The sequence below is a fragment of the Actinomadura citrea genome (genome assembly GCF_013409045.1).
Lineage (GTDB): Bacteria > Actinomycetota > Actinomycetes > Streptosporangiales > Streptosporangiaceae > Spirillospora > Spirillospora citrea.
This window is the reverse complement of record NZ_JACCBT010000001.1, coordinates 5466775-5522962: the sequence shown is the minus strand read 5'-3', so window position 1 is coordinate 5522962 and position 56188 is coordinate 5466775. Positions and strand designations below refer to the sequence as shown.

General features: G+C 69.8%; 54 protein-coding genes and 1 pseudogene. 24 read left to right on the top strand and 31 right to left on the bottom strand.

The window, feature by feature from the left end; translation table 11 throughout:
* Positions 1–189: 189 nt before the first annotated feature.
* A complete protein-coding gene (locus BJ999_RS44185) occupies positions 190–576 on the bottom strand; it encodes a hypothetical protein (protein WP_229810354.1) in 387 nt (128 codons plus the stop codon).
* 358 nt (positions 577–934) lie between these two features.
* Between BJ999_RS44185 and BJ999_RS25675 the strand changes: the two genes are divergently transcribed.
* From BJ999_RS25675 to BJ999_RS25665, 3 genes are all read left to right on the top strand, one after another.
* The gene (locus BJ999_RS25675) at positions 935–1306 is read left to right on the top strand and encodes a DUF1622 domain-containing protein (protein ID WP_179835659.1); all 372 of its coding nucleotides are present in this window, start codon (positions 935–937) and stop codon (positions 1304–1306) included.
* An 18-nt stretch (positions 1307–1324) separates the two neighbouring features.
* Positions 1325–1465 carry a hypothetical protein gene (locus tag BJ999_RS25670; RefSeq protein WP_179835658.1) on the top strand — a complete coding sequence of 47 codons (141 nt, stop codon included), beginning with the start codon at positions 1325–1327 and terminating at the stop codon, positions 1463–1465.
* Between the two features lie 80 nt (positions 1466–1545).
* Positions 1546–1815 carry a hypothetical protein gene (locus BJ999_RS25665; RefSeq protein WP_179835657.1) on the top strand — a complete coding sequence of 90 codons (270 nt, stop codon included), beginning with the start codon at positions 1546–1548 and terminating at the stop codon, positions 1813–1815.
* 186 nt (positions 1816–2001) lie between these two features.
* On the opposite strand, the gene BJ999_RS25660 is transcribed toward BJ999_RS25665, so the two are convergent.
* The 6 genes from BJ999_RS25660 to BJ999_RS25635 form a co-directional block, all read right to left on the bottom strand.
* Entirely contained in the window at positions 2002–3003 is a 1002-nt protein-coding gene (locus BJ999_RS25660) for a hypothetical protein (protein WP_179835656.1), read from the bottom strand.
* A gap of 43 nt (positions 3004–3046) precedes the next feature.
* A complete protein-coding gene (locus BJ999_RS25655; RefSeq protein WP_179835655.1) occupies positions 3047–3334 on the bottom strand; it encodes a hypothetical protein in 288 nt (95 codons plus the stop codon).
* A gap of 136 nt (positions 3335–3470) precedes the next feature.
* Positions 3471–3644, bottom strand: coding sequence for a hypothetical protein (locus tag BJ999_RS25650; RefSeq protein ID WP_179835654.1), 174 nt, complete (start codon positions 3642–3644; stop codon positions 3471–3473).
* Between the two features lies 1 nt (position 3645).
* Positions 3646–3945, bottom strand: coding sequence for a hypothetical protein (locus BJ999_RS25645; protein ID WP_179835653.1), 300 nt, complete (start codon positions 3943–3945; stop codon positions 3646–3648).
* Positions 3946–4409: 464 nt separating this feature from the next.
* Positions 4410–5618 (bottom strand): N(5)-(carboxyethyl)ornithine synthase, encoded by a 1209-nt coding sequence (locus BJ999_RS25640; protein WP_218935224.1) that lies wholly within the window; start codon positions 5616–5618, stop codon positions 4410–4412.
* Positions 5619–6484: 866 nt separating this feature from the next.
* Positions 6485–8008, bottom strand: coding sequence for an MFS transporter (locus BJ999_RS25635; protein ID WP_179835652.1), 1524 nt, complete (start codon positions 8006–8008; stop codon positions 6485–6487).
* Positions 8009–8120: 112 nt separating this feature from the next.
* Here BJ999_RS25635 and BJ999_RS25630 point away from each other — a divergent pair, with 112 nt between their 5' ends.
* Positions 8121–8906, top strand: a complete 786-nt coding sequence (locus BJ999_RS25630) for a TetR/AcrR family transcriptional regulator (RefSeq protein WP_179835651.1) — start codon at positions 8121–8123, stop codon at positions 8904–8906.
* A 132-nt stretch (positions 8907–9038) separates the two neighbouring features.
* Here BJ999_RS25630 and BJ999_RS41430 read toward each other — a convergent pair whose 3' ends face one another.
* Positions 9039–9467, bottom strand: coding sequence for an SDR family NAD(P)-dependent oxidoreductase (locus BJ999_RS41430; protein WP_229810355.1), 429 nt, complete (start codon positions 9465–9467; stop codon positions 9039–9041).
* A 141-nt stretch (positions 9468–9608) separates the two neighbouring features.
* On the opposite strand from BJ999_RS41430, the gene BJ999_RS25620 reads away from it, so the two are divergent.
* Positions 9609–10181 (top strand): TetR/AcrR family transcriptional regulator, encoded by a 573-nt coding sequence (locus tag BJ999_RS25620; protein ID WP_179835650.1) that lies wholly within the window; start codon positions 9609–9611, stop codon positions 10179–10181.
* Positions 10182–10486: 305 nt separating this feature from the next.
* On the opposite strand, the gene BJ999_RS25615 is transcribed toward BJ999_RS25620, so the two are convergent.
* Complete coding sequence (locus BJ999_RS25615; protein ID WP_179835649.1) at positions 10487–11458, bottom strand: helix-turn-helix transcriptional regulator; 972 nt, start codon at positions 11456–11458, stop codon at positions 10487–10489.
* A gap of 59 nt (positions 11459–11517) precedes the next feature.
* Here BJ999_RS25615 and BJ999_RS25610 point away from each other — a divergent pair, with 59 nt between their 5' ends.
* On the top strand, positions 11518–12999 hold the full coding sequence (locus BJ999_RS25610; protein ID WP_179835648.1) for an MFS transporter: 1482 nt from the start codon (positions 11518–11520) through the stop codon (positions 12997–12999).
* A gap of 725 nt (positions 13000–13724) precedes the next feature.
* Here BJ999_RS25610 and BJ999_RS25605 read toward each other — a convergent pair.
* Complete coding sequence (locus BJ999_RS25605; RefSeq protein ID WP_179835647.1) at positions 13725–14198, bottom strand: DUF6194 family protein; 474 nt, start codon at positions 14196–14198, stop codon at positions 13725–13727.
* A 63-nt stretch (positions 14199–14261) separates the two neighbouring features.
* Here BJ999_RS25605 and BJ999_RS25600 point away from each other — a divergent pair, with 63 nt between their 5' ends.
* A complete protein-coding gene (locus tag BJ999_RS25600; RefSeq protein WP_229810356.1) occupies positions 14262–15083 on the top strand; it encodes a MerR family transcriptional regulator in 822 nt (273 codons plus the stop codon).
* On the opposite strand, the gene BJ999_RS25595 is transcribed toward BJ999_RS25600, so the two are convergent.
* Positions 15055–15561: a winged helix-turn-helix transcriptional regulator gene (locus BJ999_RS25595; RefSeq protein WP_179835646.1), complete on the bottom strand. Its 507-nt coding sequence runs from the start codon at positions 15559–15561 to the stop codon at positions 15055–15057. The two genes, BJ999_RS25600 and BJ999_RS25595, sit on opposite strands and share 29 nt — an antisense overlap.
* Before the next feature lie 70 nt (positions 15562–15631).
* Here BJ999_RS25595 and BJ999_RS25590 point away from each other — a divergent pair, with 70 nt between their 5' ends.
* Positions 15632–16405, top strand: coding sequence for a methyltransferase domain-containing protein (locus BJ999_RS25590; protein ID WP_179835645.1), 774 nt, complete (start codon positions 15632–15634; stop codon positions 16403–16405).
* Here BJ999_RS25590 and BJ999_RS42365 read toward each other — a convergent pair.
* Complete coding sequence (locus BJ999_RS42365; protein WP_244984432.1) at positions 16402–16530, bottom strand: hypothetical protein; 129 nt, start codon at positions 16528–16530, stop codon at positions 16402–16404. The two genes, BJ999_RS25590 and BJ999_RS42365, sit on opposite strands and share 4 nt — an antisense overlap.
* 23 nt (positions 16531–16553) lie before the next feature.
* Between BJ999_RS42365 and BJ999_RS42360 the strand changes: the two genes are divergently transcribed.
* Both BJ999_RS42360 and BJ999_RS25580 read left to right on the top strand, forming a co-directional pair.
* Positions 16554–16748 carry a hypothetical protein gene (locus BJ999_RS42360; RefSeq protein ID WP_229810357.1) on the top strand — a complete coding sequence of 65 codons (195 nt, stop codon included), beginning with the start codon at positions 16554–16556 and terminating at the stop codon, positions 16746–16748.
* A gap of 133 nt (positions 16749–16881) precedes the next feature.
* Positions 16882–18393 (top strand): MFS transporter, encoded by a 1512-nt coding sequence (locus BJ999_RS25580; protein WP_179835644.1) that lies wholly within the window; start codon positions 16882–16884, stop codon positions 18391–18393.
* A gap of 226 nt (positions 18394–18619) precedes the next feature.
* On the opposite strand, the gene BJ999_RS25575 is transcribed toward BJ999_RS25580, so the two are convergent.
* On the bottom strand, positions 18620–18895 hold the full coding sequence (locus BJ999_RS25575) for a MerR family transcriptional regulator (protein WP_179838809.1): 276 nt from the start codon (positions 18893–18895) through the stop codon (positions 18620–18622).
* Positions 18896–19748: 853 nt separating this feature from the next.
* Positions 19749–21134: a pyridoxal phosphate-dependent decarboxylase family protein gene (locus BJ999_RS25570; RefSeq protein WP_179835643.1), complete on the bottom strand. Its 1386-nt coding sequence runs from the start codon at positions 21132–21134 to the stop codon at positions 19749–19751.
* 86 nt (positions 21135–21220) lie between these two features.
* Here BJ999_RS25570 and BJ999_RS25565 point away from each other — a divergent pair, with 86 nt between their 5' ends.
* Positions 21221–22615, top strand: a complete 1395-nt coding sequence (locus BJ999_RS25565; protein WP_218935223.1) for an aminotransferase-like domain-containing protein — start codon at positions 21221–21223, stop codon at positions 22613–22615.
* 226 nt (positions 22616–22841) lie between these two features.
* Here BJ999_RS25565 and BJ999_RS25560 read toward each other — a convergent pair whose 3' ends face one another.
* Positions 22842–23576, bottom strand: coding sequence for a class I SAM-dependent methyltransferase (locus BJ999_RS25560; RefSeq protein WP_179835642.1), 735 nt, complete (start codon positions 23574–23576; stop codon positions 22842–22844).
* Between the two features lie 181 nt (positions 23577–23757).
* Positions 23758–24726 carry an NAD-dependent epimerase/dehydratase family protein gene (locus BJ999_RS25555; RefSeq protein ID WP_179835641.1) on the bottom strand — a complete coding sequence of 323 codons (969 nt, stop codon included), beginning with the start codon at positions 24724–24726 and terminating at the stop codon, positions 23758–23760.
* A 73-nt stretch (positions 24727–24799) separates the two neighbouring features.
* Here BJ999_RS25555 and BJ999_RS25550 point away from each other — a divergent pair, with 73 nt between their 5' ends.
* Positions 24800–25246: a MarR family winged helix-turn-helix transcriptional regulator gene (locus tag BJ999_RS25550; protein WP_218935222.1), complete on the top strand. Its 447-nt coding sequence runs from the start codon at positions 24800–24802 to the stop codon at positions 25244–25246.
* Between the two features lie 165 nt (positions 25247–25411).
* Positions 25412–25594: pseudogene (locus BJ999_RS42355) on the top strand (alcohol dehydrogenase catalytic domain-containing protein); the annotation flags it as partial.
* A gap of 116 nt (positions 25595–25710) precedes the next feature.
* Here the strand turns inward: BJ999_RS42355 and BJ999_RS25540 are convergent.
* Genes BJ999_RS25540 through BJ999_RS25515 form a run of 6 tightly spaced genes read right to left on the bottom strand, consistent with a single transcriptional unit; the run spans position 25711 to position 31696 of the window.
* Positions 25711–26649, bottom strand: a complete 939-nt coding sequence (locus BJ999_RS25540; protein WP_179835640.1) for a fumarylacetoacetate hydrolase family protein — start codon at positions 26647–26649, stop codon at positions 25711–25713.
* Positions 26650–26664: 15 nt separating this feature from the next.
* On the bottom strand, positions 26665–27603 hold the full coding sequence (locus BJ999_RS25535) for a VOC family protein (protein ID WP_179835639.1): 939 nt from the start codon (positions 27601–27603) through the stop codon (positions 26665–26667).
* Positions 27603–28604, bottom strand: coding sequence for an amidohydrolase family protein (locus tag BJ999_RS25530; protein WP_229810358.1), 1002 nt, complete (start codon positions 28602–28604; stop codon positions 27603–27605). The genes BJ999_RS25535 and BJ999_RS25530 overlap by 1 nt, the downstream gene beginning before the upstream one ends.
* On the bottom strand, positions 28601–29728 hold the full coding sequence (locus BJ999_RS25525; protein WP_179835637.1) for an FAD-dependent oxidoreductase: 1128 nt from the start codon (positions 29726–29728) through the stop codon (positions 28601–28603). Before BJ999_RS25525 ends, BJ999_RS25530 begins: the two co-directional genes overlap by 4 nt.
* Before the next feature lie 7 nt (positions 29729–29735).
* Positions 29736–30698 carry a cyclase family protein gene (locus BJ999_RS25520; protein ID WP_179835636.1) on the bottom strand — a complete coding sequence of 321 codons (963 nt, stop codon included), beginning with the start codon at positions 30696–30698 and terminating at the stop codon, positions 29736–29738.
* Positions 30695–31696, bottom strand: a complete 1002-nt coding sequence (locus tag BJ999_RS25515) for a fumarylacetoacetate hydrolase family protein (RefSeq protein WP_229810359.1) — start codon at positions 31694–31696, stop codon at positions 30695–30697. The genes BJ999_RS25520 and BJ999_RS25515 overlap by 4 nt, the downstream gene beginning before the upstream one ends.
* Positions 31697–31796: 100 nt before the next feature.
* Here BJ999_RS25515 and BJ999_RS25510 point away from each other — a divergent pair, with 100 nt between their 5' ends.
* Both BJ999_RS25510 and BJ999_RS25505 read left to right on the top strand, forming a co-directional pair.
* Complete coding sequence (locus tag BJ999_RS25510; protein WP_179835635.1) at positions 31797–32756, top strand: LysR family transcriptional regulator; 960 nt, start codon at positions 31797–31799, stop codon at positions 32754–32756.
* 362 nt (positions 32757–33118) lie between these two features.
* On the top strand, positions 33119–33766 hold the full coding sequence (locus tag BJ999_RS25505; protein ID WP_179835634.1) for a TetR/AcrR family transcriptional regulator: 648 nt from the start codon (positions 33119–33121) through the stop codon (positions 33764–33766).
* 324 nt (positions 33767–34090) lie between these two features.
* Here the strand turns inward: BJ999_RS25505 and BJ999_RS25500 are convergent, their stop codons facing one another.
* The gene (locus BJ999_RS25500; protein WP_179835633.1) at positions 34091–34384 is read right to left on the bottom strand and encodes a transposase; all 294 of its coding nucleotides are present in this window, start codon (positions 34382–34384) and stop codon (positions 34091–34093) included.
* A gap of 214 nt (positions 34385–34598) precedes the next feature.
* Between BJ999_RS25500 and BJ999_RS25495 the strand changes: the two genes are divergently transcribed.
* Entirely contained in the window at positions 34599–35210 is a 612-nt protein-coding gene (locus BJ999_RS25495) for a hypothetical protein (RefSeq protein ID WP_179835632.1), read from the top strand.
* A 662-nt stretch (positions 35211–35872) separates the two neighbouring features.
* A complete protein-coding gene (locus BJ999_RS25490; protein WP_218935221.1) occupies positions 35873–36217 on the top strand; it encodes a hypothetical protein in 345 nt (114 codons plus the stop codon).
* 226 nt (positions 36218–36443) lie between these two features.
* Here the strand turns inward: BJ999_RS25490 and BJ999_RS25485 are convergent, their stop codons facing one another.
* Positions 36444–37577 (bottom strand): hypothetical protein, encoded by a 1134-nt coding sequence (locus tag BJ999_RS25485; RefSeq protein WP_179835630.1) that lies wholly within the window; start codon positions 37575–37577, stop codon positions 36444–36446.
* A 986-nt stretch (positions 37578–38563) separates the two neighbouring features.
* Between BJ999_RS25485 and BJ999_RS25480 the strand changes: the two genes are divergently transcribed.
* Positions 38564–39532 (top strand): RNA-binding protein, encoded by a 969-nt coding sequence (locus BJ999_RS25480; protein WP_179835629.1) that lies wholly within the window; start codon positions 38564–38566, stop codon positions 39530–39532.
* Between the two features lie 314 nt (positions 39533–39846).
* Here BJ999_RS25480 and BJ999_RS25475 read toward each other — a convergent pair whose 3' ends face one another.
* From BJ999_RS25475 to BJ999_RS25450, 6 genes are all read right to left on the bottom strand, one after another.
* Positions 39847–40395 (bottom strand): HNH endonuclease, encoded by a 549-nt coding sequence (locus tag BJ999_RS25475; RefSeq protein WP_179835628.1) that lies wholly within the window; start codon positions 40393–40395, stop codon positions 39847–39849.
* Between the two features lie 593 nt (positions 40396–40988).
* On the bottom strand, positions 40989–41921 hold the full coding sequence (gene trpA / locus BJ999_RS25470) for a tryptophan synthase subunit alpha (RefSeq protein WP_179835627.1): 933 nt from the start codon (positions 41919–41921) through the stop codon (positions 40989–40991).
* Between the two features lie 609 nt (positions 41922–42530).
* Positions 42531–43928, bottom strand: a complete 1398-nt coding sequence (locus BJ999_RS25465; protein ID WP_179835626.1) for a tetratricopeptide repeat protein — start codon at positions 43926–43928, stop codon at positions 42531–42533.
* Between the two features lie 5 nt (positions 43929–43933).
* Positions 43934–44290, bottom strand: a complete 357-nt coding sequence (locus BJ999_RS25460; RefSeq protein WP_229810360.1) for a cupin domain-containing protein — start codon at positions 44288–44290, stop codon at positions 43934–43936.
* Between the two features lie 702 nt (positions 44291–44992).
* Positions 44993–46021, bottom strand: a complete 1029-nt coding sequence (locus BJ999_RS25455; protein ID WP_229810361.1) for an LLM class flavin-dependent oxidoreductase — start codon at positions 46019–46021, stop codon at positions 44993–44995.
* 295 nt (positions 46022–46316) lie between these two features.
* Positions 46317–47015, bottom strand: coding sequence for a TetR/AcrR family transcriptional regulator (locus BJ999_RS25450; protein WP_179835624.1), 699 nt, complete (start codon positions 47013–47015; stop codon positions 46317–46319).
* Positions 47016–47199: 184 nt separating this feature from the next.
* On the opposite strand from BJ999_RS25450, the gene BJ999_RS25445 reads away from it, so the two are divergent.
* From BJ999_RS25445 to BJ999_RS25435, 3 genes are all read left to right on the top strand, one after another.
* Positions 47200–48318, top strand: a complete 1119-nt coding sequence (locus tag BJ999_RS25445) for a serine hydrolase domain-containing protein (RefSeq protein WP_179835623.1) — start codon at positions 47200–47202, stop codon at positions 48316–48318.
* 110 nt (positions 48319–48428) lie between these two features.
* Entirely contained in the window at positions 48429–50216 is a 1788-nt protein-coding gene (locus tag BJ999_RS25440) for an ABC transporter ATP-binding protein (RefSeq protein WP_179835622.1), read from the top strand.
* A complete protein-coding gene (locus BJ999_RS25435) occupies positions 50213–51928 on the top strand; it encodes an ABC transporter ATP-binding protein (RefSeq protein ID WP_179835621.1) in 1716 nt (571 codons plus the stop codon). The genes BJ999_RS25440 and BJ999_RS25435 overlap by 4 nt, the downstream gene beginning before the upstream one ends.
* A 160-nt stretch (positions 51929–52088) precedes the next feature.
* On the opposite strand, the gene BJ999_RS25430 is transcribed toward BJ999_RS25435, so the two are convergent.
* Positions 52089–52268, bottom strand: coding sequence for a hypothetical protein (locus BJ999_RS25430; RefSeq protein WP_179831325.1), 180 nt, complete (start codon positions 52266–52268; stop codon positions 52089–52091).
* 271 nt (positions 52269–52539) lie between these two features.
* On the opposite strand from BJ999_RS25430, the gene BJ999_RS25425 reads away from it, so the two are divergent.
* The 3 genes from BJ999_RS25425 (at position 52540) to BJ999_RS25415 (ending at position 56099) form a co-directional block, all read left to right on the top strand.
* Positions 52540–53274: a haloacid dehalogenase type II gene (locus BJ999_RS25425; protein WP_179835620.1), complete on the top strand. Its 735-nt coding sequence runs from the start codon at positions 52540–52542 to the stop codon at positions 53272–53274.
* A 270-nt stretch (positions 53275–53544) separates the two neighbouring features.
* Complete coding sequence (locus BJ999_RS25420; protein WP_179835619.1) at positions 53545–54369, top strand: SCO6745 family protein; 825 nt, start codon at positions 53545–53547, stop codon at positions 54367–54369.
* A gap of 917 nt (positions 54370–55286) precedes the next feature.
* Positions 55287–56099, top strand: coding sequence for a hypothetical protein (locus BJ999_RS25415; RefSeq protein WP_179835618.1), 813 nt, complete (start codon positions 55287–55289; stop codon positions 56097–56099).
* Positions 56100–56188 lie beyond the last annotated feature (89 nt).

The window sequence follows — 56188 nt, the reverse complement described above, 5'->3', positions numbered from 1 at the left end:
CCGGCGCCGGATTCGGCAACGACATCCGCACGGGGTGCACCCCGACCAAGACGATGGTCGCCAGCGCGCGCCTCGCATACCAGGCGCGCTGTGGCGCAGAGTACGGCGTGCGTATTGGTCCGGTATCGGTGGACCTGGCGAGCCGCTTGGCACAGGACGGGCTTGACCGGATCGAAGGCGAGGCCCATTTCACGGGGCCAGAGACGGCGAGACCGGATTGTCCCGTACACGGTGTTCATCGACCCGCAGCTTGGCCGCGCCGGCATGACCCGAGCGTGAGGCCAAGGCGGAAGGACGCGCGATCCGGGTGGTGAAGCTCCCGATGAGCGCCGTCATCCGAGCGATCGAGACCGGGGAGACACGCAGTTTCAGAAGGCCGTCGTCGACGCGGATAGCGGGCGTATTCTGGGCTGCGAAATCCTTGGCAGCGAAGGCGGCGAGATGATGACCGTGATCCAGGTCGCCATGCTGGGCAAGCTCACCGCCCCTGCAATGGCGGACGCAATCTTTATGCACCCGCTTCTGGCGGAAGGCCTCAACACTCTCTTCGCGATGTTCGACGCCTAAGGTGGCCAACAGTCGGTACCGGCGTGCGAACAGGTCACCGAGCGGCGCATCTGTGAGGAGTCACGGGCCCCAGCGCGGACGGGCTGCTTATCGCGTCGTGGCTGAGACCCTGAGCATGCACCCGTGGCGCGGCGATGTTATGACAGGCTCGATGGCGGCAATGACTCCCTTGCCGGCGCGGGATCCAGGCGAGTGTCGAGCGGGGGCGTCATGAGTCCGAAGATCGGTCATAGCGGTGCCTGTCGTCATTGCGGTGATCGGCCCGACCGCCGCGGTGGTTTACGTGCGGCGCGGTCGCCGAGGCGGGTGGCCCCCAGGGCGGGCCGGCCCCCGGCCCCGGTGAAACCGCGACGGCGCTGATCCGGCCGTGGACTTCGACGAGATCGTTGACGATGTCGGCCGGGCGGTGGATCTGGCCGGTGTCGCGATCATCGTCTGCGGTGCAGTGGCCGCCACCGCCGTCTTCCTGTCACGGCTCCTTGGGCGCCGGCAGGCACTTCCGGACCTCTACCGGCTCTACCGGCAGAACCTCGGTCGGACGATCCTGCTCGGCTTGGAGGTGCTGGTCGCCGGCGACATCATCCGCACCGTCGCGGCCTCGCCGACGCTCGGCAGCGTCGCCGTCCTCGCCGCGATCGTCGGTGTCCGGACGTTCCTGAGCCTCTCGCTGGAGATCGAACTGGAGGGCCGCTGGCCGTGGCGGAAGGCCGCGGCCGGAGTGGACCGCGATCGCGGGTAGCCAGGTCGCCATCGGCGCGTGCGCCGGCCGGGGCTCCTGCTCGGCGACCCGACGGCCGCGGCCTGGCTGGCGCGCACCGCACTGGCCGCAGGCTCCCACATGCTGGCCGGGGCCGCCGCCGACGCCGCGCAGCGTCTGGCGGACCCACCCCGGTTCTGACCGTCGCCGCAGCGCACGGGGGGGCGTCGCACACCGGACCCGGGCTGCCTGGCAGAAGCCACCGCACGACACTCCAGTCCATGGGAGACGGCCTCAGCGCGGAGGACCTCGGCGCCCTGTACGGCGCTCGATGCGACCAGGACCAGGCGATCCCCCGCCTGAAAGAGGCGCTCGACGGGTACCGGCAGGCCGGCGCCGACCGCGACCGGCCCCGCGTCCGGCGCCGGCTACGCGAACTCGGCATCCGCCACCGCCACTGGACGTCCCTCCCAGGCAAGGCGGTCACCGGGGGGGGAACAGCCTCACCAGCACGGAGCAGACCGTCGCCGACCTTGTCGCCCAAGGGCTGAACAACAAGCAGGTCGCCGCTCGCATGTACATCAGGCCCCCACACCGTCGCCCACCATCTCCGCCAAGCGTTCCGCAAGCTCAGCATCGCCTCACGCGTGGAACTCACCCGCATCGTCATCGAACGGACCGCACACCACCCATGACCCTCATAGCGCCCCGATAGACCCGTCCTCGTCTCGGGGACCTCACCGTGTCCATGGCACATGCACGATCGACTCTGGCCGTAGCGGCCACTCCGCGGTGGTGAGGCTGAGCCGGTCGTCGTAAGGAAACCGGTCGTCCTCGTCGCGTGGCAGCGTATTGCGGACGAAACAGCGGTGCAGGAGCAGTTCGCGGCGCTGGTCCAGTGGGTCCGGATCGTCGAGTTGGTCGGCCGGCTGTTGTGGAGGGTCTTCGCCGATGTCCACCTGGCCGTCCCAGTTGAGGTGCAGGCCGTCCTCGTCGGAGTAGAACCGGTGGAAGTCCGTGCGCCATTGCGAGTTGGATCCCCAGCCGTGCGACAGGTCCCTGGTGGGACGCGGCTCGCGGCGGGAGGTGAAGTACAGCGTCGAGGTGGTGGCCACCGCGGCGTCGATCAGGTGCCGTGGTGCCCGCACCCGCACACCGGCGCGGCTGAACAGCAGGTCACCGAACCAGAAACCGGGCCACAGCACCTCCTCAACGGTCACGCGCGTCGCGGAGGGATCGTGTATCACGGCGAAGATCTCGTGGTGGAACGGGGAGAACGCCTCGGCGTGCTCGAACGGGGTCAGCCCGATGTCGGTGAAGAAGCCGGTGTAGACAGCCAGCCCGTCGAGCTCCACCCTGCGAGAGCCGATCCACCCTGGGGTGGCGTTGATCCGCCACCCGCCGAGTTCCAGCCTGTGGGTGGAACTGCCCTCGATGACGGCGCGTCCTCCGGTGACTCCGAATCCCTGGGGTGGATCCCCCGCGGGGCAGAAAAGTTCGATCAGATAGTCGCTGACCCGGCTCAGCGCATACAGCTTCATGATCCGCCATAGCTGCTCGTCGTCGCCGGTGTACCCGCCGGCGGGGATCGGCTCCCGTTTGCGCAGCGTCGCCAGCTCGGCCAGATGCGCGGCCGCCGTCGGCTGCTGACCGACCAGGTATTCCTTACGCCCAGCGGCGTCGTGGCGGTCGTGCAGCTCTTCGTAGAGCCGACGGAAATAGGCCCAGTCGAGTTTCATCGCGACTATGATGAACCCGCCTTGTCTACACCGGCAACGACGTTTACGGGACGAGTCCTTCGGTGCAATCGTCCGGCGAACGCCGATCCAGTTGTGAAGCTGGGCGTTCGCGCGTTCGCCGGTGCCCGCGGAGCTTGGCGTGTGCGCGGTTGGCGTCCTTTAGCGGTTCGGGTTTGTCGCGTCCCTTGTGAGGCGTGAGGATGTGCGCGCCGGCGCCCTGGTAGGCATTGTCGGCCAGCACGAGCAGCCCGCTGGCGGCCGGTGCCCGGATGACGCCCCAGATCCGGGCCGCGGTCAGGTCGTGGACCGGGCCGTGCAGCGGTCCCGACACCCACAGCATCCCGTCCGGGGCGGCCGAGTTCGGCGACGAAGCTGCACTGGCCGCCTTGAGAACCTTGCGCTGACGCGAGGAGCGTGAGGACGGTCATGGGCAGCACGGCCGCCGGCATCGTCGGAGCCGGGCTCGGTCAGCTCGCCTCGCGTCGTTTCTTCCATTCGGCGACGACGGCTTCGACGTGTTTGCGGATGTCGTCACTGCGGTCCGCGCTGCCGTTGACGTCGCGGCACGCCTGGCCGTACTCGGCCCAAAGGGCATCGTCGGCGAGGCGGAACCTGCGTTGTGGGCTGCCAGGTGTGGGCATGTCAACCGCCCAGCTTCACGACCAGTGAGCGCAGGTGAGGTGATGCGGCGTTCTCCTGGCCGCGCTTCACCCACGTTGCGATGTGTTCGCTGATCAGCTCGGCGAGGCTCGCGCGCTCGTCGTCGGTGAGCTCGACGGTGGTCGTGGTGTCGGTCCGGCAGTGGTAAGCCGTGAAGAGGATGTCTCCGACTGCCTGTTCGGTGGCAGGGGGCTTGAGATTACGCTGAGCGTGCCAATCGGCGCTGTTGTTGACGACGCCCCAACCGTGCAGGGCTTCGGAGTTGGTGAGTTCGAGCCTCATGGGGCCGGTGCCTCTCGCTGTAAGGGGTGTGGCCACACCCCTTACCGCCACCCTATGGGTTCGGCCATATCCATCGGGTGGGACAACCTTGAACTCGACGCGGCCGCGTTGATCCGGGGCTGCTCGCTTCACGCCACAGCGACCAGATTCCGCCACGGGTCTTCCGCAGCCGTTCCCGCCGTCCCTAATCTGAACAGTTGGTCTGGGGTGTTTCGGAAGGGCAGGCAGCGTGGACGATGCGGCGGCGCGCCAGGCGGCGCAGGCAATTCGGCCCGGAGCACGACCGCACCGTGGAAGCCGTCGGAACCGGCGTGAGGCCGAGCCCAGTTGGTGAGCAGGGCGACCCGCGGCACCGAACGGCCACCGATCACTCCGACACACCCGGGAAGGCTGAGAGCCATCCCGGGCGATGCGGGCGTCCAGATCGGCTGCCTGAACGCGGCAGGGCCGCCGCCGGAACGTCTTCAGGCTGGTCGGCCGGTTGTGTGCGGGTAGTCGGGGGAGCGGTGCTGGAACGACAGGATGGCGGGGTTCTGGACGACGCCGTCGCGGATCTCGATGGCCTGCCGGATGGTCTTGTCGGCGTCCCAGGCGTCGGGGCCGGTGAGGACCGTCGCCAGGTGCGGGATCAGGGCCTGGCTGATCTCCCAGGTCGCGGCGTCCCACAGGTAGGAGGGGCTGTGGTCGACGCCGTAGTGGTGGATGTTGTGACCGATGGTGAACATGGGGTCGGTGAAGGTGGTCGGCCGGGCCCATTCGAAGCCCATGCTCTCGTCACATGAGACGTCGACGACGAGGGTGCCGGGGGAGAAGAGCGGCAGGTCGTCGTTGGTGGCGAACATCAGCGGGGCGCCGGTGTCCTGCAGGACGCAGTTGACGACGATGTCGTGCCGGGCGAGGAAGGCGGCCGTCGCGATCGGGCCGTCGTCGGTGAGGGCGCGGGTGCGGGCGGGGGCCTCGGGGTCGCGATCGAAATGGACGATCTGTGCCGAGTGGATGGGCGAGCCGACGGCGCTGACGCCCCGGTGGGTCAGGACGTGGACGTCGAGGACGCCGTGGGCGTTGAGGGCGGTGACCGCGCCCCGGGCGGTCGCCCCGAAGCTGATGACGGCGGCGCGGCGTCGCCGGCCGTAGGCGCCGGTGGAGCCGGTGAGGGCGAGGGCGTGCAGGACCGAGCAGTAGCCGGCGAGTTCGTTGTTCTTGTGGAACACGTGGAGGTTGAACCCGCCCTCGGCCGTCCAGTGGTTCATCGCCTCGAATGCGATCAGGGTGAGCCGCCCGTCGATGGCGGTCTGGGTGAGTTCCCGGTCCTGGACGCAGTGCGGCCAGCCCCACAGGATCTGGCCGGGGCGCAGTTCCTTGAGGTCGTTGGCCAGTGGTTTGAGCAGCAGGACGACGTCGCAGCGGGCGATGAGCCGGTCGCGGGGGAGCAGCCCGGCGACCTGGGGGGCGAGTTCCTCGTCCGAGATGCCGAAGGGTTCGCCGTAGCCGCGTTCGAGGTAGATGCGCGACCGCAGGCCGGGGTCGATCCGCCGGAGGTGCAGCGGATGTATCGGCTGCCGGTGCTCGTTCTCCTTGGCCGTGTGCGCCAGGACGCCGAGGCTCCGGCCGGGCTTCGGGTCGTTCTGTGTCGCGACGGCGCCGGAACGCCGAGGTTCATTCGAGATCGGCAAGACATCCCCTCTCGGGGGAAAAGCCGGTGGGGCGAGTCAGCCTCAGGGCTGGATGTCGCAGTTCCCCGGCTTCTATGACCCTACTTCAGGATGCGCAGGCGACGACCTCGCCAAAAGCGCACGCAGGAAGGCGAAGCAGAACGTTGACGCAGCCCCCGCCGTCCCCACCACGACCGCGGGGCGGCCGAACCGTCGGGCGCAACGCAGCGTCCCCCGACGATCCCGGCCCGCGGATCGACCCGCGCAGTCGAGCAACGCCTTGATGCCTGCCGGGCGTGGGCACCGCGTCCGGGTTGACGAACACGAGCCGGGGGGCCGGGCCCGCGCCGCGCCCGCGTGGCAGCCGTGGGCGAAGCCTGCGTTGCGTCCGGGTCTCGACCACCCGCGCGTCGGGGGCCGCGACCCCGCCAGCGTCACGGTCTCGTCGCCCGAGTCGTTGTCGACAATGCGGCCGGGCACGGCGCGCCTGAGAGGCGACGCAGTCCTCGACGTGGCGGGCGCTGCGGTAGGTGACGACGACGATCGAGACACCGTCCTCCCCTCATGACGCCCGGAAGCCGCGTCTGGAAGTCCAGGACGCCCACCCACGTGGGACGCAGCGAGATACGGGCCATCCTGGTGCTCGGCCTGGGCGAGGTAACCGGCGCCGCCTTCTCTCCTAGGAAGCGGCGCGCCGCTTGCGCCTGCTCGGGCACCATGCCGTCGACTTCGGTGATCGAGACCCGCCCGCGCAGCAGGAGCACGTGCGGAGGCTGGGGCTCGGTCTCAACCGCAACGGTGACGTCCGAACCCATCGGACCAGGGCGTCCCGCCGCGTGCGGGACGCCCTGGCCTGGGCCGACGAGACACCGCTCCGGCGGCCTTGTTCAGTGGGCGGTGGGCTGATTGTCCACGTCGGGGACGGCTTCGGACAGCGCGGCCTCCGCATCGTGCGAGGGCGGGCGCAGCACCACGAAGGCCAGGACCGCGGCGGCCAGGCCGCCGAACACTCCGGCGATCGCGGTGAACGACATCGCGTCGACGAAGGCGCTCTTCGCGGCGCCGGCCAGGGCGACGTCCCCCCGGGCGGCGGCGATGGCCAGCGCGTTGCCGATGGAGTCGCGGGCCGGGCCCGTGACGTTCTCGGGCATCGCGTCGGTGTAGGCGGCGGTGAGGACGCTGCCGAGGATGGCCACGCTGAGCGCCTGGCCGACCTGCTGGACGGTGTCGTTGACGGCGGAGCCAACGCCGGCCCGCTCGGGCGGGAGGGCGCCCAGCAGCGTGCCGTACGCGGCGGGGCCGGCGGTCCCGCTGCCCATGCCCATCACGACAAGCGCGATGACGAGGCGGGGATAGCCGTCACCCGGCGACATCATCGCGAGCAGGCCGAACCCTCCGGCCAGGAGCACGAGGCCGGCGGCGAGGGCGACGCGGGCGCCGAGCTTCTTGTCCACCACCACCCCGATGCCGTTGAAGGCCATCACGGCGACGAGCAGCGGGATGAACGCGAGGCCCGTCTTCATCGGGCTGTATCCGAGCACGAACTGCAGGTACTGGGTGAGCGCCAGCATCAGGCCGCCGGAGGAGAACGACAGCAGCACGATCGACAGACTTGCGCCGCTGAAGTTGCGGTCGCGGAACAGCTTCACCGGCAGCATGGGCTCGCTGACGCGCCGCTCCCAGAGGGCGAAGCCCACCAGCGCCAGGACCGAGACCGCGAACCCGATGTGCACCTGCGGAGCGGACCAGCCGTCCCGCGGGATGAAGATGACGCTCCAGACCAGGGCCGTCATGCCGACGGTCGACAGGACGGCGCCGACGAGGTCGGGCCGGCCGGCCGGGCCGCGCGACTCGGGGATGATCAGCACGGTCGCGATGACGGCGAGAGCGGCGATCGGGATGTTGATCAGGAACACCGATCCCCACCAGAAGTGCTCCAGCAGCAGGCCGCCGACGACGGGGCCGCCGAGCGCCCCGAGCATGAGGACCGAGCTCCAGATGGCGATCGCCTTCTTGCGCTCCTCCTCGTCGAAGACGTTGGTGAGGATCGACAGTGTTCCCGGCATGAGGAACGCGCCGCCCACCCCCATCAGCGCGCGGGCGGCGATGAGCTGGCCGGGCGAGTCGGCGAAGGCGGCGGGCACCGAGGCGCCGCCGAACAACACCAGCCCGATGATCAGGCCGCGCCGGCGGCCGAACCGGTCCGACAGCGCGCCAGCCGTCAGCAGCAGGCCCGCGAAGACCACGATGTAGGCGTCGAGGATCCACTGGATGTCGGAGTTGCTCGCGTGCAGGTCGCGGATCAGCGACGGGATCGCGACGTTGAGGACGGTGTTGTCGACGACGACGACGAGGAGGCTCAGGCAGAGGACGCCGAGGATCCACCACCGGCGGGGATGCGGGGACGACATGGCTCTCCGTTGGTACAGTGCACGATTTTTCGCACACTGTACTAATATTCGAACAGTGTGCGCAAGCCGGTACGCTGGAGCTCGACGACTCCGCCGCCCCGAAGGACTGCGCATGCCCCGCGACACCGACCCGATCACCGACTCTGTCTGGATGCGTCCGGTCAGGGCCCGGCGGGGCAGGCCGCAGCTGAGCCGCGAGGAGATCGTGACCGCGGCGGTCGAGCTGCTCGACGCCGAGGGCCTGGACGGTCTGAGCATGCGCAGGCTCGGTGCGACGATCGGTGCCGGCGCGACGTCCCTGTACTTCTACGTCGCGAACAAGGACGAGCTGCTCGAGCTCGCCATCGACGAGATCATGGGCGAGGTCGTGGGCCCCGACGCCGCCGAGGTCGGCTGGCGCGTCGCGGCCGGCGACTACGCCCGCGGGATGCGGTCGATGATCCTCCGCCACCCGTGGGCGATCGGCATCTTCGGCGTCAAGCCCAACATCGGCCCCAACGCGATGAGGGTGGGCGACAGGGCGATCGGGTTGCTGACGGCGGCCGGGTTCACGGGTCAGGAGATCTCCTGGGCCAGCTCGCTGCTGACGTCGCACGCCATCGGCACGGCCGTGACCGAGGCGGCCACGCGGACGATGACCGCCCAGACCGGGCAGAACGCCAACGACATCGTCGACAAGATGGAGCCCTACATCCAGCGCATCGCCGCCGACCATCCGAACCTCAGCGCGTGGTGGCTGGAGAACAAGGACGTGCATCTCGAGAAAGGCCAGGAAGACGGGTTCGACTTCGGGCTGGAGCGCCTTCTGGACGGCCTGGAGGCGTGGCTCGCCAGGAAGTCGACCCACACCCAAAGATCGACGTCAGCCGAACACCAAGATCTACCGGCCACGCCCTAGCGGCTCACGGGCTTCTGAGCGGCGTTGCTAGGCACCGCCGAGCAGCTCGCCGTCCCCGCTGACGAATTGATCGCCCTCCTCGCCGAGCTCCACGCCCTGGGCGAGGCGTCCTTCCTCCGACGTCATCAACGCTCAAACCCCACCGACCCCTCCACTGGCCGCACGTCGCCCCCAGCCGAGGGCGGGACCGGTGAGCGGGGGCACCGGTGACCGCAACCGGGCCGCCGAGGCGACCCGGTGCCCCGTCCTCGGACGGCCGGCGGGACGCTTGCCTGGACGGCCGCAGGTGCCAAAGCCGGCGTTGTTGACCAGCAGATCGACGCTCAGACCGCGGGCGGTCAGCTGGTGGGCGATGCGGCGGGCCGCGTCCGGCTCGGCGAGGTCTTGGACCAGCACATGGGCGCGGACGCCGTGCTCGTCGACCAGGCGCTTGGCGAGGGCGGCAAGCCGGTCGCCCGACCGGGCCACCAGGATCACCTCGTGTCCGCGGGCGGCGAGCTGGGTGGCGAACTCCGCGCCGAGGCCGGACGACGCTCCCGTGATCAGGGCAGTGCTGCGCACGTGGTGCTCCTTCAGTCGTGGGTAACTCGGACGGAAGAGTAACAGAAACCCGATTACCTGCAACAGTTATGTTGCAGGTATCGGCAACCCTGTGGCCAGGATGTATTGTGTTTGTGGGTAAGCGGCCTAATGGGAGGCGCGATGGAGGAGACAGCGGCCCGATCGTTGCGGGCGGACGCGGAGCGGAGTGTGCGCGCGATCCTGGAGGCGGCCGAGCAGGTGCTCGCCAAGGAGCCCGGCGCGTCCATGGAGCAGATCGCCGCGGCCGCGGGAGTGGCCCGGACGACGGTCCACCGGCGGTTCGCCAATCGCCAGGCGCTGATCGAGGCACTGGCCTCGTCCGCAGCCCGCCAACTCGCTCAGGCGGTGGCCGACGGCAGGCCGGACACCGCCCCGCCGCTGGTGGCGATGCACCGGATCACAGCCAACGTCCTCCAGGTCAAGAGCGCCTGGGCGTTCGCCTTGGAACTGCCCGCAGACCCGGGCAGCGAGGCCGCCGCCATCCAGCAGGACATCGCCCGCCGCTGCACCACCGTGCTGAAGCGGGCCCAAGACGACAAGCTCATCGACCAAGCGGCCGACCTCGACTGGGTGCGCCGCGTCTACTACGCCCTCATCGGGGAATCCCTGCATGGCCCGGACAACGCCGACCCCGACACCCTCGCCGCCCGCATCATCGACACCCTGCTGCACGGCACCGGCCCACGCCCCTGAAAGGGCCTTGAATGGGGTGTGTCGATCCAACGGCTGATCTTGGTTGCTAGTGGGTCAGGGGGTGGCTGGGGTGAGGCGGCCCTCGAAGGCGATCTAGAAAGCGTTCAAGGGTGTCCTCCAGCGCATGGTCTCTCGGTCAGTCCCCGCACATCCGGCGTCCACCCGTCCGCCGGATCGCTTCACCCGGCCGGCTCCGAACACCGCGCCTTGATCACGACCTGACCCATCTCATCCCTGTCGTCCGTGCTACGGGGGAACCTCGATCACGAGCGAGGGAGGGCGATGTTCGACACATCCCAGTGAACTCACATGGCGCGCCTGAGTCCTTCGTCGATGCGGGTGCGCAAGGAACGCAGCGCCTGCCTCAGTTCTGCCGGTTCGATGTCGGTGAGGTCAGCGTCGAAAGTCAGGAGCAGTCCTGCCAATCCTGCCCATGACCACGCGCCCAGCGTGAGTCGGCAGTTGGAGTCGGTTTCGTGCTCGACCGTCGATCCGCCGGGGGCGAACCGGGCGACGACGGGGGCCGGTAGCGCGACGAGCGCCGACCCGCGGCATGGCCATTCGGCTGGGGTGTCGCCGCGGTCGTGCGTGCTCATGACGAATGCGACCGGGTCGCCGTGCGGGACGTCGCGGCGTTCGAAGGTCCTGCCCGTCGGCATGCGTGGTTCGAGGCGGTCGATTCGCATCACGCGCCATCGGCTCGCGTCCGGTTCGAACGCGACGAGGTACCACCGTGCCGCCCACACGACGAGGTCGTGCGGTTCCAGCGTGAGCGTCGTCGGTTCGTCATCGCCGGTGTAGTCCACGCACACCATGTGCCGTCGGTTGATCGCGCGACCGATGACGCGGATGATCTCGGCGTCGATGGGTGCGGCGGGGAACTCCCAGTAGTTGCGCGCCGCGGAGACGGTGAATGCTTCGGCGTGGATACGGCTGCGGGCGGGCATCGCCTGCTGCAGCGTGGCGAGGGCTCGGGCCGAGTTCTCGCGGATGCCGGACAGGATCGTGGGGACGGTCTGGAGCGCGACGGCCGCCGCGACGGCCTGGTCTTCGTCGAAGACGACCGGTGGCAACCGGGTGGCGCGGCCAAGCCGGTAGCCTCCGCCCGCTCCGCGCACGGCCTCGATCTCGTACCCGAGTTCTCTGAGCGTGTCGATGTCGCGTCGCACGGTCCGCACAGACGTCCCGAGCCTGGTGGCGAGCTCGTCGGCGGTCAGGGTCGCGCCGATCCCGAAGATCGACAGCAGCTTGAGCGCCCGCGCGGAGGTGGCGGCCACCGATCCTCCCCACCTAAAGCGGTCACTCGATGGCAACTATAGCGGTCATCGTGGCCGGCATGACCGCTCCACACAACCCTCCAAAGGGCGCACATGCACCCGCCGTCTCCTCAGCGCTCGTCTCCGGCGCCGGCGCGAGCGCGGCACTCCTGGTGGTGCTCTTCGGCTCCTTCATGGACCTTCTCGACGCGACGATCGTCACCGTCGCGGCCCCGGCGATAGCCCAGGACCTGGGGGCCGGCGACGCCCAACTCCAGTGGACGATCGCCGCCTACGTCCTGGCCCTGGGGGCGGGCCTGATCACCGGCGGACGGCTCGGCGACCAGTACGGCCGCAAACGCCTGTTCATGATCGGGCTGGCCGGCTTCATGCTCACCTCCGCATTTTGCGCGCTGGCCACCGATCCGGGAATGCTCATCGGCATGCGCGCCGCGCAGGGACTGACTGCGGGGATCATGGTCCCGCAGGTGTTCGGGATCATCCGGGCGTCGTTCGCTCCGGGCGAGCGCACCAAGGCGTTCGGCGCCTACGGGGCGGTCCAGGGACTCGCGTCGGTCGCCGGCCCACTGCTGGGCGGGCTGCTCGTTGACCGCGACCTGTTCGACCTGGGATGGCGCACAATCTTCTGGATCAACGTGCCCGTATCGATCCTGGCGCTCGTCATCGGCGCGAAGGTTCTGCCGGAGTCCCGCTCCACCTCGACCGCACGCCTGGACCTCCTGGGCGCGCTGCTCGCGGCCTCGGGCATCCTGCTCCTCCTCCTGCCGATCATCCAGACCGAGACCTGGGGATGGACCTGGACCAGCTACGCACTCCTCGCCGCCGGAATCATCGTGCTGGGGATCTTCCTCGCCTACGAGCGCCGCCTCACCGGACACGGGAACGAACCCGTCTTCGATCCGGCTCTGCTCCGAATCCGCGCCTTCGCGATCGGCCTGAGCACGTCCGTGCTCTTCTTCGGCGGCATCGGATCGTTCTTCCTCACCCTGTCGATCTACCTCCAAAACGGCACCGGCCGCACCGCGTGGGAGACCGGCCTGGTGATCCTGCCCTACGCGCTCGGCTCGATCACCACCTCAGGACTCGGCGTCGCGCTCGCCGCCAGGGCCGGGAGAGCCCTGCTGATCACCGGCTCGCTCACCATCGCAGCATCCCAGCTCGTCCTGTGGGCGATCATCAGAAACGGCGATGATCCCGGATACTGGCCCCTCGCCCTCGCCCTTTTCATCGGCGGCCTCGGACTCGGTCTTGCCGCCCCCATCCTCGTCAACGTCGTCCTCGCCGGCATCCCCGGACGCAACGCCGGCGCCGCGGGCGGCGTGCTCTCCACCGTCAACCAGATCGGCGGCGCCATCGGCATCGCCGTCCTCGGCACCGTCTTCTTCACCGCCGTCACCGAATCGACAACCGGAACACCGGGACCGGCCGACCACGCTCACGCGCTCAGCATCGTCCTCATCATCTCTGCGGCGCTCTACGTCGTGGCGGCACTCGTGATGCTCGCACTCCCGACGACCGCGGCCGAGCACGTCGACCAGTGAACCCGCGGGAGGGAGAACCGCACCGCTCGGCTTGCCTTAAGAGCCGGTGACCGCTCGCGGCCAGGTCCGGTCGGCCCCGGAGGCCCGGAAGAACCCTCGGTGTGAATCGCTCGCGAAGTGTCGAAGGAGAACGATGGACGTCTTGGATCTCTCGCTGAACGCTCAGGCGGACCGGCGACGTTCGATCCCGGGCTGTTGCCGCGGCGGCGCGGACCGCCTCTTTGCGTGGGTTCCCGCCCATCTGCCCAATGTCGTGTTGTTCGTCGGCGCGCGGTGGATCGCGCAGGGCATCTCGAGCATGGAGCCGGGCGGGCGGCCCGGCACCCGCCGCCCTGCCCTTGCCGGCGGGGAACGCTCTGGTGGCTGGCGAGTGCGTGGCGATCCTGCGGTGGGCGACCGCGCCTCCGGGGCGGGCCCCCGCTGTACGCGTCGGAACTCGCCTGCGCGGCGGCCGTCGGCGCGGGTCTGTGCTGACTGGCCGTCCTCCTGCTGATCTCCGGGTCGCGACGGGCTCGGCCCGAGCCTGGGCGCGGCTCCAACGGCCATCGCGGTCACCGCGGCCGCGCTGTGGACGCTGGACCTGTCCGGCTGGAAAGAACCCGCGACCGCCGCGACCGAGTACGCGGTGCGCCCGCTGGCTGGCCGACCGTCGGCCCGTTCCTTCCCCTCCCAAGCCTGCCGATGGCCGTTGACGGGCGTTCACGGGCGGGCTCGGAGCAGATCGGCTACCGGGCGGCGTCCGCGCGCCGCTCATAGCGCGAGCGTGCGAGGCGGTAAGCCGTGCTCAGCAGATCCCGGACCGCCGCTTCGGTCCGCGGGCCGGGGTTCACCACCGCGAGCCAGCCGATCGTCCCGTAGACGGGGTGGGCGATCACGGTGTCGGCGGCGCTGGGGTCGGCCTTCGCGGTGGCCGCTTCGCGTGGTTCGTGCCCGGTCCACCGGATGAACGTCTCCTTGCCCGGGGAGACGTTCACGCGGAAGGCTTCCGGCCGGTCCAGGCGCGATGCCTCGTCGCCGGGGTAGTTCTTGGTCACGATCGTCGCGAACGGCTGGGTCGTCGCCGGGACGACGCCGTCGGGCGAGTAGTAGAAGAACGTGTCGCCCCAGCTGATCTCCGGTGAGCCGTCGCCGGGGGCGGGCCTGAAGGTGAGGACGCCGTCGAGGCCGTCCACGAAGCCGATGATCTCGTCCATGGTCATGTGCTCCAGCGTTCCATTCAAGTGCTTGTGGAGACTTCTGGCCGATGCTGCGAGGATGCCGGGGTGTCAGGTCTCAAATCGCGCGGATTGCGGACCATCGACGTCGCGCGGCGTACCGGATACTCCGTTCAGCAGGTGCGCAATCTAGAGCGCGACGGCGTCCTGCCGCCGGCGGTGCGGACGGCCACGGGGTACCGGGTCTACGGGGAGCCGCACGTGCAGTCCGCGCTCGCCTACCGCGCCCTCGCGGCGGGCGCCGGCCCGGTCGAGGCCAAGAAGATCGTCCGGGCCGCCCACCGGTTCCCCGCCCCGGACGTCCTGGTCCTTCTCGACGCGGCGCATGCCGGGCTCGACGCGGAGCGGACGAGGCTGCGGCAGGCCAGGGAGGCGGCCCAGGCGATCTCCGACGAGCCGGTCGGGGACGTGAGAGCCTCGGACGCGATGAGCGTCTCCGAACTCGCCGCCGCCCTCGGCGTGCGCCCTTCGACGCTGCGGCACTGGGATGCGGAGGACCTCGTCGTCCCCGACCGCGGCCCCGTCCGAGGAGCGCGGCGATACACACCGGCCCAGGTGCGCGACGCGCGGGTCGTGCACCAGCTGCGCCAGGCCGGTCACCGCATCGCGTCCCTCCGCGCGCTGATGCCGGAACTGCGAGCCGCCCGCGGAACGGAGGACGTCGCCTCCGCGCTGGACGCCAGAGACGCCGGTCTCGCGGCTCGTTCCAAAGCCCTCCTCGACGGCGCCGCCGCCCTCAGCGCGGTCCTCTCCACGGTCACCTCCGCGACCAACGACGCCGCCGAGGCGACCCGGACGGCGGCGCAACTCGGCGGCTCCGGCGGTGGGGGCGGTGCGGGGGTCAGGCCGGGGCTTCGCGGGACGCGATGAGGGGGCCGATCACACGGGTGCCAGGGCCGGCGCGGCCACCGGGGCCGGGGAGCTGAGTGGTGTTGTCGGCGGTGAGCTCGCGGCCGCAGTGGCCGCAGGCCATGACGGTCTCAGTGTCGTGGCCGCACTCCAGGTGGCGGATGCGGACGGGCGGGCCGGACTGCCCGTACCAGCGGTCACCCCAGCGCATGAGGGCGAGAAGGACCGGGTAGAGGTCCTTGCCCTTCTCCGTCGCCAGGTAATGCTCGCGAGGCGGATGGTCCTGGTAGCGCTCACGGACCAGCACGCCCTCCTCCACCAGCCGAGAGAGCCGGGCGGCCAGGATCTTGCGCGAGACGCCGAGGTCGCGGGCCAGGTCGTCGAAGCGGGTCACGCCCACCAGGACGTCGCGCATGATGAGGGCCGTCCACGCGTCCGCGAAGAGGTCGGTGGCGCGTGCGATCGAGCACGCGACGTCGGTGAGCGAGGTCCTGGTCACCCCCCGAGCCTACCCAAGTTCCCTTAGGGGACTAGAGTGAGTTCCCTCAGGGAACTCAATGGAGGGTGGCATGGGACCGATCATCGAACTGGACTCGGGCGCTGCCGGCGCCATCGACGGGCGCCACATCCGGGCCCTCACGTTCCAGGACGTGCGGCTGGAGTACGTGGGCTCGGTCCTGCGCCGCCTCGGGATCGCACCGGCCGGGCGGTCCGCCCTGGTCGTCGGCAGCGGGCGCGGGCTGCTCGCCCGGGGGCTGGCCGGCCTCGGCCTGGAAGTGGTCGCGCTGGACCCCTCGCCCGAGGCGACCGCAATGGCGGTGGAGGCGGCCGCCGGGGAGGGCGTCGAGTACCTGACCGCGCCGGCGGAGGATCCCGGTCTGGCCGGCCGGTCCTTCGACGTCGTCTTCCATGCCGACACCTTCGAGATCACCGGCGCCCTCGACCGGGTCGTCGCGCACGCCGCCCGGCTGCTGCGCCCGGGCGGCGTCCTGTTCTACGACACCGTCAACCGCACGCCGGTCTCACGGCTGATCTACCTCGTGGCCTTCCAGACGCTGCCGCAGACTCGGATCATGCCGCGCGGTCGCTACACCGCCGCCCGCCTGCGGACGCCGGAGGAGGTCGCGGCCGCGCTCGCCGCCCACGGGCTGCGCAACGAGGAGATCTGCTCCTTCAAGCCCGCCAACGTGCTCGACCTGGTCCGGGCCACCGTCGCCCGCCGGAAGGGAAAGATCGACGACAAAGCGATCCCGAGTGTGACGCGCTTCGTGCTCGAACCGGAGGGCAGGCCGATCGTCACCTATCTCGGCCACGCCCGGGCCCACCCGAGTGCGAACAGCTAGCGGGCCCGGCTCGGGCCATCTCCGCAGACCACGGCGATGACCACGGGCGCGCCGGCGAACAGGACCGCCGACCCGGCGGTGCCGATGGCGAGTCCGGCCGCCTCCCGCGGGTCCCGGCCTTCCAGGAGGTGCTGCCGGTAGCGGGAGCATGGACAGCGAGTCGATGCCGACGGCGAGGCCCAGCATCAGCGCCAGGACGGGGGTGGCGTCGTTGAGGCTGAACACGCCGGTCAGCGCGTACGGCCCGGCCATCCCGGCTAAGTACAGCAGGGTCGCCATGAGCAGGCACGCCATCGTCGTCGACCCGGCCGAACTCGCCTCGATCCCTCTGCGCCCCGCCTGAGCCGGAGTTCGAACCCTCCCTGCCGCGGGGAGGGTTCGAAGGCAGGTTGAAAGTTCGTCGGCCGCCGGCCCTGCTGGACGAGCCGCGGGCGGCGAGAAGTCTCCGGAACGACTTCAACGAAACGCTGGAAGTCATGGATATCGGAGACAAGAGACCGCAGGCGCCCGGCGACGGGCAAGAGGAAGCGTGGGGACGGCGGTGGTGGACGCTGGCGGTGGTGAGCGCGGCGCAGCTGCTGGTGGTCCTGGACGGGACGATCGTGAACATCGCGCTGCCGTCGGCACAGCGGGCCCTCGGGATGTCGGACGGGAACCGGACATGGGCGATCACCGCCTACGCGCTCGCCTTCGGGGGACTGCTGCTGATCGGCGGCAGGATCAGCGGTGCGGTCGGCCACCGGCGCACGTTCCTGATCGGGCTGACCGGCTTCGCGGCGTCGTCCGCGCTGGGCGGCGCGGCGGTGGGCGCGCCGATGCTGTTCGGGGCGCGGGCGCTGCAGGGATGCTTCGCCGCCGTGCTCGCGCCCGCCGGGCTGTCGCTGCTGGCGACCACCTTCACCCGGGCACGCGAACGCGGCCGGGCGTTCGGGGTGTTCGCCGCGGTCGGCGCGGCGGGCTCGGCGATCGGCCTGATCGCCGGGGGCCTGCTGACCGAGTACACCGGCTGGCGCTGGTGCCTGTACATCAACGTGCCCGTCGCGCTGCTCGCCGCGCTCGGCGTGACGTTCGTCCCGGCGGATCGGCCGATCGCCGACCGGGGGCGGCTGGACGTCCCGGGCGCGCTGCTCAGCCTCGCCGGATTCGCCGCGGTGGTGTACGGGTTCAACCGGGCCGAATCACTGGGGTGGGGCTCGGCCGAGGTACAGGCACTGCTGGCAGGCGGGACGGTGCTGCTGGCCGCGTTCGTCGCCGTCGAGGTCCGGGCGGTCCACCCGCTGCTGCCGGCGCGGATCCTGCTGCACCGCGCCAGAGGCGGCGCGTTCCTCGCCATCACCCTGATGTTCGTGGCGATGTTCGGCTTCTACCTGTTCATGAGCTACTACACCCAGACGGTGCTGGGCTACTCGCCGGTCCAGGCCGGCCTGACACTGATCATCAACGCGCTGGCCACGCTGGCCGGGTCCGTGCTCATCGCCGGGCGACTGCACGGCCGCGTCCCGCCCGCGGTGCTGATCGTCCCGGGCCTGCTGGCCGCGGCCGCCGGGATGCTGGTCCTCTCCCGCCTGCCGGCGGGAGACACGGACGTCTTCGCCGCCTACCTGCTTCCCGCGCTCGTGCTCACCGGGCTCGGCCTCGGGTGCGTGATGCCCCCCACGGCCGCCCTGGCCACCGAGGGCATGGACGGACATGAGATCGGAGCCGCGTCGGCCGCCTACAACGCCGCCCAGCAGATGGGAGCCGCCCTGGGCACCGCGCTGCTCAACACTCTGGCAGCCAGCGCCGCCGCGGCCTACCTGGTCTCCCGTCCGCACTCCCGGCCGGAGGCGGCCGCGGTGCACGGCTACACCACCGCCCTGACGGCCGCGTCGGCCCTTCTGCTGGCCGCCGCGTGCCTGACCTTTCCGCTGATCGCCACGCGGCGGGCACGGCAGGGCGGGCCGCGGCAGGAAGAACCCGCACCGCCCGTCTCCTCCAGCCCGCGCTGAGGAGGAACGGCCATGCTCAACGGCCCGCCCGGTCCAGACATCTGGCACGGGCGGGCCGCCGGGTAGTCCCGAGGGGAGCAAGGAGCCAGCGGGTGGGGCACGGCGCCGGGTCGAAACCGGACCCGTGGGCGGTCACCGTCGCGATGACCTCGTCGCCCGCCGGCGACAGGTAGATGTCCACGGCGGGCGCCGGGGGGCTTCGATCCTGGCGTTGGTCATGGGCGGATCAGTGTCGTTCGGGGTCGGCGTTGATGCGCTGCTGGAGCTGGGCGTTGATGCGCTGGGCTTCGGCGAGCTGGTCTTCCAAGATGATGATGCGGCAGGCCGCGTCCAGTGCGGTGCCCTGGTCGACCAGGTCGCGGGCGCGTTGGGCCAGGCGCAGTTGGTAGCGGGAATAGCGGCGGTGGCCGCCGGGCGAGCGTTGCGGAGCGAAGAGTTTGGCGGCGTCCAGGCTGCGCAGGAACCCGGGGGTGACGCCGAGGATCTCGGCGGCCCGGCCCATGCTGTAAGCCGGATAGTCCTCATCGTCCAGCTTGCTGTCGAGCCCGGTGCCGAGATCGTCTCGCACCGGGCCGGGCTGGGCGGAACGCGGGTCGTGGTGCGCTGGGTGGGTGCCGGATCGAACCGGCTGAGGTGCTCTCACAAAGCCTTCCGTACTGTCGCTGGGGTGTAGGTGCAGGATGCGCTCAGGGAAAACGACGGGCCCCGGCGCCAAAGGGCGGCGCCGGGGCCATGAGGTACAACACCATCTATCCGGCGCTGTGGCCGGTCCTTGTCCACGCCGACCGCCAGAGGCGGGGGCGCGGGGATCGCGGATGCGTGACCGTAGACCACCGTCCAATCTGTGGGGCTGCGGTACCCGCGCGACGTGACTGGAGCCGCTGGCGGGCGATCCCGATGGTGCCGAGACCCTCCTTCCGTGTCTTCCCTACCTGCACTACTTGTGTTGTTGACACTTGCGTCCGTACTGCCGGCGGCCCGTTGGCCGCCTCCTGCGAGGCCGGCTGCCGGAGTCCCTTCCACTGCTGTGACCCCGGCACGCCCGGCCCGCGTCATCCATCTGTACGGGCAGTTCATCCTCTGCCGCGTCTGCTGGACTTGTTCCTCGTCGATGACAGGAACAGTACCCCAACCCGCCGCGAAAATCTATCTCGTCTGGCAGAGATTTTCGGAGGTCGGCTGATGCGATTGTCTGCCGGGCGGACATGCGCCAGGGGACCGCGTGCAGCGGCGCTGGCGCTGAGACTGACCGGGCCCCGCGTCGGAGCCCGCCGCCCTGTGCTTCTCACCTGCACGGACGTGAATTTCGGCAGGCACAGTGATGCGGGGCCGGCTCGGCCCGTCGTGCGCGGCTCCTATGACGGACTGTCGAGGCAGCGCTTCAGGGCCTCGGTGATCCGGTCGACGTCGGTTCGGGTGGTGCGCCAATTGCTGAAGGCGGCTCGAAGTGCGGGGACCCCCGCGTAGGTGGTCGGGGTGAGGAAGGCCTCCTTCGCCAGTTCAGCGGCGAGATCGGCGAGTCGCTCGGCGGTGGGGTCCGCGGCCAGGGTGAAGCAGACGACGTTCAGGCGAACCGGTGCCAGCAGGCGCAGTCCGGGGATCGTCTTGATCGCCTCGCCCAGGGCGCGTGCGCAGGTGATGTTCTGCTGGACGATCTCGCGGTGCCCGTCCCGTCCGTAGGCGCGCAGTGTGAACCAGGCGGCGAGGGCGCGCAGGCGCCGAGAATTCTCCGGCGTGAGGTGGACGTGGTCGGGCGTGTCGCCGAGCGGACCGAGATAGGCGGCGGCGTTCTGGAACACCCGCACCTGGAGATCCGGGCGGCGGGTGAACTGCACGGCGCTGTCATAGGGGACGTTCAGCCATTTGTGAAGGTCGATGCAGATGGAGTCGGCGGCGTCGAGTCCGGCGACCAGGGCCGCGTGGTCCGGCGACAGCGCCGCGAAGCCTCCGAAGGCGGCGTCGACGTGCAGCCAGAAGTCGTGGCGCTCCCGCAACGCGGTGATGGCGCGGAGATCGTCGAAGTCCACGGTGTTGACCGTGCCCGCGTTGGCGACCACGACGCAGGGGCCGTCCACCTGCGTCAATGCCTGCTCCAAGGCGACGAGGTCGACCGCCTCTCGGCCCTGGACGACCGGCACGGGGATCAGCGCGCTGCGGCCCAGGCCGAGCATGGACAGGCCCTTGGCGATGCTCGAGTGCGGGCTGCCGGACAGGACGGTGACTCGCCCCAATGCCGACGCGCCCTCTTCTGCCACGCTGACGCCCGCGCGATCGCCGAGCCACTCGCGGGCGATGGCCAGGCCCACCGTGTTGGACATGGTCGCACCGCTGACGAACGTCCCCTGATGTGCGGCGCCGAGGCCGAACAGGTCGCGCAGCCAGTCGATCGTCCGGCGTTCGAGTTCGGGTGCCGCGCCATCGAGCGCCGAGGCGGGGTTCTGGTCGGCGGCCGCGGTCAACCAGTCGCCCGCCAAGGCGGCCGGCGTGACGCCACCGGTGACGAAGCCCAGGTAGCGGGGACCCGGGCTCGCCGAGAACAGTGGGGCCCACGTGCGGGTGAACTCCGCAAGCGCCCCTGTCAGCCCGGCTCCCTCCTCAGGGAGCGGTTCCGGGGCGGGCAAGCGCAGCGGCGGGACGACCGGCTGCTCGTCAAGACGACCGAGTATCTCGGTCGCCTGCAGGCGAGTCGCCTCCAGCAGTGCCGGCAGTTCTGCGAGATCGGCGGCGAGGCGTGGATGCATGGGAGGGCTCCGATTTCCGTGGTTCCAGGTGGACGGTATCCGGAGCAGGGCGCAGAATACTGGTCCAATACCGGCAAACTGGACTAGTGCACATCACGGACAACCAGTTGGCCGCCGCGCTGGGCGCATGGCGCAGACCGGATGCCGGCCTGGCGCGAGCGCTGGCCGACGCGGTCGGCGACGCGACTCTGGACGGACGGTTGCGGGTCGGCTCCCGGCTGCCCGCCGAACGGCGTGCCGCCGCGGCACTCGGCGTCAGCCGCGGCACGGTGATCGCGGCGCTGGGCATCCTGCGTGACGAGGGACGGGTCGACACCCGCCGCGGCAGCGCGAGCACGTTGCGGCTTCCGCCGGAGGCCACGGCGCGCATCGCGCCGTCCTCGGCCCTTGGCGAGGACGGCGCCATCGACCTCCGCAGGGCGGTTCCGGCGGCACCGCACGCGCTCTATCAGCGGGCCGTGCTGAGAGCGGCCGAGCGTTCCGGACCGGTCCTGGCCGAAAGCGGGGAGACCGGTCCGGGGCTACCTGAGCTGCGATCACTGATCGCGGACCGCTACACGCGGGAGCGGCTCGCCACGCGTCCCGAACAGATACTGATCACCTCGGGTACGCGCTCGGCTCTGGCGCTGCTGTCGACGCATCTGCGTCCCCGGGCCGTGGCCGTGGAGATCCCCACCTATTTCGATCCGCTGGCCGGCTTCCGGGCCATCGGCACGCGCCTGGTCGGCTGCCGGGTGACCGCGGACGGCTGGGACCTTGACCAGCTCGAAGACGCATTGCGGACCGCCACAGGCGGGATGGCCTACCTCGTCCCCGATTTCCAGAACCCGACCGGCGCGCTCATGCCGAAGGCCGTCCGGCGGACCGTGGCCCGGCTGGCCGAACGGCATCGCGTGACCGTGGTGGTCGATGAGACCATGCGCGACCTCGACCTGCGCGACACCCCCGCACCGGTTCAGCGGATACCCGGCTCCATCCTCATCGGGTCGGCGGCCAAAACGATCTGGGCCGGCCTGCGGGTCGGCTGGATCCGCGGGCCCGCCGCGCTCGTCGGCGTGCTGGCTCGCCATCCCCTGTGCGAACCGCTGTCGGCGGCGCCGACCCAGCAACTGGTCGCCATCGAACTCCTGCGCGACCTGGAACCGCTGCTGCGCGACCGGCGGGCCGTCCTGCGACGGCAGCGCGACCACCTGAGCGGGCTGCTGGCCGGAGACGACCGCTGGCGGTTCACGGTTCCTCCCGGAGGGCTCGCGCTCTGGTTGCGCCTGACCACCATGCGGGCCGATCTCGTCACGACGCGCGCCCGCGCCCACGGACTCGAACTCTCCCCGGGGCCGTCATTCGCGGCCGACGCGACCCACTCCCACCACCTGCGCCTGCCCTACACCCCACCGATCAGCACGCTGGACCGCATCGCCACCGTTCTGGATCTCGCATGCCCCACTATTGGACGAACGTCCGCACGGCCGGCGCGGCGATGAGCGTCCCGGCGACCACTCCCGTGACCGGCCGTCCCCGGTACCCGGTAAGCAGGCGGCCTAGGGCCACGGTGCCGGTGGAAGACGCGACACTGATCGGCCAAGCGGTGGGTGACTCGCCGACGCTGCCAGGAGCCGACGGGGCATCGGCCTTTGCGGAACCGCCACCTTCTTGCACCTCGTCGGACGCCAGGTGACCACGGGGCCTGGATCGTGCCGGTAGGTGTGTTCAGGGGGTGGCCGGTTTGCGGGCGGTGAGCAGGCGGGTCGGGACCCACGGACTGCCCCACCACGCGCGCCAGCCGAGGCCGCGCACGCGGATGTCCTGGGCGTTCAGCCGGGCCAGCACCGCAGCGTACTCGCGGGGGGTCCGCGCCAGGTCGGCGATCAGCAGGCGGCCGCCCGGCCGCAGCACCCGGTACGCCTCGCCGACCGCTTGGGCGCGGGCGTCCGCGCCGAAGATGGTGTGCACCGTCAGGCTGGACACGACCAGGTCGAAGCTAGCCTCCGCGTAGGGGAGTCTGCGCAGGTCACCCCCTTGCACGTGGACGCGGTCGGCGACGCCTTCGGCGCGGGCGTTGCGCAGGGTCGCCGCAGGGGTGTTGCCGGACTGGTCCCGTCCGCGCCACAGGTCCACGCCGACCGCCCGGCCCTGCGGGAGGTGCCGGGCGGCGGCCAACAGGACGGCGCCGCGTCCGCAGCCGAGGTCGAGCAGCCGTTCGTCGCCACGCAGGTCCAGCTCGTCCAGCACGTCTCGCCAGACCAGGAACTTGCCGCGCAGCGTGGCGTGCAGGCTCAGGGCCAGGCATCCCGCCAGCAGGGTGCCGGAGACCAGCGCGGGCAGCGCGGCGGCCAGATCGGCGGTGACCGCCATCACCAGCCCGGTCACCCAGAACCCCAGCACGACCAAGCCCACGAAGCTGAACCCGTAGGGCGCATCCATCCCGTACCGCGCGCCAGACATCCCGCCACTCTGCCACGAACCGGTCGCTCGGGGAGCCGGCTACGACGCACTGGTCCACCGCCGACCAGCTCACCGCCGAGTACCCGACACCGTGGTGACACCGACCCGGTCTTCGCGGTCTTCTGCTGCGATTCGGCGGACCGCTGTGACCATTGCGCACACCACGGCGCCCGGATGGTGCTCAGTGTTCGTTGCCCGCGCGCAGCCAGGCGATGTAGTCGGTGACCGCGCGTTCGGTGTCATATTCGGGCTTGTAGCCGGTGTCGTCTTGGAGCCGGGTGATGTCGAGGTAGTTCTGGCGGGCGTCCCCTCCGGTGGGCAGCTCGACCCGGGCGTCCGGTACCACGTGCTTGATCGCGGCGATGATCTCGGCGTTGGTGGTCGCGCGTCCGGACGCGACGTTGTAGGTGCGGTGGTCGAGCCGGTCCGCGAGCTGGAGGAGCGCGATCGCCCGGGCGGTGTCCTTCACGTAGCACAGGTCGATCGAATCTTCCGCGTGCGCGGGCCCGGCGAGCGTGGACAGGTCCGGCTCGGTTCCGCGGACGGCGGCATGGACGAGCTCGGGAGCCGCGAAGAACAACGCGCCATGGGGGTCTCGCGGACCCCAGGTGCCGGAGATGCGGTAGTTGACGACATCGATGGCGGCGGCGTCGGCCAGGTGAGCGTTGAGCAGCTCACCGATTTTCTTGAAGGTCGGGATCAGGTGGGCTGAGGTCATCGACAGCGGCATGTCCTCACTGAGCGGGCCCTCGCCGGCCCCGAGCGGCCCCTCGGCGGCGAGACCGCCGTAGACACCGATCGTGCTCGCGACGCCCACCCGGTCCACACCCCAGTCCTGGGCCGCCTGCAGGACGTTGAACAGGCCGTCCAGGGCCTTTCGCGCCGCCTCGACGGGCTGCTCGGAATCAGGCGGCCAGGGCATCGAGCCCGCGAGGTGCACGATGCCGGTGATGTCGTGACGCTCGCCGACGTCGAGCAATGCGCTCAGGTCGGTGATGTCGGCCTGTTCCGCCACCGACCGCCCGCCTGCGAGATCCGCCGGAAGCTCGCCCGTCCGGCGCTGGACCAGCACGCAGCTCTCGCCGAGGTCGAGCAGTGCCCGCACGGTGTGGGAGCCGATGAATCCCATACCTCCGGTGACCAGGATCATTGCCCTCACTTCTTCCTGTCGCCTTGCTGATTATCAGTATTACTGACGATCAGGTTATCGATAGAATCCCTCCGTGTCTAGCAGTGATGGGCCGGGCCCCGAGCTGAGCAGGAACCTCGTCTACCTGCTCAAGCATGCGCATCTTCGGATGGCCGAGCTGGCCGCGAACGCGGTGAAGCCGTACGGCATCGACGGGCGCGAACTGGGCATCTTGCTCGCCCTCACGGGCCGTGAACCGGCGTCCCAGCAGCAAGCGGCGCGCCGGCTGGGCATCGACCGCACCACGATGGTCGCGATGCTGGACGCCCTGGAGGGCAAGGGCCTGGTGTCACGTCACCCGCACGCGGAAGACCGCCGCCGCAACGTAGTCGAACTGACCGAGGCCGGCCGCGCCACCCTCCGCCTGGCCATCGACGCAAACGACAAAGCCGAGCGCGAGTTCCTGGAGCCTCTCACCCCGAAGACCGCCGAGCACCTACGAAACTCCTTGCAGAAGCTTGTACTCCCCTCGGACGACTAGACCTCCCAAAGCCTCTTGACCACACCCAAGGGGGATATCGCGGACCAGGCCGGTCGGTAGCCAGCAGTGCCGGGCATGCCTTCTCGGCATCAGGACGGCGGCCTTCCACTCCACCGCTACCCACAGCGGCGCCCATACAGCCCGACGCATCTCACCAACCCGAACCGCGAGCGCGAGATCAACGACGAGTTCCCGTTCCTGCTCGGGCACGAGGTCGCCCGGGGGTTGTGGAGTCGGTGGGCGAGGGTGTGACCGAGGTGGCGCCGGGCGACTTCGTGGTCCTGAACTGGCGTCCGGTGTGCGGGCGCCCGCGCCTGCACGCGCGGGCGCCCGTGGTACTGCTTCGACATCCTGTTCAGCGGCGGACCGGGCGCGACCGGGCGGTCGTTCTCGGACTTGCCGACGATCATCGCCTTGGCCCCGTGCGGCGCCGGTGACCAGGACGATCTTGCCGGCGACCCGCTTCACGGACGTTCCCGCGTGCGTTTGCGGGCGCGCGGGATCGGCACCGGAGCGACTCCCGGGACGATCGTGTTGGAGACGGTGCCGATCCCCTCGACGGTCAGCGTGACGGTGTCGCCGGGTGTGAGCGGCGGCGGGGTCTGCTCAGCCGCAAGGCCCCATAGTTCGGCGAGGCAGCCGCCGTTGCCGCAGGTCCCCGAGCCGAGGACGTCGCCGGGCCGCAGCCGGGCGCCGCGTGAGGCGTAGGCGACGAGGTCCTCGAACGGCCAGCCCATGTTCGACAGCAGGTCCCGCCCGACGACCTTGCCGTTGACCTCGGCGGTCAGCACGAGCCGCAGGAAACCGTCCGCGTCGCGGTAGGGCTCCAACTCGTCGGCGGTGACGAGCCAGGGCCCGAGCGTTGTGGCGAAGTCCTTGCCCTTGCACGGGCCGAGGCCGACCCGCATCTCCCGTGACTGCAGGTCGCGCGCCGACCAGTCGTTGAAGATCGTGTAGCCGAAGATGTGGGCGCGGGCCTGCCCGGGGGACAGGTCGGCGCCCGCGCGCCCGATGACCGCGGCGACCTCCAGCTCGAAGTCGAGGTCGTGGCACCCGGGCGGCAGCGGCACGTCGTCGTGCGCGCCGACCATGGCATGCGGGTTGGAGAAGTAGAAGGTCGGCGCGTCGTACCAGGCGTCCGGGACGCCGGACAGACCGTCCACGGCCTTCCGGACGCCTTCGACGTGCTCCTCGAACGCGACGAAGTCCCGCACGGACGGCGGTTCGAGCGGCGGCAGGAGCCGCACGTCCGCGAGCGGGATCGCCGGGCCGGTCTCCGGCACTGAACCGGAGGCGACGACGTCGAGAAGGGCGGTACCGTCCGGGAACGGCAGGATCCGGTCGTCGCCCTCGACGGCGCCGCAGCGGCGGGCGCCCTGGTGCAGGTACGTGGCGAGACGCATGGGGCTCCTTGCGGCTCAGACGGGCGGGGCGACGAAGACGCCGCGGTCGGGGTCGTTGAACGACTCCTTGGCGACGAGCTCGTTCATCGGGTTCGCGGTGCCCCACTGATCGGTGACGTCGGGGTCGGAGAAGTCGTACAGGTGCGGATGCCAGGCGTCCTCGTCCAGGCTCTCCAGCTCGGTGGTGTACTCGACGGTGTTGCCGTGCGGGTCCAGGAAGTAGGAGAACGTGTTGTCGCCGGCCTTGTGACGTCCCGGTCCCCAGATCATGCGGACACCCGCGCGCAGCAGCCGGCCGGTGCCGAACATGTACTCGTCCAGACCCCGCATCTCGAACGACACGTGGTGCAGCGACGTGTGCGGTCCTTTCGCGATCGCCATGCTGTGGTGCTGCGGGTTGCAGCGCATGAAGTGCATCACCTTGCCCATGTGCGGGGAGGTCAGGGTGTCGCTGAGCGCGAAGTCCAGGTGCGTCTCGTACCAGGCGCGGGTGGCGTCCAGGTCGGGGGCGTTGAGCACGACGTGCGACAGCCGGACGGGGACCGCCTCCCGCTCCTCCAGCCTGCGGTGCTCGCGGACGGCGACGGCCGCCGACACCTCGACGGTCCGGCCGTCGAGGTCGAAGAACCGGATCCCGTAGCCGCCGCCGGGCGTGGCCAGCCTGCCGGGCTCCGCGACGATCGTGACGCCGGCCGTGCCGAGCCGTTCGGCGAGCGCGTCGACGTCGGCTGGGGACGCGGCGCCGAACGACACCAGGTCGAGACGCTTCTCGTCCGCCCTGCGCAGCCGGACGACGTACTGCTCGGGCGAACCCTCCGCCGCAAGGAAGGAGATGCCGGTGTCGCCGGCGACCTCGGTGAGGCCCCAGACACCGGCGTAGAACTCGCGCTGCCGGTCGTAGTCGGGGACGGCGAGGTCCACATGGCGCAGATGGGTGATGAGACGGTCGGGCATCACTGCTCCTTGAGGCCGAAGAGGGTAGCGGCGTTGCCGCCGCGCACGGCGTCCAGTTCGTCGCCGGGCGGCAGGGCGGCGCGCAGCCGGTCGAGCGGGTCGTCCACGCCCATGTCGAAGGGGTGGTCCGAGCCCAGGACGATCTGGGACGCGCCCGCCGCGCTGATCAGCGCGCGTAGCGCGCCCGGGTCGTAGACGAGGGAGTCGAACCAGATCCGCCGCATGTAGCGGCTCGGCGGTTCTGCACAGGTGCGGGACTCGGAGCGCACCTGCCAGCCGTGGTCGGCGCGGCCGAGGCAGGTCGGCAGGTAGCCGCCGCCGTGCGCCGCGACGATCTTCAGGCCGGGGTGCCGGTCCAGGACGCCGGAGAAGATCAGGTGGGAGAGCGCGACGGCGTTCTCGGCCGGCTGCCCGACGATGTTGGACAGGTAGTACCGGTCGAGCCGCTCGTCCAGCGTGCAGCCGAACGGGTGCAGGAACACCACCGCGCCGGACGCGGCGGCCCGCGCCCACAGCGGCTCCAGTTCCGGGTCCGAGAGCTCGCGGCCGGGTGCGTGGGAGGAGATTTCGACGCCCTTCAGCCCGAGCGACAGCGCGTGGTCGAGAGCCTCGACGGCGAGGTCCGGATGCTGGAGTGGGACGAGCCCGAGCCCGTGCAGCCGGCCCGGGGCCTTGGCGCAGTGCTCGGCGGTGGCCTCGCCGGCCATCCGGTAGACGGTCCGTGCCAGGTCGGGTGCAGCCCAGTAGTGGTAGTGCGAGGGCGACGGGCTGACGATCTGTACGTCCACCCCGGCGGCGTCCATGTCCGCAAGGCGTGCCTCGGCCCGCGTCAGCCGCTCGATCCGCTCACCGATCATCTTGCCGCTGGCCTGCACCGACGCCGGGCCGTTGCGGCGGGCGTCCAGCTCTCGGTGCTCGGCGTGGCCGGGTGCGCCGGCGACGGTCTCCTCGATCTGTGGCAGCAGCACGTGCGCGTGCACGTCGACGGTGGGGATGCTCACGGCCGCTCCGTCACGATCGCGCTGATACGGCCCATCAGGCCGCGGACATCGGCGTCGGGGGACGGGTTCAGCTGCCATTCGCCGAGCTGCACCGACGCCTCGACGACCGCCTTCGCGCGCTCGTACCGCCGGTCCATGAACGCGTCGAACAGCGATTGGTCCAGCCGGTCGGCGCCCAGGAGCAGTTCGGCGAGGACGGCGGCGTCCTCAAGGCACTGCGCCGCGCCTTGCGCGAGCGTCGGCGGGCATGCGTGCGCGGCGTCCCCTATCAGGACGGTCCGGCCTCGGTTCCACGGACGGTCGACCAGCAGCGACTCGAACCAGGTGTAGTTGATCCGGTCCGGGTCGGTGATGTCGGCGCGCACCTCGTCCCAGGCGCCGCCGTACCCCTCGGCGAGCGCGCGCATGTGCGACGGCTTGTCGGCGTCCGTGACCGACTCGCGGGGCCGCGCCTTCTCCACCAGGTAGGCGTACATCGTGTCGGGGCCGGTCGGGCAGTACCCGGCGATGAAGCACGGCCCACCGTAGATCAGGTCGGTGCGCTCGACGTCCCTGGGACGGCGCGTATGGATCCGCCAGATGCCCATCCCCGTCGGCACCGGCGACGCGTCGATCCCGATCAGCCTCCGCACCGCGGATCGGATGCCGTCCGCGCCCACGACCAGGTCGTACGTGCTGGTCGATCCGTCGGACAGGTGCGCGGTGACCCGGTCGCCGGAGTCGTCGAGCTCGGTGACGGTCAGGCCGAACCGAGCGGTCGCGCCCGCGTCCCGCACCGCCTCCGCGAGCACCGCGGCCAGCTCGGGCCGGTTCATGCCGAGTGTCGCCGGCAGGTCCGGGCCACCGGTTCGCGTGTCGGGGATCTCCGCGATCAGCGTCCCGTCTGACGCTCGCAGCCCCAGCACGTCGAATGCGTACCCGGACGCGCTGACCCGCTCCCACACGCCGAGGTCGCGCAGGACCCGCAGCGCGTTGCCCTGCAGCGTGATCCCCGAGCCGAGCGCGGTGGCGTCCGGCATGATCTCCGCGATGTCCACCGCGACGCCGCCCCGCGCCAGGAGGATCGCCAACGCCGACCCGGCTGTGCCGCCCCCGACGATCAGGACGTTGCCTACAGCTGCCATGCCGACCTCACTTCACCGCGATGGGATTGACGGGGGCGCCGACCGCGCCGGTGACCGGGATCGGCCCGGCCGTCAGCCAGAACTCATGAACGCCGTCGGCCTCGCAATGAACGGCGAGGGCGTCCAGGTCCCACAGCTCGCCGATGAGCAGGCCCATGTTGGGGATCGCGACCTGGTGCAGCGGCTGGAACGCGTCGTCGAACTCGTTCGGCCGCACCTCGAACCCCCACGTGTCGGTGGCGACGGCGGCGATCTCGGTGCGGTGCAGCCAGCCGGCCGTGGTGAATGACAGGCCCGGCGCGGGACCGCCCGCGTAGTCTCCCCACCCGTTCCGGCGAGCCCGTGTCAGATGCCCGGTGCGGACGCACACGATGTCGCCGCGTCCGACCGTCACGCCGTGCGCGTCGATGGCCGCTTGGAGATGTTCCTCGGTGATGGCGAAGCCATCGCGCAGCTCGCCGTCCTCACCCGCGACGCGCCCCACATCCAGAAGGACGCCACGCCCGGCGACCGGCGCCGCCATGTGCTCGATTCCGGTGACCAGGTCGCCCTCGGACGTGACGACCTTCTCCGCCGAACGCCCGTTCCACGCCATACCGTGGTCGAAGATGTGGCCGAGGCCGTCCCACTGCGTGGAGCACTGCAGGGGCATCGCGACGACGTCGTCCGCGCCGCCGATGCCATGCGGGAAGCCCTGGTTGCCGAGCGCCGCGTCCACCCCGGTGTCGAGCATGGTGTGCACCGGGTTGGTACGGCGGCGCCAGCCCTTCTGCGGGCCGTCCATGTCGAACCGCTGCGATAGCGAGAACGACACGCCGCGCCGAACGAGCGCAGCGCCTTCGCGCCGCTTCGCCTCGTCGATGAAGTTCACCGTGCCAAGGACGTCGTCCTCGCCCCAGCGCCCCCAGTTGGAGTACTTGGCTGCGGCCTCGGCGATGGCACCCTCGGGGTCCGTGCGATCGAGCATCATGCGCCCTCCGCCACGCACTGGTTGCGCTGGACGCCCAGACCCGTGATCGCGCCCTCCATGACGTCGCCGGGCCGCAGCAGCCGCCCCCAGTGCATGCCGTTGCCGGCCGGGCTGCCGGTCAGTACCAGGTCGCCGGGCAGCAACCGCACGGTCTGCGACGCGTACGCCACCAGCCGCGCCACATCGAAGATCATGTCCTTGGTGGACTCGTCCTGCATGACCTCGCCGTTGAGCTGCAGCGTGATCCGCAGGTCGCCGGGGTCACCCACGAACGCCGAGGGAACGAGGTATGGGCCGAGCGGGGTGAACGTCGGCGGGTTCTTCGCGCGCAGCCAGTCGGTGCCGATCTCCGGCATGTCCCGGCGGAACACCGCTTCGCGAGCCGTCAGATCGTTGGCGATCGTGTAGGCCGCCACGTGCTCCAGCGCCCGGTCCGCAGGCACCCTGTGGGCGGGGCGGCCGATCACCGCGGCCAGCTCCAGCTCCCAGTCCGGCTTGGCGCACCAGTCGGGGATCACCACATCGTCATGGGGACCGGTGATCGAGGACGGCAGGCCGATGAACATGTACGGCAGATCCTCGGCGGCGCGGCGGTCCATCATCGCGGCCGTCTCCGCCCGTACCCGCTCGGCGGGCCGTCCATCCGCCGGCTCGTGCGCCAGCGCCAAGTCGATGACGTGGGTGCGGTAGTTGGCGCCGGACTGGAGGATCTGCCGAGGTTCGACGGGAGCGTGCACGCGTAGCGCGGGCAGGGAGTGCCGCTCGCCGTGTTCATCGTTCAGGGAGTCGGCGGCAGCGTGGAGCAGCGGCAGCGCGGTGTCCCAGCGCCCCAGCAGCGCACGGGTCGTCGGCTCCTCGCCCGGCCCGGCCCACAGCTTTGGGACGGTGCGCAGATCCAGGACCCGATCGTCCCTGACGAGACCGGGGAACGCCGGACCGTCTCCGGCGGAGAACATGCCGACCGCGAACGGCCCGGCATGGGGCGGTTGTGTTTCCACGGGGTTTCCTCTCGGAGTCTGCCCTAACCTTGTGGCAGAGCGCCGAATTTGGGAAATAGATTCGTTAGATGGTTACCATCGATGCAGTGGATGGGGAGTCATGGATCTCGCCAGCCTCGACCTGAATCTCTTGGTCGCGCTGCGGGCGCTGCTGGAGGAACGCAACGTCACACGGGCCGGGCAGCGGATCGGCCTCAGCCAGCCGGCCGCCAGCGCCGCGCTCGCCAGGCTGCGTCGGCACTTCGGCGACGACCTGCTCGTCAGGACGGGAAACGCCTACGACCTGACCCCCCTCGGGACCGCGCTGGTAGTGCCCTGTACGACCGCGTGCGCCCTGCTGGAGCGGCTGTTCACCAGCCGCGCGGAGTTCGACCCCCGCACCGAACGGCGTGAGTTCCGGATCATCGCCTCGGACTACGCGATCGCGGTGTTCGGCGCCGAGCTCGCTCGCGTGCTGCACGCCGAGGCGCCCGCGTCCCGGTTGGTGTTCGAGCAGGTCGGGCAAGAGATCACCGGGGCGACCGACGCCGTACTCAGTGGCGTGGACGGGCTGCTCATGCCGCACGGCATCGTCAGCGGCTTCCCCACCGTCGAGCTGTACCGGGACGAATGGGTCTGCCTGGTCGCCGCCGACCATCCGGACATCGGCGACGCTCTCACCATGGACGACCTGGCTCGACAGCCCTGGGTCGTTTACCAGCGCCCCTACGACGCGCCCGCCGCCCGTCAGCTCAGCATGCTGGGCCTGGAACCCCGCATGGAGGTGTCGGTCCAGAACTTCCAACTCCTGCCGAGCCTCGTCGCAGGAACCCGACGGGTCGCGCTGATTCAGCGTCGCCTGGCCCGGCTGATGAGCCCGGTCGCACAGGTGCGGACTCTGCCGTGCCCGTTCGAGGCCGTGCCCGTCAAGGAGGCGCTGTGGTGGCATCCCGTCCACACCCAGGATGCGGCGCACATCTGGCTTCGTGAGACCGCCGCTCGTGTGGCAGCGGCCCTGCCTCCCATCGATCTTCTGGACGACCGTTCTCCGGAAGACACCGATGCGGCCCACCTGACATAGGGGCGTGTTGATCGCTGGATCGCAGTCCGCTCCGAGGCGCAACCTTCGGGCACTGATCGCGGGCACGCTTCGGGGGCGCCGTACGGTTGCTTCTGGACCTGGTGCCTGACCCGCCGAGGGCCCCTCACTTCCCTAACTCTTCGCAGCTCAGCCCGTCGATTAGGTCGCGGCGGGGATGCGACAACGCCGAGCTGGTTTCCCGCCGCACCTACCGGGCCCGTCTGGCGCAACCCTGGCCATGCGATGGCCAACGTCCTCACACGTTTGCGTTACGGAAGCCTCAACGTCGACTTTGCCCTCTCGTGCCGGGCTCTTGCCCTGGCGCAGGCTCTGCCTCACCGAGCAATGCGTAGCGTGAAACTGTGTCGGATGAGATCGCGCGCTCACACGTCCTTGAGGTCGCCACCCGCCTGTTCGGGCAACTCGGCTATGACGGGACCTCATTGCAGCTGATCAGTGACGCCCTCGGCGTCGGTTCCGCAGTTGTCGCCGAGGTGGCCGGAGACAAGCGTGCTCTCTACCAGGAGGTCATGCGGCAGGCATTCGAAGCGGAACGGGAAATGCTGGAAGCGGCCGCGTCCCGGTCGGATTCCGCGCGGTCAGCGGTGCACGAGATTGTCGACGCCTATCTCGATTTCCACGTGGCGAACCCGCAGAACCGCGCACTGTGGGCACACCGTTGGGTGGCCGACGCCGCCGACTTCTCCACCATGGAGGATCAGTACGCCCGGCCGCTGATCCAACTCGCCGCCCGCAGGATAAGGGACGCGGTCCCGCCGGACGTCAACACCTACTACCTCCTCGGCACCATGGTCTGGTGCGTGCACGGCTTCCTGGGCTCGGGAATTCTCAACCACTATCAGGGGATGAAGGACGCGGCTCAGCCGGAGGTCGTCGAGTCATTCCGCGCGCACCTTCACGTCCTTATGGACCGGCTGCTCGCCCCGTGGTACCCGGCCCCCGACGACACGGGTCCACCGACCAGGCTGTCCGCCCCTCTTTCGGAGTAGCCGACCGGGTTGGCGCACTCACCGGCTCACCGGGCCGGCGCGGTCGCAGCGCATCCCTGACTATGGGGCATAGCCATGGACGGCGCACAGGCCGATCAGGTCTGATTCAAGCGCGCCAAGCAGGGAGAGGACGACCCGCGACACTGGCGGGCTATGTGGGTGATCGTGACCCGAACGTCGCCGCTGCTACGTCCAACCGTCCGACCGCCCCGGGAAGGCCCGCTGGTACGGCGCAGCTGCTCTGAACCGCGCCGCGAAGATCTGGCTCTGAACAACCTCGGCAGCGCCCTCAACAGGACCGGCCGGCTGGACGAATCCGGTCGTTCACGAGGGCGCCGGGGCGCGATCGGTGATCAGCACCGCGTCCGGGGCACCCGGCTCGTCGACCACATAGCCGCGCAGGTCATCACGCACCGCATCGGCGTCCCAGCGCGCCTCGCCCAGCAGCCGCTGCATCCGGTGCGGGCTGCGGTCTCCGGCCTGCTTTGCCGGCTGCCAGCACGAACGCGACTCCACATCCGACAGCAGACCGAGCAGGAACGCCCGCGCCTGCTTCCGCGGTCCCACCCGGGCGAACCGTCCCGCGATCAGCGCGAACGCCGCGTTGAACTCCTCCACCCAGCCCCCGGCATCTACGCTGAGGCCAGCGGCTGCCGCATGGTTTCCGCTTGTCCTCACGAACAGTGCATGATCACGCGGCGGCCGTCCTGGCACCTGCAGGCACGCCGACCAGCCCCTCGTCCCGCGGTCACCACGGATCAACCGACATAGTGATCCCAATCTGCCGGAATAGCGTGATCATCGTGAACCTCACGTTCTCACAGGAGGATCGATGAGTCTGAAGGCGATCGCGGCGGACGTAGCGTTGATCCAGGGTCTGCTCGACCTCGGCGCGGCGCTTCCCTACGCCGATGAACTGGAGGAGGCGCTGCGCAACCTGGGCTGGCCCGGTTGGCGCGACCACGAGAATTGTTGGCCGCACGGTGACCACAAGAGATCCCACAGGGTTCTCCTCGATCTGGGCGGCGGTCGCATTCTGCATACGAGCATCCAGGACGACCAGGTCACTGACCTCTGCCTGATATTCGCGGTGTTCTGGCCACCGTTCGGCCGAGAACACCACGAACCCGCCCCGGCCGATGGGACCGCAGACCCCCACGACGACTACTTTGGCCCCGCCTTTGTGCGCCATCCTCGGGCCCGGCGGGCAGCGTTCAACATGACCTTCGAGCGATTCTCACAGCTGATCGGCATGGAGATCGGCACACCCCTGGCCGAGAGGCCCTCGCTCTACGACTGGCGGAGGCTGGCATGGACGCACCACTCCTGCCTCATCAGCCTGATCCAGTGTGACGACAACCTGACCCTGGGCGAATACGACAGCGCCCAGATATCCTTCGTCCCCTGGGCACCCGGAGATCCGATCGAACCAATCGAACCGTGATCACCCACGGGGACGCCGGCCCGCGCCCGACAGAGCCACTACCAGCGACGAGGCCACACCGGCCATCAACTGGCGTCTGCATAACGATCCCGGGCTGCCGTACTAGACCCGTGGGCAAGCCAGGAGTGTTAATCGTGGGAGATCGCAACAGACTCGATCTTCCTTCAAGTGCATTGTGCTGGCCACTGGGATTGGGCTTGACCTGCGGCGGTACCAGAAAACCGCATTTCTTTGGCGTGCTCGATCGTGTTCCTCAGGTAGGCGTTCACCAGGTCCGCGACAGGTTCGCATCCGCCATATCCATGTGGCTGAGATCTAGGGCGGCTAGGCGGGCGTGGCGGAGATAGAGGCCGCTGACGTCCACTTGGCGGCGTTTGGGCGGTGGGGTCGGCGGCCCAGGGCGGTGAGGGCGGCTTGGACGTCGGAGCCGGGCGCGTAGGGGAGCGGGGCGCCGGCTCAGGGGCGGCTCACTGACCAGCCGAAATCCGCTGGCGCCAGGTAACTCCCTCCTGGAAGATCAACTCATGGAAGCAGTTGTTCAATGGGTCCGGACCTCGTGGACAAAGCAGTCTCGCGGCGAGCCCCGCGCCACAAGCCGAAACGCCGCACCGACCGCGTTTGCGCTACCGCCCATGCGACCGCCATTCGTCCACCAGGTCCTCATGAACGAACACGATGACTTCCAGCCTCACGCCTCGGCCCACAAAGGCCTGCCCGACACCAGTTCAGACTCCGGCGTGCTCCTTCGCGAGGACAACGGCCTGCTCCGCGTCCAACTCACCGTGACGCCCTTTGGCATGCCGCGCAGGTGGCGTCGGCCTCCGGCAGTGCGCCTTACACCTGGAGACTGGCTCCGCTGGCAGATCAACTACCGGTTCGCCGGAACACACGGCGGCGAGTGGACCTACCGGCTCGACACCCTGAACATCGCGAATGGCCAAGGACCCACCAACCTCTTCCTGGGCGCCCCCGACCACTGGGTCACCGAACTCGCCGCGCTGCGCTGACCCCGAGGACCACTACAGCACGATGCAGCGATCTCATGCACGATCTGACCTGCATGAACTCAGACATCACCAGGTCAAACCGTGGATAACGTACGGCGGCCGCCACCTCCGCCACGCCGCGCCCGAGGACGCGGTGATCGGGTCGACGTCCGGTGGCAGGACCGCCGTCGGCGAGGGCGTTCACACCCGCGGGCCCGGCGCCGGCGGCAGCCTCGGCTGCGCGGCGTCACTGCGGGACAGCGCCGTTGACCTCGACCAGTGGTGGTGCGACGAAGCAGATGCAGGGCGAGGTCGTCCCGACGGCCCAGATCGAGGTGCCCACGCGGGTGAGTCCCTCGACGGTCCCCTCGGTCTCCTCGCTGGTCCCGGTGGTCCAGGCGGTGCCGTTCCAGTGCAGGAACAGCGGTCTGCTCGTCACCCCGCCGTCCGTCATGCGGTAACCGCCGACCCAGACCCCGCCTCTGCCGTCCGGAGCAGCGGCGCTCAGCCACGACTCGGTCAGCGCGGGCTCCGGGAGGACGCGCCAGCGAGTGCCGTTCCAGTGCATCACCAGCGGCCTGCCCTCATGGCTGCCGACCGCCCACACATTCTTGGCGGACACGGCGGTGACGCTCTGCAGTTCAGTGTTGCCCGACGGGAGGGTCACCGGGCTCCTGGTCCAGGCGCGGCCGTCCCAGTGCAGGACGAGCGCGACATTGTTGCCCGCGTCGCTGAGGTACCACCCGACCGCCCACGCGTTCGTCGCCGAGAGGGAGGCGACGCCTTGAAGGGTGTTGCTGAGACGACCCGGGCTCGGGGAGGTCACCCGCGACCACTTCGTCCCGTCCCAGCGTTCGACCAGGGTGACCGGGCCGGGGGTGCTCCGGTCGGAGAAGGATCCGACCGCCCATGCCAGCGTCTTGGAGACCGCCGCTATGTCGTTGAGCCGGTCGGCCCCGACATGCGCGCCGTCGGGCGGCGCAGCGGGCTGGACCGCCGTCCACACGGCACCGTCCCAGTGCCGGATCACCGGTCCGAGACCGGTGCTGTCGCCGACGGCCCAGACGTCGTTGGACGCCACGGCGCTGACACCGTCGAGGCTGCCCGCGCCCGTCGGCGTGTCGGGAACCGGCACCTCCTTCCAGGACGTGCCGTCCCAGTGCTCGGCGACCGTATCGGCGGACTCGTACGGCGGATGCTTCTCCCCGACCGCCCACGCGTCGCTTCCGCCGAGCACGGCGACGTCCTTGAGGGTGCCCTCCGCGCTGGAGTGCGGCACCTTCCGCCAGTCCGCCTCCGCTCCTAGGACGGGCGGTGCTCCGGCGAGCACCACCCCTGCCACCGCCGCCATGGGAATCGCGAAACGCCTCACGAACCGCACATGAACTCCTCCCCCGTTTCCGGCTTTGCAGTGAGGACGCCCCGGCGATCACCTCGGTTGCCGTGATCGACCAACCATCCCGACCGGAACCGGCCTCCGCACCGCGCATGCCGTTTGGCGCCCCGGGAGGGCGAAACGGGAGAGAGAAGGACGCGGGCTCGGTTGGGGTCAAGAGAGGGTGGGGGTGGAGGGTCCAGCATCCTCCGACCGGAAGCGGTGAGCTATAGCGGGTGCACGGCCACTGTCCAGCCCAGCGCGCGCGGCGGGCCCCTGCGCGCCAGGATCCCTCCTCGAACCAGGTCAGTCCGACCCGACCCCCTCAGCGGCCCCACCTCTCGCGTGAGGCGCCGGGCGCGTCGCATCGCCTGCGCGATCAGTGGCCGGGCGTCTTGAATGGCGGGAGCGGCAAGACCACGACGACGGCGGGCCTGACTCCGGCGGTGGTCGGCGACCACGCGGCTCAGACGTCGATTCCAACATCCACTCGGGCTGGTAACCAAGCACGGAAGACTTCCTGCGGTTGGTGACCGACCTACCGGGGCCTGCCAGGCGCTGTCGGAAGGAGAACTGGAGCGGCTCGGCCTGAGACGGCTTCTTGACGAGGTCCCGGGCTCGCAGCGGCTGCCGGCGCGCTCGCCACGGTCATGCGGGTGCACATCGACTTCGACCTCCTGCACACCGCCGTGCGCGCCGGCTTCCGCCGCGAGGCTGAACTCGCCGCTGACCAGTGACGGCCGCGGTGGCCTGCCGGGCCCGGCGAACCATCAGTCAACACGTAGCCGACCGGGTTGTTCGGAGCCTACGGATTCTCCAGTATCGTCCGCATGCGCAGAAGAGCAACGTGGTCACCGTCCCCGAGAGCTCGCTACTCGGTGCCTACATGATCCGTCGAGCGAGCAAGTCACAGGGTTGGTTGGTGACCATGCGAACAGCTGAGCTCACCGTCCTGTCGCTGTCCTTTCGTCCCGCGATGGGGTGGTGGTGAGGTGCTGCCGCATGTCTACCGGGTTACGAAGTACGACCCTGCCGACCGCGATGAGCGTGGTCACTATGTCGGCGGCGAGGACTCGATGAGCGATCATGGGCCGGTCGAGGCCGCCTATCTGGCGGCCGTGGCCGCCTTCGCGCACGACGCCGGAGTCGAGCGTCTTGACATCCGCGAACCGGAGGTGGCTGGCCTGGCGAATTTTGGGCTTGAGGCTCCGGTCGACGGATACGGATTGGCTGGGCTGTTCCCGCCCGACCTATCGGGATATCACGACGGCGCGCAGGTGCCGGTGACCGTCGGGCTGGAACTGGTCCGGGCCATGCTGCGCGACAACGGCGCCTGGTGTCGGCTGGAGGTCGAAGACCGGTTCTTCGTCCACGTCGGGTACGACCAGTATGTGTATGTGGGGAGTGTCGTGCCGTGTGAACGGGCGCAGGCTCTCGCCCGCGAACTGGGACTGTTCCCTGAACGAATCGGCGCATCCCCCTACGAACCGGAACCAGAGTCCGGCGAACAGCGCCTCGCTGACGATGACTTCTGGGCCGCCGTGTCTCTGGAGCTCTTACGGGAAGGGGCGCTGCTCCTGCAGGAGTGCTACGTCGGCAACGCCTCCCGGTGGCATCGCCTCACCTGCGCCGACATCGACCAGGTACGTGCCCGGCTTACCCCGCGCGCCCGGCTGACCGTGTGGCCGGACCTGTCCACCGACCTAGAGGCGGTTGTGGCCGCGTTCCCCGAGGACGGTTTGATCGAACTCCTCTGGCAGGACCCCACAGGACACATCACCAGCCGAATCGGTGACGAGGAACAGTTCGCCGAGCTGGTCGCGCTACTGGTCCATGCGCGCGCCGCGGCGGTGATTCCCCTGACCGTGGATGACCGTCACCCGCTGTTTGCCGCGGTGCTGCCCGACACCGACGGGGTACTGCGTGCCCGCTGGCGAACCGAGCCGACATCGAGCGAGTGAGTCGGCAACCCGCAAACCGAGAGCCCCGCTCACGCCCGGTCGGCCGCTGCGCCCCCTTCGAGGTGCTCGGGCCGGGGCCATCGGGCGGTCAGGCCGGCCGATCCAGCGTCTTCGAGGTCGGCCGCACCGTCGGGTTCCCTGACGGGCCTCGTTCTCTAGCGCGCTACGCCTGGTGAGGTAGGTGGCCACCGCCCGGCAGAAAGCGGCCGGATGCCGGGCGGTGGCCACCGGGCGCGGCAGGCGGGAGGCTCGGCATCCCGGTGACCGGGCCCTCGCAGGAGAAGCCTGGGGGAGTCGCCTGCGTTCTGCGGAACTCAGCAGGTGGCGAGCATGTTCTGCAGTGCGGTCCGCTCGGCCTGGTCGACGCTGAGCTGGTACCGGTACTTCACGTCGGTCCAGGAGCGGGCGTAGGTGCAGTGGAAGGAGACCAGCGGCGGCTTCCGCAGGCCGGGGTCCTTGTCGCCCTTGGCCTGGTTGACGTTGTTGGTGCCCGTCCACGGCTGCGGGCTCTCCAGGTCGTTGGCGAACTGGCGGCGGCCGGCGGTGGTCCAGGCGTTGGTACCTGAGCGCCAGGCTTGGGCGAGCGGGACCATGTGGTCGATGTCCAGATCGTCGCGCTGGGTCCAGGTCGCCCCGTCATAGGGACTGGTCCAGGTGCCGGAGACGGCCTGGCACTGGCTGTTGGTCTGGACGCTGTCGCCGTCGCGCTTCTGTACGGTGTCGGGGCCGGGCGGCGGCAGGACGGCGGGAGCCGTCGGCGCGGCCGGTGCCGCCGAGGGGCACGGCGAGGGCGATCGGCGTCGCGGCGGCGACGGCCAGGCCGCGGAAGCGGGGACGACAATGACGGCGGGAGCGGAGCGCATTGGGGCCTCTTCCGGGGGGAGCCAGCGGGGGGCCATCCACACAATGAGGCGGCACCCCCACGGCCCAGGAGAAAAGTGACAGCAGCGCACCGCGGCGGCCACCGCCCTGTGACTCGCGCGGTCTGGGCCCGGCTCAGGCGGCTGCGCGCTGTGCGGCGATCCGGCTCAAGGCACCTGGACGCGTTCGGTCTCAGAACTTCGCCGATCAGTGGTGGGGAAATCTGGACCGGACCCACCACGGGGTAATCGTTGAACCGGGATGATTCGACGTATCCGGCGAGGCTGCCTGCCGCCCCTCCGCGATCTGCCGCCGTCAATCCGAGACAGCGGGGTGATCAACGGTGGCGCCAGAGCCGAACAGGTCAAACGGCCACGGCGCGATCCGGTCCCACCCATCCACCCGCCAGGGCTGCCCTTAGGGTCAGGTCAACAGTGCAAGCCGAGTGATTCAGTTGCCGCCAAGAAGCCGAGTTGATCTCGGTCCCGACTAGGCAAACAGCAGATCATCCGGCAGATGAAGCGACATAAAGCGTTCTGGCGGGATCTCTTCGTGGCACGCCTCAGCTCCGAACCGACGATCATCGTGGGGGACATTAGACACTCCCGGTGAGTCCGCCGGTGCTGGTGATGGTGTCGGGGGCTCCACCGTGGCTGAAGGCGCGGATGCTGCCATCGCGGGCGGCCGGGACGCAGGCGGTGGTCCGAAGGGGGCGGGCCGGGGTGTGGAGGGAGGCGGCGAGGGAGCCGATCAGGGTGGTCAGGCGGGTGAGCCCGGCCTCGAGCGACGGGGCGGCGAGGCACTCGACGAGGGCGGTGCCGACGATGACGCCGTCGGCGGAGGTCGCGATTCCAGCGGCGTGGGTCGGGGTGGAGATGCCGAAGCCTACGCAGACAGCGGTGGTCGTGACCCGGCGCACCCGGTCGACGAGGTCCTTCGCCTGGTCGACGTCCACCTCGCCGGAGCCGGTGAGACCGAGACGGCCCGCCGCGTAGACGAAGCCGGTGCAGGCCGAGGCGATGCGGGAGATCCGCTCGCCGGAAGCGTCCGGGGGGACGACGAGGATCCGGGCGAGCCCGTGCGCGTCGGTGCTCGCCGTCCATTCCGGCGCCTTGCCGCCGGGCAGATCCGGGACGATCACCCCGCAGCCTCCCGCGATGGCGAGGTCGCGCGCGAACCGCTCGGCCCCGTACTGCTCCACGGGGTCCCAGTACGTCATGCAGACCACGGGGACCGCCGCGGAGGCGAGGGCCGTCACGGCGGTGAACAGGTCGGCGATCCGGGTCCCGCCCCGCAGCGCGTTCTCGGTGGCCTGCCTGATCACAGGTCCGTCCATGACCGGATCATGGTGGGGGAGGCCGATCTCGACGATGTCGACACCGGCCTCGACCATGGCGAACATGGCCTCGATCGAGCCCGGCACGCTGGGATGGCCGATCGGCAGATAGCCGATCAACGCCGGCCGGCCCCGCTCCCGCTTGGCGGCGAGAACGTCCTCCAGCCATGCGCGACCGTCCTGCTCGCTCATCCGCTACCCCCTCCGGCGCCCGGCTCACCCGTAGTCGATCTTGGACATACTGTGGGATCCGAACCACTTTCGGGAAGGGGTTTGGCGTTAACAATTGTTGCGTTCGGTGAACCTTCCCCTCCGACTCGTGGTCGCCGGGGTCGGTCCGACGGGTTCCTGGCACTCCAGCCGCATCCAGTGGCCGATGAGGCGTCGTTGTCGTTGGTAGTGGCAGCGGCGGGCTCGGGCTTGGTGTCGTCGTCACCGACGAGCTTTGCCATGATCCCCTGCTCGCTCAGCACCCTTGTGGCCATCTCGCGGTACGCCCGCAACTGCACTGGCCTCCTGTCCACCGTCCTCAGGCTGCCGTGGTGCCGCCGGTGGGCGCCCGACCGCTAGAAGGCGCTGGCCGTGCTGCGAATATTGGGCCTTCGGTACCTGCGGAACGTCCAGGCGGGCTCGGTGCTGCCCGGCAGCCGCCGGATGGTCGAGATAGGGCGGGCCTTGTCGTCGTGCCGGCGGTACTGCTGCTGGCGACGAGCCCGCGTGCGGCCTGGAGGATGGCGGGGTCGCCGACCTTGGCCGCCGTTACCTGGCCACCACGCCAACACATCCACGCTTTTCGGATGCTCAGGGCCGGCGCAGTTTCGCCGCGTGCGATCGGGCGGTGGTCGCGGTGGCCGCGTCGCCGAGGGCTTCGGCCACGTCGGCGTACTTGAGCCAGTTGAACGGGCTGGACGGTCGTACGCTGATCCGCTCGCTGACCAGGACACGGGCCAGATCGAGGCGGCCGGAGCGGAGGGCGGCCTCCAGCAGGGTCTTCTGCATCGCGTCGCGCTGCGCGTGGCTGCCGCCGAATTCGTTGACGTGGTGCCTGATGGGGGCGAGGAGGTCGACGGCGGTGGTGTGGTCGCCGCGGCCGAAGGCCACCAGGGCGCGGCAGATCGGAAGGCCGACGCGTGCGGTCATCGCCTGGTTGGTGACGTCGGGCAGGGGGGCGGCCAGGTAAGCCTCGCGGTCGGCGATCAGCCGGTCGGCGTCGCTGAAGCGGCCGGCGCCCACGAAGGACATCACCGCGTGCATGTCATTGAACGCGTAGAAAGGCTCCCGGGCCTTGGACGCCCAGGCGTCGGCCAAGGCGTTCCACCTCGCGGTCTGGTCATCGCCTTCGAGAAACAGGCGCCAGAGCAGGGCGGCGGCGTCCAGCAGTTCCATCGCGGTGCCAGTCGAGTCCGGGCCTTGGAGTACGGCGTCGTAGATCTCCAGTGCCCGGTCCGCGTCTCCGGCCTCCAGCGCGTAGAGCGCGTAGTGCCACCATGCGTGCACGTTGAAGAACGTGCCGGTCGACCAGTCGGTCACACGTTCGTCCATGTAGGCGATTCCTCGCCGGAATCGGCCTTGCATCTCGTAGGTGTGGACGACCGCGTGGATGGCCCACACGTCCTTGGGGTCGAGCTCGACCGCGCGCAGGCCGACCTCTTCCGATCGGTCGTAGTGCCCCGCCTCCTCCAACCCGAAGGCGTACATGCCGAGCAGGGGACCGAAATGCCGGTCGGTCTCGCTCCATGCCGTCAGTGCACCGCCGACCCGGTCGCGCAACGCGCGGGCGTCCCCGGTGAAGTAGTCGATCTGATGGCCGACGAACAGCGCGAGGACGTCGCGCGGGTACTCTTCGCTGATCTTGCCGAGCAAGCGGCCGCAGCCGGGGAAGTCGCCCTCCAGCAGGCGTTCGAGCGCCGCGACGTGTGCCCGCTCCCGGGGGAGGAGCCCGGAGCCGTCCACGCGCGACCGGAAGCGCCGGAACCGCTCCGCCGCGGCCCGCGCGTTGTCGGGCTCGGTGCTCAGCAGTTCGAGGTACGCCGACAGGACGTTGCCCAGCAGGAAGTCGGGATCTGCTTCGAGTGCCCGCTTCGCTTCGGCGTCGACCTCCGGGCGGAAGTGCAGCAGTTCATGGATGGCGTTGTCGTAGTGTTCAAGTGCGGTGCGGCTGCACGCCCCGATTGCCAGCCCGTGCTCGTCGGTCTTCATGGCTGTCAGGGGTCCGTGGGACGCTCGACGTTCGCCCACAGGCTGGGAAGGTTGACCACGATTCCCTCCTGCGTGCTGCGGGCGATGACCACGACTGCCTCCTCGTCGGGGGAGGGGTTCTCCTCACGGTGCGGGACATAGGGCGGGACGAAGATGTAGTCGCCAGGCTCGGTTTCGACGCGGACCTCCTCGGCGCCTTCGGCGAAGACGAAGACCGGGCGGCCGGAGACGATGTAGATCGCCGTTTCCGCCTCGCCGTGGTGGTGGTCGCCGGAGCTGGTCGCGGGCCCGACGTGGGTACGGCCCATCCAGAGCCGTTCCGAGCCCACGCTCCTGCCCGAGATCGCCTCGTACCTTCGCATTCCCGAGGTCTGTGCGGTGTCGGGATTTAGGCCGGCGCCGCGGACATGCTCGATGCGGCCATGCCAGGCGGCCGTCCCCCGTGCGCGATTAGTCACTTGTGTCCCTTTTGTTGGCCGTTTCGGCAGGGGAGCTCGGCGCGACCCGGTTCCTCGAGCCGTGCTCGTGGTCGTCGCCGTCCAGTCCGAAAGGGCGCGGGGTGGAGGCGGAAGAGATTCTTGTGAGGACGATTCAGCCTTGCATGCGGTACTCCGTCCGGGCAACGGGCCCAGCTGGGTGGCAGGGCATCGTTCTCGTACCGGCGTGCCGCGGCAGCACCGATTCGAGGATGTACATCCGCTGGCATCCGCCCGGCACCCGCGCGTTCGGCCGACACCTGGGCCGGCCTCCTGTGCTCCCCGCCGAGACGCTGCCAACGTGCGAATTCCCGGAAACCTGGTGGAGTGGCTTGCCGGGCGCAAGGGCCTGCATGAGGGACCCGCGGCCTGCCTGAATGGACGAACGGCCTAGTCCAGGGCCAGGTCTGCGGATCCGTCTTGGGAGTAACGGCTCAGTTCGGTGGCCCTAACTGGCACGCAGTGTGAAGTGGGGTGAAGCATCAGCGCAAGCGGCGGTCCGCGGAGCATGGGGTGCTGGTAGCCGCTAGAACCCGAGCCGTTCTTCCGCCTGCCCTACGGCCGCGATGGACGGGGCTGGCTGTGCCCTCAGCGCCAGCCGAGTTCGGGTGCCACGTGAGTCAGGATGTTCTCCAGGACGTGTGCGTTGTAGTCCACACCGAGCTGGTTGGGGACCGTGAGCAGCAGCGTGTCCGCGGCCTGGATGGCCTCGTCGTTGGCGAGTTGCTTGACCAGCACGTCCGGTTCGGCCGCGTACGAGCGCCCGAAGATGGCCCTGGTGTTCTCGTCGATCATTCCGATGTGGTCGCCTGAGTCGGCGTTCCGGCCGAAGTAGGCGCGGTCCAGATCGCTGGTCAGCGCGAAGATGCTGCGGCTGACCGACACGCGCGGCCGGCGTTGGTGTCCGGCGTCCTTCCACGCCTGCCGGTAGGCCTCGATCTGCTTGCGCTGCTGGACGTGCAGCGGCTCACCGGTCTCATCGTCCTTGAGCGTGGAGCTTTGCAGGTTCATTCCAAGCTCGGCCGCCCACACACTGGTGGCGTTGGAGCCCGAGCCCCACCAGATGCGGTCGCGCAGCCCCTCGGAATGCGGCTCGATACGCAGCAGCCCGGGTGGGTTGGGGAACATCGGTCGCGGATTCGGCTGGGCGAAGCCTCTGCCCTCCAGCACCGTGAGCAGTACCTCGGTGTGCTTGCGTGCCATGTCGGCATCGGTGTCGCCCTCGGACGGTTCGTACCCGAAGTACCGCCACCCGTCGATGACCTGTTCCGGTGATCCTCTGCTGATGCCGAGTTGCAGCCGCCCACCGGAGATCAGGTCGGCGGCCCCGGCGTTCTCGGCGAAGTACATCGGGTTCTCGTAACGCATGTCGATCACCCCGGTGCCGATCTCGATACGCGAGGTCTTCGCGCCGATCGCGGACAGCAGCGGAAGGGGAGAGGCCAGCTGCCTGGCGAAGTGGTGCACTCGGAAGTAGGCGCCGTCGGCACCCAGTTCCTCCGCGGCCACGGCGAGGTCGATCGACTGCAGCAGTGCGTCCGCCGCCGACCGGGTCCGCGAGCCCGCGCCGTCACTCCAGTGGCCGAACGAGAGAAAGCCGATCTTCTTCACACTCACTCCAACCATCTCAGCGCCTATGAGATTCCAGCACGGCTGACCTCACGGGCCACCCACGGTCCTCGACCGTCACACGTCCAGACCAGCGGGAGCTTTCTGCGATCACCGGTATCGGCCGGCAGGCCCGGCAGGTCCTCAACGATCAGCTGAAGCTCTAGGCCCGGAAGCGGAAGGGGCGCCAGCATCGGCTCTGCAGACCGGCTCACCAACCGTGCGGCCCACGGTCGCCTGGCGGACTCAAGGGGGTGACTTCACCGCCCGGGATCTGGCCGCCTGATGCCGCCGGGACATGTTGTCAATCGCGATCGTTTGCCGACGCTTCCGAGCCGGTCTGCTGGTTCGGGCAGATCGCGGCCTCTATGTGGGCGAGCTGGACGGCGAGGATCTCTTCGAATGCCGCGTGGCGGTCCACCCCGAGAGGGCGGATGTCGCGGGCGAAGTGAGCCAGAGCCGGGAAGCGTTCGGGGTCGGCGCCGAGCACCGTGACGCGGAACAGCTCCATGCCCTGTTCGTACTCTTCGGGGGTGAGGGCGCTGACCCCGGCCTCGGAGGTGATCAACGCGGCGACGAGGACCGCGATCCGGTGGCAGCTCGCCGGGATCTCCTCGTCAGGCAGTCCCGACGCGCGCAGAGCCTGCAGCATCTCTTCCGTGATCATCCGGGAACCGGTGCCGCCTGAGGCGTAGCGTCCCCAGACCGCGGCGAGCTGGGGGTGCCGGCCGAAGGCCTCTCTCACGCGCAGGGCGAGGGTCATGATGCGTTGCTTCCAGTCGCCTTCGGGCCGGTAGCCGTCCATGGCGGTCAGGAGGAACCGGTCGGCGACCGCGCGCAGCAGTTCGGTCTTGCTGCGGAAGTGCCGGTAGAGGCTGGAGGAATCGGTGCCGAGCACCGCGGCGAGCTTGCGCACGCTAAACGACTCGGCGTCGCTCGTGCGCAGCAGTTCCGCCGCCGCGTCCAGGATCTCCTCGGTCGACCAGCGCCTTCGACCCGCCATCTTGCTCCTCTCGCCAGGCCTCAGCCTAGCCTATGCACTTGCTGTTGCACTTGCCGTTGCACGCACTGCGTGCATAATGAGTGCATGAGCGTCCCGGACGGCCGGGCAGCGGTCGGCTGACGTGTTCCGCGAGCGGTCAGACCGATGCGGAGCTCATCCCGAAGAAGGCGAAAGGGCGTATGTCGTGAGGAACCCGCTGGATCCCGCAAAGCTGAGCACCGCCATCGAGAACGTCCACCGCGCCGGGATGCCGGGCCTGTTCGCCGAGGTGCGCGACGGTGACCAGTTCTGGCGCGGCGCCGCCGGGGCCGCCGACCTCGCGACCGGCCGCCCCGTCACCGCCGACATGCGGCACCGGATCGGCAGCATCACCAAGACCTTCACCGCCGCCGCGGTCCTGCAACTGGTCGACAGCGGCCAGATCGGGCTCGACGAGCCGATCGGCCGCTACCTGCCGAAACTGGTTCCCGGAGAACGCGGTGACGCGATCACAGTCCGGATGCTGATCAACCACACCAGCGGCCTGGCGGAGTACCTCCCCTACGCCTATCCCTCCCTTGAGGCGTTCCCCGATCTCGCAGAGTGCAGGCCGCGGAGCCTGGACGACCACCGGCTCACCCGGTTCGACTCCACCGAACTGATCGAGATGGGGGTCACCGCACCCGCGGTCGGCGCCCCTGGCGGCACTCCGGGGCTGTATTCCAACACCAACTACCTGCTCCTCGGTCAACTTCTGGAACAGGTGACCGGTGTTGCGGCCGAGAAGTACATCACCCAGAACGTCATCGAGCGCGCCAGGCTCCAAGGCACCGAATTCCCGGACGGCCCGCAGATCAACGGACCGCACTCGCAGGCCTACGAGGCGTTCTTCGGCATGATCGACCCGCCGCGCGACTACAGCGTCTTCGACATGTCCTACGCGGGGCCGTCGGCCTCGCTGATCTCGACCGTGGCCGATCTCAACCGCTTCTTCGGCCTGCTGCTCGCCGGCGAGATCGTCAACCCGTCGTCGCTGGCGCAGATGCAACGCACCGTCCCGGTCATCTCCCAGGAGGGCAAGGTGATCGAGTACGGCCTCGGCCTGTATCCGATGGAGGTGACCGGCGGCGGCACCTTCTGGGGGCACGGCGGCACGACCTGGGGGTCTGGAGCGCTGTCCATGATCAGTGGGGACGGCGGGCGGCAGATGTCGGTCGCGGTGAACCTGCAGAGGTGGAACGGGCTCGACTCCTCGGGCAGGCCGCAGCCCCACCCCATCGACGACGCGCTCACGGCCTTCTACCGCGTGGCGATGTTCGGCTGATCGGGCCGGGGAGAGTCCCTTTCGCCAAGCCGACGAGCATGCCGGCAGGGGAGGGGCGGGCCGGCGATGTCGTCGTCCGGCTGACGAGGGTTCACCAGGACAGGAGAGCGATGACCACGACCGACTTGGCGCCGACGAGGGAGCAGCCCCCACCCTCCCCGGACGCCGATGACACGGTGGGACGGTCCGTGGCGGGGCTGCTGCGCCCCTACCGATGGAGCTTCGCCGCCGTTGTCGTCCTGCAGGTGATCGGCGCCGTCGCGGGCCTGGCACCGCTGCTGGCGGTCGCCGAACTGGGGCGCAGCCTGCTGGCGCCCGGCCCGATCGATCACGACCATGCCTGGTTCGTCGCGATCGCCGGCGCGGCCGGTCTGTTCGTCCGGCTGCTGTTCACGGCCGCATCATCTGGAATCGGACACCTCCTTGACGGCCGGGTCCAACTGGCCCTTCGCCGGCGACTGGCCGCGCGGCTGGGACGCGTGCCGATCGGCTGGTTCTCCCGGCGCCGGACCGGCGAGCTGACCAAGGTGGTGGGCGAGGACGTCAGCGCCGTGCACCCGTTCATCGCCCACGCCCCCGGCGAGCTCATCGCCGCGTTCGTGGTGCCACTGATCTCGCTGGTCTACCTGTTCACCATCGACTGGCGGCTCACGTTGATCACGCTGATCCCGGTGACGCTGGCAGTGGCGCACGTCCCGCTGATGATGACCCCGGCCCGGCTGCGCGAGGAGAAGCAGTTCGATGCGGCCATGGCGCAGATCGCCAGTTCCGCCGTCGAGTTCGTCCAGGGCATCTCGGTGGTCAAGGCGTTCGGCGCCGCCGGGCGCGCCCACCGCAGGTTCCGCACGGCCACCGACGATTTCGTCGGCGTCTTCTACCGCTTCGTTCGCGGCCTCTCCGTGATCGCCGCCGGAATGCAAACGGTGCTGTCTCCGCCGTTCGTGCTGCTGGTCGTCCTGATCGGCGGCACCGCCCTGATCACGACCGGTGGCCTGCCCCCGGCCGACCTGCTGCCCTTCCTGCTGCTGGGACTGGGCCTGACCGCTCCGGTGGAAGCCCTCATCGCCCACAGCTTCGACGACCTGCAGACCGCCAGGCGCGCGATCGGCAGGATCCGGAACGTGCTCGAGGTGGCGCCGCTGCCGGAGCCCGCGCACCCGATCCCGCCGCAGGGCCACCGGCTGGAACTGCGTGGCGTCCGCTTCGGCTATCAAGACGATCGCGAGGTACTGCGCGGGATCGACCTGGTCCTCGAACCGGGCACGGTCACCGCGATCGTCGGGCCCTCGGGCAGCGGCAAGTCCACGCTGGTCCAGTTGCTGCCGCGCTTCTTCGACCCGACTCACGGTTCGGTCACCCTGGGCGGCGTCGATCTGCGCGAGCTCAGCAGTCATGACCTCTACCGGATGGTCTCCTTCGTCTTCCAGGACGTGCGCCTACTGCGCGCTTCGGTTGCGGACAACATCGCGCTGGCCGTACCGCATGCCGACCTCGACGAGGTGATGCACGCAGCCCGGATGGCGAACATCCACGATCGGATTCTCGAACTACCGCACGGCTACGACACGGTGCTCGGGCAGGAGGCCGGGCTGTCGGGCGGCGAGACGCAGCGGATCGCACTCGCCCGCGCCCTGCTCGCCGACACGCCCGTCCTGGTACTGGACGAGGCGACCGCCTTCGCCGACCCGCAGACCGAGCAGGCGGTACGGCAGGCATTGGCGGCGCTGGAGGGCGATCGCACGATCCTGGTCATCGCCCACCGCCTGGAGACGGTCGCCGACGCCCACACCGCCGTTCTGCTGGACCACGGGTCGATCGTCGAACAGGGCAGGCCCGCCGACCTTCTGGCGGAGAGCGGAAAGTTCGCCGCCTTCTGGCAATCCAAGGAGTACCGATGATCCGCATGCTGCTGCGCGTCCTGGGCCACGATCACGCCCGGCCAGTGCGTCGCACCGTGGCCCTGATGACGATCACCGCGATCGTCGAGGGTTTGTCCTACGCCTTGCTGGTTCCCGTGCTGCGGGCCCTGTTCGGCAGCGACCCCGAAGACGCGCTGCCCTGGCTGATCGCGTTCGGAGGCGCGGTCACGGTCTACGCGGTGCTGCGCTATGTCAGTGACCTGTTCGGCTTCCGCGCCGGAACCACGCTGTTGCGCGGCATGTACCACCGTCTCGGCGACCACCTGGCCCGGCTGCCCCTCGGCTGGTACAGCACCGGCCGAGTCGGAGAGGTGTCCGTCCTGGCCGGCCAGGGCGTGTTGCAGACGATGGGCGTGATCGCGCATCTGCTGGGACCCTACATCTCCGCCCTCGCCACCCCCGCCACGATCGTCGTCGTGATGCTCGCCTTCAACTGGCAGCTGGGGCTGGCCGCGCTGGTCGCCGTACCGCTCGTGGCGGCGATCCAGATCTGGACCGGCCGTTCGATGGCCGCGGGCGACGCCGACCGCCACGAACGTGACACCGAGGCCACCGGGCGGGTCATCGAATACCTCCAGGCTCAACCGGTGCTGCGCGCGGGCGGCCGGAGCGCCCAACGCTTCGCGTTGCTCGACGACTCGCTTCGGGAACTTCAGCGCGCGTCCCGCCGTACCGTGCTGTCGGTGTTGCCCGGCATGATCGGCTTGACGCTCGTGGTGCAGGCGATGTTCACCGTGCTGCTGGTGCTGGGCACTTACCTCGCGCTCGGCGGGGCCATCGGCGCGGCAGAGGTGCTGGCGATCCTGGTGCTGGCCGCCCGCTGCGCCGATCCCCTGCTGTCGTTGGCCGACATCGGCGGCAAACTCCGAAGCGCGCGCTCCGAACTGGCCAGACTCGACGCGGTCCTGCACACCGAGCCGCTGCCGGAAGCACCGGAACCGATCCAGCCGGTGGGCCATGGCTTGGAACTGGAGTCCGTCGCCTTCCAGCATGGCGACCGCACGGTGTTCGACGATCTGTCGTTGTCCGTGCCCGAGGGACACCGGCTCGCCGTGGTCGGTCCCTCAGGCGCGGGCAAAAGCACCCTCCTGCAACTGCTCGCGCGGTTCTACGACGTGGACGCGGGCGCGGTGCGCGTGGGCGGCGTGGACGTGCGCGCCATCGGCACCGAGGCGTTGATGGCGCAGATCTCCATCGTCTTCCAGGACGTCTTCCTCTTCGACGGCACGATCGAGGAGAACGTGCGGCTCGGCCGCCCCGACGCCTCCGAAGCCGAGGTACGGGCGGCGGCGAGCGCCGCGCGGCTGGACGAGGTGATCGAGCGGCTGCCCGGCGGCTGGGCGGCACATGTCGGCGAGGGCGGCACGCTGCTGTCCGGCGGTGAACGCCAGCGCGTCTCGATCGCGCGGGCCCTGCTGAAGAACGCGCCCATCGTGCTCCTGGACGAGGTCACCTCCGCACTGGACCCGGTGAACGAGGCAGCTGTCCACGACGGCATCGAACGCCTGATGGCCGACCGGACGGTCGTGATGGTCGCGCACCGGATGCGAACCGTCCAACGCGCCGACCGCATCGCCTTTCTCGACGGCGGCCGGATCGTGGAAGAAGGACGCCACGACGAGCTCCTCCGCCGCGCCGGCCGCTACGCCGATTTCTGGAACGCTTCCCTAACACCGGCAGCACATGACTGAACCGGTAATCGCGGCCCTGCCGGTAGTGGTGGGTGGCCGTCGTCAGCCATGCGGACCTCGGTAGGCCACCCGGCGCGGCAACTGCAACGACCTGCTGGTGGTCTGGGGGCGGGGCCGCGAGCTCGGCAACAACCTTTTTCGTCGGCTGCCTTGAGTCGGACTACATCTGGTCCGCCCGTCCCGCGCCAAAGCTCGCGCGTCCGCGTCCTGGCGGTGCTCGTGCTTGCTCGCCGGCCGACTCGGTGCCGCCGTGGAGCCCGGTGTCCAGCCCGCAGAAGGCGAAGCCCATCCGCAGGGAGGCGCTGATCGCGGGGGCGTTGATGTTGCTGACCTCAAGCACTCCGGCGGCTCGACCTCGCCGGCGTCGTCCGCGAGCGCGCCGCCGGACGAGCATGGTTCTTCGGATCGTGCTCGCCGGGTGCGTTTGGCTCAAGTGTTCGGGTCGCTGTCGTGGATCGACGCCATGACCGGGAGGCTCTGTGAATTCGGGCTGAGTTGCCTTTTCGCGCAGGGGCTCAGTTCTACTTCTGGTAGAAGCCTGCCGCCCAGGACAGGCGTGTTAGGACTGAGGTGGGGCACCGACCGGGCGCTCCTGGGCGAAGGAGGTACCAGTGGGCTTCGACGTTGGAGCGATCCGGGTAGTGGCCTGCGACATCTTCGGGACGACCGTTGACTGGCGGACGGGGGTCGCCAGACAGGTGGCGGCGATCGCTGCGGAGCGCGGTGTCGCGTTGGAGGGCGGGGCCTTCGCCGACGATTGGCGCGAGCGGTACCTGCCGTCGATGCAGCGGGTCAGCGGAGGTGAGCGGGAGTGGGTGTACCTCGACACGCTGCACCGGGAGTCGCTCGACGAGCTGCTGGAGCTGCGCGGTGTCGCGGACGCTTTCGACGAGGGCGCGCGGCGGCGGCTCGTCCGGGCCTGGCATCGCCTGCCCGCGTGGGAGGACTCGGTGGACGGCCTGGCCGGGCTGCGGGAGAGGTACGTGGTGGCGGCGCTGTCCAACGGCGGGTTCGCCCTGCTGACGAACCTGGTCAAGGGGGCGGGGCTGCCGTTCGACTGCATCTTGTCGGCAGAGCTCGCCCGCACGTACAAGCCCGAGCCGGAGGCGTACCTGACCGCCGTGCGGCTGCTGGACGTCGACCCGGCGGAGGTGCTGATGGTCGCCGCGCACAAGTGGGACATCGACGGCGCCAGGGAGGCCGGGCTCGCCACCGCGTTCCTGGAGCGTCCGCTGGAGAAGGGGCCCTCTGTCACCGCCGACCGAGCGGACGACGTGGAAAGTGACCTGGTCGTGCGCGGGTTCGGTGAGCTCGCCGTTCTGCTGGAGGCCGGTCCGCGGACCTGAGGTACGGGGCGGCCGCGCGGGCAGTACGACATCGACACCGCCACCGCCGGCTGCCGTCCTCGGTGCTGGGTGGCGGGTGAGTGAGGGGATGGCGGCTGCCGGTCAGCGGCACAGACCCCATCGGCCACGTCACTTCAACCGCCGGGGCGTGGAACCGCACGGGTCCTCAGGAAATCCGGGAGGCGATGTCGGATCAGGGCCGCGTTGTTCGTAGCAAGAGTGAAGGGCCGCCCACACGGGCGCCGTCACGATCACGGGAGATGCTGACCGATGTCGCACCCACTGGCCAAGGTCCACCGGATGTCCGAGCTCGTCGAGCCGATCGGCGCCATCACCTTCTCCGAGGTGCCGAACGAGGAGTTCCTGGCCCTCGGCATGCGCAGCTACTGGGATGGATACTTCGCAGGCCGGGCCGCGCCGCTGGGCCTGGCACCGGCCGAGGTCGTGCACGCGGTCTTCTACAACTTCGCCGACGGCGAGGTGGCGCGGCACATCCCGTGGGTCTGGGGGAAGATCACCCCGCAGGAGGCGCTCGCCGTGCGCGAGCGGGGCAGCGCCGCCGCGCTGAGGCTGAGGATCGGGGAACTCGCCGACTCCGCCGGTCTGGTGCGGGTCGCCGATCTGGCCACCCGAGCCGCGGTCAGCGCGCCGACCGAGGGCCGGGCGCTGTACGCCGGGCTCCGAGCGCTTGAGGTGCCCGAGGAGCCGGTGGCCAGGCTCTGGCATGCGGCGACGCTGCTGCGCGAGCACCGCGGGGACGGCCACAACATCGCCCTCGTCGCCCACGGCATCGGCGGCACCGAAGCCCACGTCCTCATGGCTTTGTCCCTCGGGATGAGGGCGGAGGAGTTCGGCCGGATCCACCATCTGCCCAAGGCGCAGTTGGCCGCCGTCGTCGACGGGCTGCGCGGCCGTGGGCTCGTGGACGCCGCCGGCGGGTTCACCGACGCCGGCCGAGAGATCAAGGAGCGGATCGAGGCCCTCACCGACGAGCTGGCGGTGCAGGCGTACGACGTGCTCAGCGTCGACGAACTCGACGAGCTGATCGCGGGGCTCGAGCCGATCGCCGTCGCCGTACAGGCAACGGCTTCGTAGCGGGAACCATCTGGTCCAGTGTCGACGCCGACGACGAGCGTGGCCCGGGGGCGATGGCAGCGGGGCGTTACTCGTGGGAGATCGCAACGGACTCGATCTTTCCTGGGGTGCGCTGTGGTGGGGCGAAGGAAGCCTTCCGGCCTGCGGCGGTGTCGAGATAAGGCTTGCTCTGAGCACCACGCAGGCGTGCAGTGGGGACGACTCGGCCTTTCCAGGACGGCGGTGGCCTGGGCGAGCTGAGTGCCTTGCTCGGCCGCCCGGCCCTCCCTTGAGGCGTCGTGACGGGTTCCGCCACGTTGTGCGCGACCTATGCGGTTGGTGGTGAGCTTTTGGGCGTCACGTCCCTTGAGCCCTTGGACAACCATTCCTCGACCGCGTCCCCAAGTCACTGAACTCGGTACCGGAGTGGGTGTGCAGCCGAGCTCGTGCGGAGCGGGCGATCGAGACGGCGTGCTGGCCGTCCTACAGCCAGTGGTTCACCGGAGGCGTCAGCATGCTCTGGTCCGTCCTCGGCAGGCCCGAGCCCTGCCGCTGACCAGCGTGGACGAGCGCCCTTCACTCATGGAGGGCTCGGGGCGTTCCCCGGGCGAGCTGGACCGACGGCGTGTGCCGGCCATTTCGGCGGGTGTCAGGGGTGGGGGCCCCAGAACCGCGACCGGTGCGCCGACCAGGGCTTTAATCTCCAATCTCCTAACCGTAATTGATTAATGGACCAGGGCTTCGGGGGGCTCGATCAAGATCATTGTCTGGCGCCCTCTCGGCGGCGCTTGCGCCTCGTCCTGAACGGCGGACGGTTTCAGTCGTGGCGAAGCAGAAAAGGGTTGCCACGAAGCAAACAAGAATGGGGAAAAACCATGGATTCGGCATGCGAGAACTCGCGCATCCGACAATATGTTCCTCTCTACACGGGAGGAGACGTGCGTTCCGTCATCCGAACGGATGAGGGACGGGAAGGCTGGGACGCTCTCATGGAGTGCCCCGAGCGTGCCGTCCTGCTGTGGGACCTCAACGGGGCGGCCCAGGAGCTCTCCCCGCTCAATGGAATGCCGCAGCTCGACTCCGACGTTCGTCGGGAGCTCCCCCGAATGGGGGAACGGTACGCCGTCAATGGGGTTCTGACGGGATGGCCGTGCTACCAGGTCAGTGAGATCGGCCTGGCCGTCCCCGGCTGCCATGTCTGGGGGCAGCTCGCCTGCGAGCACTGGGACTGGCAGAAGCAGACCCACCGCGAGCTGGTGCCGCCCTCGTCCGGGCTGAGCCTGGTCTACGACAAGGTGCACGAGCTGGTGACGGAACTCCGTCTGAACCCCGAGTGCATCTACGCCAGGTCTCATTCGCTCGTCCTCCGCTATCCGGTGGGCACCGATCGGAAGGTGGTCGAGCGGCTGGTCCGCGAGCTCACGGATGTCACCGCGGCCGCCGGGGATCTGAAGCTGATGCAGGACCGCGGCGTGGTCAAGGTCGCGCCCGCGGGACTCGACAAGAGGGTCGCGCTCCGGCGGATCCTCAAGGAGTGCGTTCCGTTCGAGCCCTCCGTGATCATGGATGCGGGCGACGCGCCCGACAGGGTGATCATGGGCGAGCTCGACCGGCTGCGCCGCGAGGAGGGCATCCCGACCTTCAAGGTGGGTGTTCGCAACCTGCGGGAGGGGGTCGACCTGTTCGTGCCCAGCCCGCCGCGGGGCGTTCTTCCGCTCATCCGGGCGTTGGGGGACGCACCCGTCCGATAGCGCCGGCTCCGTAGTCGATCCGACTGCCGGGCCGTCGCCGTTCCGCCTGTGGCCCCCGGGACTTCCCGGGGGCCACTTCCCTGCCTGCC

Excerpts from the sequence above, each read along its gene's own strand:
- BJ999_RS25555 (WP_179835641.1), bottom strand. The coding sequence starts at position 24,726 with ATGATCCTGGTCACCGGAGGTATGGGATTCATCGGCTCCCACACCGTG.
- BJ999_RS25635 (WP_179835652.1), bottom strand. The coding sequence starts at position 8,008 with ATGTCGTCCCCGCATCCCCGCCGGTGGTGGATCCTCGGCGTCCTCTGC.
- BJ999_RS25525 (WP_179835637.1), bottom strand. The coding sequence starts at position 29,728 with ATGGCAGCTGTAGGCAACGTCCTGATCGTCGGGGGCGGCACAGCCGGG.
- BJ999_RS25495 (WP_179835632.1), top strand. The coding sequence starts at position 34,599 with ATGAGTCTGAAGGCGATCGCGGCGGACGTAGCGTTGATCCAGGGTCTG.
- BJ999_RS25660 (WP_179835656.1), bottom strand. The coding sequence starts at position 3,003 with ATGAAACTCGACTGGGCCTATTTCCGTCGGCTCTACGAAGAGCTGCAC.
- BJ999_RS25435 (WP_179835621.1), top strand. The coding sequence starts at position 50,213 with ATGATCCGCATGCTGCTGCGCGTCCTGGGCCACGATCACGCCCGGCCA.
- BJ999_RS25575 (WP_179838809.1), bottom strand. The coding sequence starts at position 18,895 with ATGGGCCGGGCCGCCGAGATCCTCGGCGTCACCCCCGGGTTCCTGCGC.
- BJ999_RS25605 (WP_179835647.1), bottom strand. The coding sequence starts at position 14,198 with ATGACCATGGACGAGATCATCGGCTTCGTGGACGGCCTCGACGGCGTC.
- BJ999_RS25460 (WP_229810360.1), bottom strand. The coding sequence starts at position 44,290 with ATGCGAAGGTACGAGGCGATCTCGGGCAGGAGCGTGGGCTCGGAACGG.
- BJ999_RS42360 (WP_229810357.1), top strand. The coding sequence starts at position 16,554 with ATGGACAGCGAGTCGATGCCGACGGCGAGGCCCAGCATCAGCGCCAGG.
- BJ999_RS25465 (WP_179835626.1), bottom strand. The coding sequence starts at position 43,928 with ATGAAGACCGACGAGCACGGGCTGGCAATCGGGGCGTGCAGCCGCACC.
- BJ999_RS25540 (WP_179835640.1), bottom strand. The coding sequence starts at position 26,649 with ATGCGTCTCGCCACGTACCTGCACCAGGGCGCCCGCCGCTGCGGCGCC.
- BJ999_RS25520 (WP_179835636.1), bottom strand. The coding sequence starts at position 30,698 with ATGATGCTCGATCGCACGGACCCCGAGGGTGCCATCGCCGAGGCCGCA.
- BJ999_RS25440 (WP_179835622.1), top strand. The coding sequence starts at position 48,429 with ATGACCACGACCGACTTGGCGCCGACGAGGGAGCAGCCCCCACCCTCC.
- BJ999_RS25570 (WP_179835643.1), bottom strand. The coding sequence starts at position 21,134 with ATGCATCCACGCCTCGCCGCCGATCTCGCAGAACTGCCGGCACTGCTG.
- BJ999_RS25535 (WP_179835639.1), bottom strand. The coding sequence starts at position 27,603 with ATGCCCGACCGTCTCATCACCCATCTGCGCCATGTGGACCTCGCCGTC.
- trpA (WP_179835627.1), bottom strand. The coding sequence starts at position 41,921 with ATGAGCGAGCAGGACGGTCGCGCATGGCTGGAGGACGTTCTCGCCGCC.
- BJ999_RS25665 (WP_179835657.1), top strand. The coding sequence starts at position 1,546 with ATGGGAGACGGCCTCAGCGCGGAGGACCTCGGCGCCCTGTACGGCGCT.
- BJ999_RS25510 (WP_179835635.1), top strand. The coding sequence starts at position 31,797 with ATGGATCTCGCCAGCCTCGACCTGAATCTCTTGGTCGCGCTGCGGGCG.
- BJ999_RS25560 (WP_179835642.1), bottom strand. The coding sequence starts at position 23,576 with ATGTCTGGCGCGCGGTACGGGATGGATGCGCCCTACGGGTTCAGCTTC.
- BJ999_RS25650 (WP_179835654.1), bottom strand. The coding sequence starts at position 3,644 with ATGCCCACACCTGGCAGCCCACAACGCAGGTTCCGCCTCGCCGACGAT.
- BJ999_RS25620 (WP_179835650.1), top strand. The coding sequence starts at position 9,609 with ATGGAGGAGACAGCGGCCCGATCGTTGCGGGCGGACGCGGAGCGGAGT.
- BJ999_RS25590 (WP_179835645.1), top strand. The coding sequence starts at position 15,632 with ATGGGACCGATCATCGAACTGGACTCGGGCGCTGCCGGCGCCATCGAC.
- BJ999_RS25450 (WP_179835624.1), bottom strand. The coding sequence starts at position 47,015 with ATGGCGGGTCGAAGGCGCTGGTCGACCGAGGAGATCCTGGACGCGGCG.
- BJ999_RS25580 (WP_179835644.1), top strand. The coding sequence starts at position 16,882 with ATGGATATCGGAGACAAGAGACCGCAGGCGCCCGGCGACGGGCAAGAG.
- BJ999_RS25610 (WP_179835648.1), top strand. The coding sequence starts at position 11,518 with ATGACCGCTCCACACAACCCTCCAAAGGGCGCACATGCACCCGCCGTC.
- BJ999_RS25420 (WP_179835619.1), top strand. The coding sequence starts at position 53,545 with ATGTCGCACCCACTGGCCAAGGTCCACCGGATGTCCGAGCTCGTCGAG.
- BJ999_RS25475 (WP_179835628.1), bottom strand. The coding sequence starts at position 40,395 with ATGCGCTCCGCTCCCGCCGTCATTGTCGTCCCCGCTTCCGCGGCCTGG.
- BJ999_RS25645 (WP_179835653.1), bottom strand. The coding sequence starts at position 3,945 with ATGAGGCTCGAACTCACCAACTCCGAAGCCCTGCACGGTTGGGGCGTC.
- BJ999_RS25490 (WP_218935221.1), top strand. The coding sequence starts at position 35,873 with ATGAACGAACACGATGACTTCCAGCCTCACGCCTCGGCCCACAAAGGC.
- BJ999_RS25630 (WP_179835651.1), top strand. The coding sequence starts at position 8,121 with ATGCCCCGCGACACCGACCCGATCACCGACTCTGTCTGGATGCGTCCG.